Raw genomic sequence first — 57,671 nt, 5'->3', positions numbered from 1 at the left:
ATGATCGGGCACCTGTTCCCATTGCCAGTCGTCCCGCTCCAGCGTCACGCCCGTCATCCGGCGGAACTCGCGCGACAGGGCATCAAGCAGCGGCATTTCCATTGCGGTCACGCGGCCTAAAAACGCCTCGGCATAGTTTGGCGCGGGCACCAGATGACGACGCAGCGGCTTCGGTAACGATTTAATCAGCGCAATAATCAGTTCACGCCGTACACCGGGAATCTGCCACTCAAAGCCGGCTTCATCGACCTGGTTCAGCAGCGGAAGCGGAATATGGACCGTCACGCCATCGGCATCCGCACCGGGTTCAAACTGATAACTCAACCTGAGTTTGAGATTGCCCTGATGCCAGACATTGGGATAGTCGAGCTGGCTGACCGTATCGGCGCCCGCTTTGATCAGCATCTGCTTATCAAAATTGAGCAGTTCCGGGGTGGTTTTGCTGACCTGTTTCCACCAGCTGTCAAAGTGGCGTGCGGAAACCACCTCTTTCCCTACACGTTGGTCGTAAAAGGCAAACAAGGTTTCGTCATCTACCAGAATGTCGCGGCGACGCGATTTATGTTCCAGGTCTTCCACTTCACTGCGCAGCTTCTGATTAGCACGGAAAAAAGCGTGGCGCGTTTGCCAGTCGCCTTCCACCAGCGCGTGGCGAATAAACAATTCGCGACTCAGCGTAGGATCGATCGCGCCATAGTTGACCTTGCGCGCGGCCACAATCGGCAAGCCGTACAAGGTGACTTTCTCACTGGCCATGACGGCGCCCTGCGATTTCTCCCAGTGCGGTTCACTGTAGCTACGTTTGATCAGATGCTGTGCCAGCGGTTCTATCCATTCCGGATCGATACGCGCGGCAACACGGCCCCAGAGTCGGCTGGTTTCCACCAGCTCCGCCACCATTGTCCACTTGGGCGGTTTTTTGAATAAACCTGAGCCCGGAAAAATGGCAAAGCGCGCATTGCGTGCACCGGTAAACTCCTGCTTTTCCGCATCTTTCTGGCCGATATGCGACAGTAAACCGGTCAGTAACGCACAGTGGATCTCGCGATACTCCGCCGGTTCGCTGTTCACCGGAATACCAAGCTCACGGACCACCTGACGCAGTTGGGTATAGATATCCTGCCATTCCCGTACGCGCAGGTAGTTAAGGAAATCGGCTTTACACTGGCGACGGAAGACATTGCCGGACAGCGCTTTTTGCTGCTCGCCCAGGTAGTTCCACAGGTTAACAAAGGCCATAAAATCAGACTCTTTGTCAGCAAAACGCCGGTGTTTTTCATCGGAGGCCTGCTTCTTCTCTGCCGGGCGTTCGCGCGGATCCTGTATCGACAAACCTGCCGCGATAATCATCACTTCGCGCACACAGCCGTACTGCCGGGCAGCCAGCACCATGCGTGCCAGGCGCGGATCCACAGGCAGTTGCGCCAGCTGGCGGCCCGAGCCGCTGAGTTTATAATGGCCTTCTTCGCTCAGGGTCAGCGCGCCCAGCTCCTCCAGCAATCTGACGCCGTCCTGAATATGGCGTTTATCCGGCGCTTCCACAAACGGGAACGCCGCAATATCGCCCAGTCCCAGCGCGGTCATCTGCAGAATGACTGAGGCCAGATTGGTGCGCAGAATTTCGGGATCGGTAAAGGCCGGACGGCTCAGGAAATCCGCTTCAGAATACAACCGGATACAGATCCCTTCCGATACGCGGCCGCAACGTCCTTTACGCTGATTCGCGGAAGCCTGAGAAATGGGCTCTATCGGCAGACGCTGAACTTTGGTGCGGTAGCTGTAGCGGCTGATGCGCGCCGTGCCCGGATCGATGACGTACTTGATGCCCGGCACGGTGAGCGAGGTTTCGGCAACGTTCGTCGCCAGCACGATACGTCGCCCGCTGTGTGACTGAAATACCCGATTTTGCTCACTGTTCGACAGACGCGCATACAGCGGCAGCACTTCGGTATGCGGCAAATCGCGCTTCATCAGCGCATCGGCGGTATCGCGAATCTCCCGCTCGCCGCTCATGAAGATCAGAATATCGCCCCGGCCCTCCTGGCTCAGCTCATCAACCGCATCAAATATCGCCTGAAGCTGATCGCGTTCCACATCGTCCGCCTCTTCGACGACCGGACGATAACGGACTTCCACCGGATAAGTCCGGCCCGATACTTCAATGACCGGCGCGTTGTTAAAGTGGCGGGAGAAGCGCTGCGGATCGATAGTCGCCGAGGTGATAATGACTTTAAGATCCGGACGGCGCGGCAGCAGCTCACGCAAATAGCCCAGCAGGAAGTCGATATTCAGACTGCGTTCGTGCGCTTCATCGATGATGATGGTGTCATACTGCATCAACAGGCGATCCTGCTGGATCTCCGCCAGCAGAATCCCGTCGGTCATCAGCTTAATCTGCGTGGTTTCACCGACCTGATCATTAAAGCGCACTTTGTAGCCGACGCAGCCGCCCAGCGACGTTTCCAGCTCTTCGGCAATGCGGTTCGCGACGGTGCGCGCCGCAAGACGACGAGGTTGCGTATGGCCAATTAAACCGGTGATACCGCGTCCCAGCGCCAGGCAAATTTTGGGCAACTGGGTGGTTTTTCCCGACCCGGTTTCACCTGCCACGATCACGACCTGATGAGCGCGAATCGCATCCGCGATATCCTGCTGTTTCTGACTGACCGGAAGATTATCCGGGAACGTGATGCGCGGTGTGGCGGCAATACGCTGGGCCACGCGCTGTTCAGCCGCGAGAATATCCTGCTCCAGTTCGGCGGCAATACCGTGTTGGGCATCAGGATTTTTCACTTTTCTGGCACCGTGCAACCGGCGTTGCAGCCGCTGCCGGTCGCGCAGCATCAGGGCATCAAGCCGCGACCAAAGCGGCGTTAAGGGAGATGAAACCGGAGAAGACATAGTAATGACGTACCTTACTCAGGCGGTGTGGACTCAGCGTACAGTGCTAAGATAACCCGCTGATTAACGATAATAATTGCGCCTATCATAGCACATTCCCGTTTGCCGCGCGGACCTCGCGCATGACGGGTTGTTCAATTAATTCGAATATAGCTCTCGAAATATTGCGCTTTCCCGCTCCGTTCAATGTTTGTAAAGTGTAAGCCATTGAGCGGGAAGCCTTCCGCGTAACAGACAGGAAACTACGATGAGCAAAGTATTAGTTCTGAAATCAAGCATTCTTGCAGGCTATTCACAATCTGGTCAGCTGGCTGACTTCTATGCTGAGCAGGCAAAGGCCAAAGGCGATCAGGTGACCGTGCGTGACCTGGCAGAAAACCCGGTACCGGTGCTGGATGGTGAGTTAGTGGGCGCGCTGCGTCCTTCCGATGCGCCGCTGTCACCGCGTCAGCAGGAAGCCTTGTCACTGTCTGATGCGCTGATTGCAGAGCTGCAGGCACATGATGTGGTGGTGATTGCTGCCCCAATGTACAACTTCAACATTCCTACGCAGTTGAAGAACTATTTCGACCTGATCGCCCGTGCTGGCGTGACCTTCCGTTATACCGAAGCCGGCCCGGAAGGCCTGGTCAAAGGCAAGCGCGCCGTGATTCTGTCCAGCCGTGGTGGCATTCACAAAGATACCGCTTCTGACCTGCTGACTCCTTACGTCAAGCTGTTCCTGGGCTTTATCGGTATCACTGATGTCGAGTTTGTGTTTGCTGAAGGCATTGCCTATGGCCCGGAAGTCGCGACAAAAGCCACCGCCGAAGCAAAAGACGCGATCAAACACATCGTTGCGGCCTGATTCGCCGATCTTATCTGGAAAACCGGGCTGAGCCCGGTTTTTTTATGCCTGCCGTACAACGTTGTCGCCCGGCTATTTCCTGAGCCACTGTCCGTTGATGCCGCGTACATATTCCCCCGCTGCGGCACGGTTTACCAGCTTCTGTCCGGCGATTCTGGCCACCTCATCCGTTGTCAGGTTGTTCTGCTCTGCCAGACGTTGATACTGTGCAGCACGACCGTCATTAATGCGTTTAACCAGTGCCAGCGTGTCGCTGTCATCTGCGCGCGGCGCAATATATCCTGACAGTGTTTCTCCCACCCGGCCTGACTGACGGGCTTCATCCAGCGTCAATGCCCAGGCGGGCAGGCTCATCGTAAGGGCCAGTAAGCATGTGATGCCGATGCGTTTCATGCGGGCTCTCCTCAAAACAGGTCGCTCTGATTTTTCAGTAACGCTTCCACATCCTTGTCCACTTTAATGTGGATCTCATGCTCGATTTTCACATTCATGTTGATGGTAATCGGATCTTTTGGCGCGGCAACTTCGATGCGCGGTACACAGCCCGTCAGCGGGAGTCCGGCTATCAGCAGCAGTAAGGCCCTGAGGCTCATGGTGAGGGTTCCTTTTTCGACGGCAGAGTGGCATTTTCCTCCACCCAGGATTGCAAATTATCGCCAAAGCGCAGGCTGCGCCACAACTGGAACAGGTTTTCCTGATGACGATAGTTTAAATTTACGGTCTGGTTGCGGTTGCTGAAACGGCTGGTGCCCTGCACCTGCGCGACCATGGTCAGTTCGCCCAGATTATCCAGATTCAGCGTGGCCCAGGAACGCGAAATCTCCATATAGCGCAGCCAGTCCATCGCGGCGCCTGCCGCAATATTATTTTGGGTGATGGCATCGGCCATGTCTTTATCCATCCGGAAGGTCAGCGGCCCGCTGTTGGCAATCCAGCCATTTTCGATGATCCAGCGCGCATTCGTGATCCATAGCGGTAATTCGCCATTCACCCTGCCCGACATCGCGAACTGCCTGGGTTTAATCGCGCTGACGAGTTTACTCAGGCTGATATCCCGAAGCGACACACGCGCCGGGCTGTGCTGTGGCATCCGCAGAGACGGCATCGTAATTTTCCCGCCCAGCAGATCCATGCTGACATCCTGCAACCAGAGCGGATCGTTTTCCCGCCATGGCCAGGCGCCTTGTAAGTCAGCCTGAATATTCTGCATGGCAAACTGATTCTTGATTTCTGCGATGCGCAATGAAACTGGTCCACGTAAGCCAAAATGCCACTGTTGGTTTTGCAGACGGAATGGCAGCGAGAAATCGATGCCGTTAATCTGGCTGTCTGGCGTCCAGACGCTGCCGTTTTTCACCGTCCAGTGTCCGCCCGCGTGAAAACCCTGCTGAGCGGCGGCAGAAAACGCCACCTGAGCGCGCAGTTCGCCCGCGCGAATTTTCATTTTCAGATCGGGGCTGAGCAACGGCTGAAAAACCGTCAGCGACTGCGTGGGCCACCAGGCCTGACCGCGCAGGCGCTCGCCATCCCAGCGCCCGTTAACCCGTACCGGGCCGACCTTGCCGGCTTTCAGTTCGCCGCCCCAGACAAAATGACCGGGATCGCGCCCGCGGGCGGCAAAATCCAGCGTTGAGTGAGCCAGCCAGCCCCCGTAGCTGAAGTGCGTCTGACCGGCCTGCATCTGAAATTTTCCGTCAAAGGAAGGCTTGTCCGCCTCTCGCTGCCAGTTCACCGGGGCAGTCAGGATTAAACGCGGCTTTTCCACCCGCACGCTGCCGTATTGCATCTGGTTAAAACCGGTCGACAAGGTATCAAGATGGATAAGCGTGCCGCGCCAGCCACCGGTTCCCCTGACATCCCATTTCGCCTGTAACGGATGCATCTCGCCTTCTCCCCAGTAGCGCCAGCGCCATTCACCCGTATCCGGCCAGAAGTCACGGGCCCCGCCGTCCAGATGCAGGGTGAAGCGGCCAAAGCTGGGATCGTGCGCGCGCAGAATGGCCTGCAGGCGTCCAGAAATGCCCCGGGACGATAAGCGCACCCCCGCCAGCGGCCAGCGCGCTTCATCCACGTTCAGCGTTGAAAGTAAACGCCCGCGCAGGCGCAACAGTGCGTTGGGTTTAACAATCAGTTCGGGATTCAGTAATGATCCGGTCAGTTGCCCAGGAATACTGCCGAACAGCTGCATGGCAGCAAATTTACTGTCGCCGGTCAGTTGTAACGGCAGCTGGCTTTGCGTCAGGCTGAGATGACCGGGACCTATGCCCAGAACGACATTGCCTTTGCCGCCCCGCCCCTGCGTCAGCAGGTTAAGGCGGCCAGTGACCGTTGTGGCATCCAGCCCGGCCTGCCAGTTATCCAGCGTCAGCGTCACAAAGCCCGACAAGGGTTGCGCCGTGAGTGGCCAGTAATATTCACCCTTCTCAATAGTGATGCGGTCACGGCTGGCCTGCCACGGAAGACGCAGCAAGGGACGGGCAGCATCCGCTGTGGTGATGTTCAGCAGGCCGCTTTCATGCTGCCAGCTCAGTGCCGCTTTTAGCGGTTGCGGAAACCCGTCCAGGGCCAGCGCGCCCGCGATCTCGCCGTTAACCGGCAGGCCGTTAGCGTATTGCGGCAGTTCAAAATGACCTTTGAGGCTGAGCGGCTCGGGAAGCGCCGGATGGGTGATCGTCAATTGTCTGACCATCAGCTGCTGACCTTCCAGCGTGGCCTCAAGCTGTAAATTATCGCCCCGGTAATGCAGCTGCTGGCTGGCTTTATTAAGGGTTAAATCCAGGCCACCGGCATAGTCCTGCCAGGGCGAGATCGTCAGCTTATCAATGTGAATATCTGCGCCCGGCAGCATGGCCTGCCACGCTGCCAGCGTTTTCGGTGCGGTTGAGGCGGTTTGTGATTCGGGCAGCTGTTGCAGGCATTCGCTTTGCAACGTGACCTGTTGTGCGTTGAGCGTCCAGCGCGACTGTTGCCGGCCCAGCGCCGCGTTTTTGACGCTCGCCAGGCGACAGTCACCGGCTAAATAATGAAGAGATGGGAAAATGAGTTGCCCGTCATGCCAGCGTGGGCTGTTTTCCAGTTCGACGCGCGTGCCTGCAGGTAGCCAGAGGCCCACCAGACGCGGCAGCCACTGTGTAAGAGTCAGCAGTAATCCCAGCAGCAATAAAATCAGCGCCAGAATCGCGGCCAGGCGTCGACGGAAACTCCGTGGCATGAAAACAAGACTCCTTTTTTTTCAATATCCTGGGCGTAATGATGGCACGTAACACGCCGAAGGTGAAGGTTTGACCGGTAAGGTTAAAGAGGTGTCAGCAAAAAGTAAGAGAAAACGTTATCCTTGTTGCATCCCTTTTCCAGGAGCACCACGATGAAAATCGCCGTATACAGTACTAAACACTACGACCAGAAATATTTTGAACAGGTCAATAAACAGTATGGTTTCGATCTGGTCTTTTATGATTTTTTGCTGAGCGAAAGCACGGCTAAGACCGCCGTAGACTGTGATGCGGTTTGTCTTTTTGTGAATGACGACGGTAGCCGCCCGGTGCTGGAGGAACTGGCGGAATTGGGGGTGAAATTTATCGCCCTGCGCTGCGCCGGATTTAATAATGTCGATCTGAAAGCCGCGGCTGAACTGGGTCTGGAAGTGGTTCGCGTGCCCGCCTATTCCCCGGAAGCCGTCGCTGAACATGCCGTCGGCCTGATGATGACATTGAATCGCCGTATTCATCGCGCCTATCAACGCACCCGCGATGCGAATTTTTCGCTGGACGGCCTGACCGGTTTTAATATGCATAACAAAACCGCCGGCATTATTGGCACCGGCAAAATAGGCATAGCCACCCTGCGCATCTTAAAAGGATTTGGCATGCGTTTACTGGCCTTCGATCCCTATCCTTCGGAACAGGCGTTATCGCTGGGCGCGGAATATGTCGATCTGAAAACCCTGTTTGCCGAGTCGCATGTGATTACACTGCATTGCCCGTTAACGCCGGAAAACCATCATCTGCTTAATGCTAACGCGTTTGCGCAGATGCGCGATGGCGTCATGATTATTAATACCAGTCGGGGTGGGTTAATTGATTCTCAGGCCGCCATTGATGCACTTAAGCAGCAAAAAATTGGCGCGTTAGGCATGGACGTTTATGAGAATGAGCGGGATTTGTTCTTTGAAGATAAATCGAATGATGTCATTCAGGATGATATTTTCCGCCGCCTGTCAGCCTGCCACAACGTGCTGTTCACAGGCCATCAGGCTTTTTTGACCGCTGAAGCTCTGACGGCAATTTCAGAAACCACGCTGGAAAACCTCAGCCAGCTTCATCGTGGCGAAGACTGTCCGAACCGGGTGACGACCTGATAACGCAGGCCGGTCACAGCCGGCCTCCGCGTTTAGCGGGCGCAGTTACCGCCGAGCAATGCCTGCTCGCTGCAGCGGCGTCCGTTGACTAACTGACACATGCCGATGCGCGAGCCGTCCAGTTGATTTGAAAACGCCAGCGTTCCCCCTGCATTGGCACAACTGGCCTCCGCCATTGCAGACATAACCACACGTGGCTGAACGTGGGCGGCGGTAGCTTGTTGTGGCGGCTCGTTGTCATCGCTGTTACTGCTGCAGGCAGACAATAACAACGCGGCACCAGCCAGCAGAAAAGTCGCGGCTTTCATCAATCAGACTCCGGGAAGGTGAGTTAAAGGCTAAGCAAGAATATGTCAGCCCTGACATGGGGTCGAGAGAAGAAATAGCTTTTTACAAAAAATATCCTGACCTATTACAAGCAGAATTATCCTGTTATCACATAGTCACGTGGCGGAATATAGTTTAACCATGATGTCGAACGGAGAAAAAGAATGTTAATGGATATGCTGATTCGTATTGCGCTGGCGGGCATTCTGGGCGGTCTGATTGGCCTGGAACGTCAGATGCGTGCCAAAGAAGCCGGATTACGCACTCATATTCTGGTGGGGATTGGCAGTGCGATGTTTATGCTGGTGTCTAAATATGGCTTTGCCGACATGTTGATGAAGGATCACGTTGCACTCGATCCCAGCCGCGTCGCGGCACAGGTTGTCAGCGGCATGGGTTTTCTGGGTGCCGGAACGATTCTGATCCAAAAACAGGTGGTTAAAGGCCTGACGACGGCTGCCGGGCTTTGGGTTACCGCCGCAATCGGCCTGGTCATCGGGAGCGGCATGTATGAAATCGGCATTTACGGCACCGTGCTGGCTCTGGTGGTGCTCGAGGTTTTCCGCCGTTTGAGTCATTTACTGATTGGTAAACACCATACGTTAATTGTTTATCTCAAGGCGAAAAGCGTGCCGCTGGTGCTGCTGGTCATGCAACGCGAAGGCATCCGCTATGGCAATATTTCGGTCATTAACCGGAACGAGGAAAGCGGTTTATGTGAATTAAGCGTTCAGGTTACCCTCTCCCGGAAATCCAGCGATGCGCATCTGTATGACAAAATCATGGAAGTAAAGGGCGTGCAGTCGCTGGAGATGATGTAGGGCATGGATGCTGCGTTGTGCCGCTTCCGCACGATAAAAGCGTAGATGTACGTTCTTGTCGGGCGGGATAAATCCCACCCGACAGTAGACATATCCTTACCCTCACCATGAGATCTTCATTTCTGCTTTCATTGCGGCTTATTGTCGGCGTGAATAACGCCTTTATCTGACCGTGTTTATTCTCTGCTTTTCATCTTATCTCTCTTGCCAGTGCAGTTGGCAAAAATAAGACGGAAGGCAAAATATCGTGGTCAGTCACCATCAGGTTTATGCTTAACGATAATTGATATTGGAAATTGCACGCGTAATCCGTACCATACGCGGCATACTTTGCCTGCTGACAATCTTCGGCGGGTGATAACCTGTCATAAAAGCAAATCAGGGGGGCACGGCAACAGGCTCAAATGTGCCCCTTTGATTATTGAGAAGCGACGTAATGCTGCAAAATCAAGAAATTAACAAGAAAGAACAATACAACCTCAACAAGCTCCAGAAGCGTTTGCGTCGTCACGTAGGCGAGGCCATTGCCGATTTTAATATGATCGAAGAAGGCGACCGCATCATGGTTTGCCTGTCCGGTGGTAAAGACAGCTATACCATGCTGGAGATCCTGCGTAGCCTGCAGAAGAGCGCGCCAGTGAGTTTCAGTCTGGTGGCAGTCAATCTTGATCAGAAGCAACCCGGTTTTCCGGGGCATATCCTGCCGGAATATCTTGAGGCGCAAGGTGTTGAGTACAAAATTGTCGAGGAAGACACCTACTCTATCGTTAAAGAGAAGATTCCAGAGGGCAAAACCACCTGCTCGCTGTGCTCGCGTCTGCGTCGTGGCATTTTGTACCGCACAGCCACAGAGCTGGGCTGTACCAAAATTGCGCTGGGCCACCATCGCGATGACATCCTGCAAACGCTGTTTTTAAATATGTTCTACGGCGGCAAGATGAAAGGCATGCCACCGAAGCTGATGAGCGATGACGGGAAACACATTGTCATTCGTCCACTGGCCTACTGCCGCGAGAAAGATATCATTCGTTTCTCCGAAGCGCGTCAGTTCCCGATTATCCCGTGTAACCTGTGTGGTTCGCAGCCTAACCTGCAGCGTCAGGTGGTGGCAGATATGCTGCGCGACTGGGATAAACGCTATCCGGGCCGGATTGAAACCATGTTCAGCGCGATGCAGAACGTCGTGCCGTCACACATGGCCGACGTGAATCTGTTTGATTTCAAAGGCATTCAGCACGGGGATGCGGTGGTGGATGGCGGCGATCTCGCTTTCGATCGCGAAACCCTGCCGGTGAATCCGGTTGGCTGGCGCAGCGATGAAGACGATGCACCCGATGTCAGTGAACGCCTTGATGTTTTAGAAATTAAATAACGCTGCTGAATACATTAAAGGTAAAGGGCATGCGCGTAAACGCATGCCCTTTTTTTATACGTTGCGGTGAGGCGGCGGGTCCATTATCGGCGGAAACTCCGGATCCGGTGGCGGATCGGGTTGCGGCTGAGGAATGGGGGGCGGATCGGTTGGAATCGGCTCGCTGTTATGTATCGCCTTCATACCGTGCTCCTCTGTAGCGAATGAACATTAAGCTTAGGAAAGATTAGGCCTTTCAGCCAGCAGGTAAAAAAAAGCCGGCAACAAGGCCGGCGTAGGTCGAATCAACTGTACTATGCAGTTATTCAAAAAAAGGAAGTAAGACAATATGGAGCGCAACGCCCATCGCTTGACGTTGCATTCACCTGCGGGAGAGAGTTTGCGTCAGTTGCCTCCGGCAGGTATTGATGTCGATCAGCTTTACTTCTGTTAAGCCCTCTGTCACTAAGGCAATTCGCAGGCTTTGTCTGTCAAAGCCAACGCCGCTTACGTAAATACCCCGCCACGCCTAACGCCAGTATGACCAGTAAAATACAGAACACGCTGAAGCCGTAACGCCATCCGCCGCCGGGAATGCCGCCCAGGTTGACACCAAACAGCCCGGTTAAAAAGGTAGCGGGCAGAAAAATCATCGCCATCAGCGACATCGTATAGGTGCGGCGATTCATGGATTCGGCCATTACCGAGGCGACTTCATCGGCCAGCACGGCCGTTCTGGCTACGCCCGCGTCCAGATCGTCCAGGCCGCGCCCCAGCCGGTCGGCAATCTCCTGCATGCGGCGGCGCTCACTGTCGTCCATCCAGGGCAGTTTCTCACTGGCGAGCCGGGCAAAAACATCACGCTGTGGAGCCATGTAACGGCGCATCACAATCAGCTGTTTGCGCAGCAGGCCCAGTTCACCCCGCGGGGGAATGCGTTGGTCCAGTAAGGCATCTTCGAGTTCAATGATTTTGTCATGCAGATCTTCGATAAATTCGCTGGTGTGACCGGTTAACGCATCGCAGACCTCGACCAGCCAGCTGCCACAGTTGACCGGGCCGTTACCGTTTTCGAGATCCGTCAGCACTTCATCCACGGCAAACACTTTACGTCGCCGGGTGGACACAATGAGCTGATCGTTAATAAACACCCGCATTGCCACTAACTGGTCAGGGCGCGCATCGCTGTTATGGTTCACGCTGCGCAGGACAATCATAAAACCGTCCCCCAACCGGGACACGCGAGGCCGCATGCTTTCACCGGCCAGCGCATCACGCACGGCATCCGGGATCTGAGGCGTGGATTGCAGCCATTCAGCGCTGCGGGGATGGGTATAATTGAGATGCAGCCAGCAGGGATGCTCATCGTGCAGCACCTGGGTTTCATCAATCGGTATCATGCCGCCCTTTCCATCCAACTGGCAGGAAATGATGGCATCTGTTACCTGAAGCGATTTTCCTTTCACACCGTCCACACCGTTACCCCGCTATCAAAATCAATACGATACAGTCTAGCGTGGCGGTGTTGAGTTGCAATCCTGAGCCTGTGTACAAAGATGTCAGAAGGCGGCCCAAGGCAGGCCGCCTTAGATCAGTGTTTCTCAATCCACAGTTCACGGCTGTAGGCGACATCTTCCGGGTTGGTGATCGGATAGCCTTTCACCCACGGCTTGATCAGGCGACCATTGGTGTACTGGTAAATGGGCGCGATGGGGGCCTGTTCCGCAATGATTTGTTCGGCCCGGTTGTAATATGCATTGCGGGCCTGGTCACTGGTTTCCATGCTCGCCTTGGCGATCACGGCATCATATTCGGCATTTTTGAAGCGCGGGATATTACTGCTGTTGCCGGATGTCAGCAGAGTTAAAAAGGTCGACGGCTCATTGTAGTCCCCCACCCAGGAGGCACGGATGACGTCAAAGCGTCCAGAGTTTCGGCTGTCGATATAGGTTTTCCACTCCTGATTTTCCAGCTTCACGTCCACGCCAAGATTCTTCTTCCACATGGATGCAACCGCAATGGCAATCTTCTGGTGGCTTTCAGACGTGTTATACAACAGCGTCAGCTTCAGGGGTTTCGCCGGCCCGTATCCTGCCGCCGCCAGCAACGCTCTGGCCTGCGCGTCCATCTCTTGTTGATTATGCTGTTGCTGCAAGGCAGGCAGCGGTGTAAATCCGGCGGTCACATCTGGTGTAAAGTGCCAGGCCGGTTTTTCACCCGTGCCCAAGACTTTGTCCGCGATAACCTGGCGATCGATACTCCATGACAGCGCTTTGCGTACGCGCGCATCGGCCGTAGGGCCCTGCTGCGTATTAAACGCGTAATAGTAGGTTCCGAGTTGATCCGGCGTATAAACCTGCCCCGGCAGCGTCTTTTTCAGCAGGGCATACATGTTTTTAGGAAACGATTCGGTAATGTCCACATCGCCCGCGCGGTAGCGCTTGGTGGCGCTGGATTCTTCGTTGATGGGCAAAAAGGTCACTTTAGTTAACACGGCGTGCGCGTTATCCCAGTAGCGCGGATTACGCACCAGTACGATTTTTTCGTTAACCACTCGGCTGTCAAGTTGGTAAGCGCCGTTTCCGACCAGCTTGCCGGGCTGTGTCCACTGATCGCCCTCTTTCTCAATCACGCGTTGCGGGACGGGATAGAAAGCCACATTAGACACCATGGCCGGAAACCAGGGCACCGGGCGCGAGAGCGTCACTTTCAGGCGGTGTTTATCCAGCGCGGTGACGCCCAGTTTGTCCGGTGTTGTCGTCCCTTTAGTGATAGCGTCCGCCTCACTTAAACCACTGAGCGCGACAAAAGAGGCCTGAGACGAACTGGTTTTAGGATCCACTACGCGCTGCCAGCTGTAGACAAAATCCTGTGCAGTGACGGGCTCGCCATCAGACCAGCGTGCATTATTGCGCAGGGTGAAAATCCAGACTTTGTTATCACTGCTGCTCCAGCTTTGTGCCACGCCCGGCACAATTTTCCCGTGAGCATCCTGGCTGGTGAGCCCTTCGTAGAGATCGCGCATCACCTGGATTTCGGGCAGTCCCACGGCTTTAGCCGGGTCAAGTGACGCAGGCTCATCTTTGATGTGACGGACAATCTCTTGTTTTGCGGCGAGCTGCGCGCCTGCGGGCACCTCTGCGGCAAAAACGGGTAAGGTGGCGCTAAGCAGACTCAGGGCGGTTAGCGTTGGAGAAAAGCGAATAATCATGTTCACCCCTTTACGATAAAGAAGTGCTGCATCAGCGTCTCACTGAGTCAGCCTGTTACCGGCCACTTTATCGCAAATTGCTGATTGATAAATAGCTATTTTCCCCCGGCGGCTTTTCCGCTACTTTTAAGGAAACCCTCTGGAGAATGTCACTATGCCGTCAATGCATCCCCGCTCACAGCGCGGAAAACTGGCTATTTCCTGGCAGCAATACGGGCGTTCCGTTCTGGGTGCCCCGCTGCTCTGGTTTCCCGCCAATCAGACTGACAGCAACAGTGGACTGATTCTGGCTGGCACGCACGGTGATGAAAACGCCGCGATTGCGGCCCTTTCTGCGGCGCTGCGCACCCTGCCTGACGGCCTGCGCCGTCATCACGTTGTTCTGGCGGTCAATCCCGATGGCTGCCAGCTGGGGCTGCGGGCGAATGCTAATGGCGTTGACCTGAACCGTAACTTCCCGGCGGCTAACTGGCAGTCAGGTGAAACGGTGTACCGCTGGAACAGCGCGGCAGACGCGCGGGATGTGACGCTTTCGACAGGGGCACATCCCGCCTCAGAGCCGGAAACCCAGGCGTTATGCAGCCTGATTCATCAGCTAAAACCGGCCTGGGTGGTTTCCTGGCATGAGCCGCTGGCCTGTATCGACGATCCGCATCACGCCGAGGTCGGTGCCTGGCTGGCCGCGCAGACGGGTTTGCCGCGCGTCAGCAGCGTGGGCTATGCCACGCCCGGCTCCTTTGGCAGTTGGTGTCACGACCTGAGTCTGCCGTGCGTGACCGCAGAGATGCCCGTCATTGCGGTAGATGAGGCGACGGAAACGTGGCTGGAGGTGATGGTTAATCTGCTGCGCTGGCAGCCGTGATTAATGCTCCGTTCTGTACCTTCAGGGCGGGCTCGACATCGACAGCCAGCCAGGTGGCACCATCCAAATCGGCAAAGCGCACCATAGGTACCAGCGGCAAGGCGGCGCGAATCGCCCGGGACGTACAGATCATGCAGCCCAACATCAGCGTAAAGCCCTGATCGCGCGCAGCCTGTGCCAGCGCCAGCGCTTCCGTCAGCCCACCGGCTTTATCAAGCTTGATATTCACCATGTCGTAGCGCCCATGCAGCGCGGGCAGGCTTTCCCGCGTGTGGCAACTTTCATCGGCACAGATGGGTAAAGGGTGAATAAAATTTGCCAGCGCCTCGTCTTCTCCAGCCGGTAACGGCTGTTCCAGCATAGCGATTTCCAGATCGGCTAACAGCTGGCAGCGTGCCGCCAGGCCTTCAGCGTGCCATGACTCATTCGCATCCACGATTAACGTGGCGTCGGGCACCGCCGCACGGATCGCCATCAGGCGCTCGGTGATAAAGTTGTTGTCCATTTTAATTTTGAGCAGCGTTGCGCCATGCTGCCACAGTGCCTGGGCACTGCTGGCCATCGCCTCTGGTGTATCAATGCTGACCGTTTGTGCGGTGATCACTAACGCGATCGGTGCAATGCCGACGACCTGCTCCAGCGTGCGGTGCTGCTGCCGGGCGGCCAGATCCCACAGCGCGCAGTCAATGGCGTTCCGGGCGGCCCCTGCGGGCAACAGCGTTTGCAGTGCCTCGCGGGTCAGGCCCTGCTGAAGCTGGGGCATCACCGTCGCGATGTGCTCCAGCACCAGCGCTTCGCTTTCGCCATAGCGCGTATAAGGCGTGGCTTCTCCCGTGCCTTTTACTCCGTTTTCTTCAATTTCCACCACCACGACTTTGGCTTCAGTGCGGCTGCCGCGCGCGATGACAAACGGCGTATGCAACGGCCAGGCTTCGGGATAACATTTTACCGTCCTCATTAGCGCTCCTTGTTGTCAGCGATTCATCACTGTCATTTAAATTCAGGCAACAATTACACTCGTAAACCCTTAAAATTTATGTCATAAACAAAGGCTATATCTGTACTGATGCCCTATTTTTTTGTCAGATAACATCATTAGAAGGAATTCGTATGTCTCAGACTGTTCACTTTCAGGGCAACCCGGTAGCGGTTGCTGGCCAGTTTCCGCAGCCCGGCGATAGCGCTAAACCTTTTACGCTGGTGGCCAAAAACCTCGCGAATGTCTCACTCTCTGAGTATGCAGGAAAACGCAAGATTCTGAATATTTTTCCCAGCGTCGATACTGGCGTGTGTGCGTCTTCGGTACGTAAATTTAACCAACTGGCGGGCGAACTGAATAATACCGTGGTGTTATGCATTTCAGCCGATCTGCCGTTTGCTCAGTCGCGCTTTTGCGGCGCAGATAACCTGAATAACGTGGTCACGCTGTCCACGCTGCGCGGTGGCGAGTTCAAACAGGATTACGGGGTGGAAATTGCTGACGGTGCCCTGCAGGGCCTGACCGCGCGTGCCGTCATCGTGCTGGATGAGCATGACAACGTGCTGTACAGCCAGCTGGTGAATGAGATCACCACCGAGCCGGATTATGATGCCGCGCTTGCCGCACTGAAATAAGACGGGACACAGCGGATAAGCGCCCGCTTATCCGCTGTGTTGTTATTCGCCGTCGCTGTCCCCGCGTTTCTGCCCTAACCCGTATTCCCGCAACTTATTGGCAATCGCCGTGTGCGAAACGCCAAGCCGTTTTGCCAGTTTTCGCGTACTGGGATAAGAAAGATACAAACGCGTGAGGATGGAACGTTCAAAGCGACGGGTAATCTGATCCAGCGTCCCTTCCATCGCCTCTTCTCCCAGCGACACATCGAGCGCCTGTTCCGGCAGTACGATGTCCTGAGGGCGCAATTCGTGGCCTTCGAGCTGGGTCAGCGCCCGATACAGCGCGTTTTTCAACTGGCGCACATTGCCCGGCCAGTTGTAACGCACCAGAAACGCGTTGAGCTGCGAAGAAAGGCGTGGTCGGGGAATCCCCTGTTCATCGGCAAAACGCGCCACAAACATTTCCGTCAGCGGCATGATGTCCTGCACACGCTCGCGCAGCAGCGGCAGGTTAAGCGTCAGGACGTTAAGGCGATAGAACAAGTCTTCCCGGAACTCGCCACGCTGCACCAGTTCGAATAAATTCTTCTGCGTGGCGCAAATGACGCGCACGTTGACATGCACTTCATGCTCTTCCCCGACGCGACGGAAGGTGCCGTCATTCAGGAAGCGCAGCAGCTTGGTCTGCATCGTGGGCGACATTTCGCCAATTTCATCCAACAGCACCGAGCCGCCATTGGCCTGTTCGAAAAAGCCCTTTTTGCCTTCCAGCGCATTGGGATACGCGCCCGCCGCGTGACCAAACAGCTCACTTTCCGCCACATCATCGGGAAGTGAAGCGCAGTTAAGTGCCAGAAACGGCATTTTTCCACGCGCACTGCGTAAATGGCAGGCACGGGCCAGCATATCTTTACCGGTGCCGGTATCACCAATAATCAGTAATGGCGCATCATGCATTGCCAGTTTACGTGCCTGCTCCACCACCTGACGCATTTTGGGCGTCACGGCGACGATATGATCGAACTCCGTTTCGTCCGTCACCACCAGGTTTTGTAACTGGCGCCCCATCCTGGCGGTGGACTTCAGCATTACCATCGCACCTACCAGCTGATCCTGCTGTTCGCTGTCGGCAGACAGATAGATGGGATGGGCTTCCATCAGAAAATCGCGCCCTTCAATGACCACATGCTGCGCCTGCGCCTGGACACGTTCGCTTTCCAGCCAGCGGCCAAAATTAAAACCGTTGATCAGGTGGTCGGCATTCACATTGCGGATCTTGTTCTCATCCAGATTAAACAGGTTTTGCGCGGCCGGGTTGGCCAGTTCTACCTTGCTTCTGAGATCAACAGAAAAAACCGGCTCGGGCATGGCAACCAGCAAGGCGCTCAGTACCCGATGCTCCCGCTCTGAAGGCATATAGGGCACCGTGCGAACATCCGTTACGCCCGGCGTGCGGCGGATTTCTGCCATCAGGTTACTGAACTGCTCAAACTCAAGCGTGGAGAAATTAAGATAGATGCGGCCTGATGAGGCCACTTCGATGCCGCGAAGATCGATTCCGCGCGCCACCAAAAGATCCAGTAATTCGCGCGCCAGGCCGATTCGGTCCTGACAAAACACTTCTAAACGCATTGCGTGGGCCTTATCCGTTTATTATCCGGCGATAATACGCTAAACCCCTACGCCGCAGAAAGGGGGCTGTCAGGAAAAGTTGACAGCCTTTATGCAAGCGCGTTTTTTTTAAACGACAGGCTGTGGCGATGGCGGGAGAGCCCTGACGGTGACATTCGCTCAACGTTGTCAGGAGATAAAGCACAGAAGGCACAGCATCTGCACTCACGTTTCAGTGCACAGCCGTTACTGGCGTTTCTCTCCGCCCTTCTGCAACGCTTCTTTTATCTGGCCTATCAATTCACGACGGTAGTCGCCCAGGCGGGGTTTGTCGTTTTCCAGCCAGGGTAACGGCCGACACAGCTCCATAGCTTTAATGCCAAGACGTGCGGTCAGCAGGCCTGCGCCAATGCCCTGCGCGGCACGGGCGGACAGGCGCGCCGCGATATCCTGCGACATCCAGTCCATGCCCACTTCACGCACCAGTTCAGACGCGCCGGCAAATGCCATATTCAGCAGCACCAGCCGGAACAGGCGCAGTCGGCTGAAGTAGCCCAGTTCAATACCGTAAATAGCGGCAATACGGTTGACCAGCCTGATATTGCGCCAGGCAATAAAGGCCATATCGACCAGCGCCAGCGGGCTCACCGCAATCATCAGGGCGGATTCTGCGGCATGACGACTGATTTCCCGCCGGGCCTGGCGATCGAGCACCGGCTGCACCAGTTGGGCATACAACCGCACGGTTTCACCGTCATTATGGGTTTCATGGAGCGAAGCATGCCAGCGTTGTAACGCAGGATGCGCCTGATCGAGTTCGGCCTGGCGAGCCAGTTTTTCGCAAAAATCCCGCCCTTTACCCACGCTGTGGCTGTTAAGCAGTTCCCGACCCAGATCGCGCTCTTCTGCACGCTGACGCAGCTGATACAGTCGTCGCCACTCGCGGGTTAACGCGCCGACACCCGCGGCCACGATCAGTCCCCCGGCCATCCCGCTGCCCAGCGCAAACCAGTCGTGCGCCAGCCAGGCGTTGTGGCTCCACTGCACGCCCTGCGCCACGATGCTGATCCCAAACAGGCCCAGCCCGGCACCGACCATGTTGCGCCACAAACTGCGTTTGGGTTTCAGGGCCGCTTCGACGGCGCGCTCCCCTGCGCTTTCCTCTTCCACCGCCGTCTCGCTTTCTGCAACGGCTAAAAACGCGTTCCGGGCTTCCGCGTCGAAGGTTTGCGCCGGACGCAACACGTCATTCGGCTTGTCGTTCAGCGGCGTGGCAAAATCAATACGCGGCTTTAACGGATCGCTCATCGCAATTTATCTCCCAGTAAAAACTCCAGTGCCGCATCCATGCGGATGTGCGGCAGAGGACGATCGATATCCAGTTGCTGTGGGCGAAACTGCTCAAACTGAAAACCCTGTTGTTGCCAGAACGCCGCCCCCGGCAGTCGCGGGGGAACTTCACCCGGATAGACCGTCAGTGCCTCGCCATCCGCTAAGCGGTGCCCGCGCAACGCGGGGATTTTTTCACCCTGATGATCAACCTGTCCACTCTGGGTCGCCTGTACCGAAGCCAGACCAATACAGTCCATGCTGATACCTTCAAACGCGGCATTTTGCCAGGCATCCTGCACCAGTTGCTGTAACAGGGACACCATATTGCCGTGCTGGTCGTGAGTAATGTGATCGGCTTTGGTGGCGGCGAACAGCAGCTTATCGATCACCGGCGAAAAGAGACGGCGAAACAGCGTGCGCTGACCGTAGTGAAAACTCTGCATAAGCTGCGTGAGGGCTAACCGCATATCGTTAAAGGCCTGCGGGCCGCTGTTAAGCGGTTGCAGGCAGTCCACCAGCACAATCTGGCGGTCAAAGCGTACGAAATGGTTTTTATAGAATCCTTTAACAACATGCTGGCAGTAGTAATGAAACCGCTGTTGCAGCATGGCGAAATTGCTGCCTTTGTCCGCCTGCGCCAGTTTCGCCGCCTGGGCATCGTCAGCGGTAGGCCACGGAAAAAACTGGAGTGCGGGCGCGCCCGCCATATCGCCGGGCAGCACGAAGCGGCCTGGCTGGATAAAGTGTAATCCTTCGGCTTTGCAGCGATGCAGGTAGTCAGTCCAGGCCTCGGCAATGTCGGCTAAACGGTTCTCGTCAGCCGGTGCCAGCGGATCGAGGCGCTGACACAGGTCGTGCCAGGGTTGCGCCCACAGGGCGCGATCGCCCTGCAACAAGCCGTTCATCTGGCGTGACCAGGTCAGGTAATCCTGTGCCAGCATTGGCAGATCAAGCAACCATTCGCCGGGGTAATCAACGATTTCAAGATAGAGCGTGGCGGTCTCTTTCAGATGACGCAGCAGCGAGTCATGCGGACGGTAACGTAACGCCAGGCGCATTTCGCTGACGCCACGCGTGGGCGTGGGCCAGGCAGGTGGTGAACCGTAAAGCTGCGCCAGCCCTTCATCATAGGTGAAACGGGCCGTGCCCATGTCACGTTGCGGCACGCGTTTCACCCCTAACAGGCGTTCATCGCGCACAACGGAAAACAGCGGCAAACGAGCGCCGCTGTGGACAGAAAGAAGTTGGTTGACCAGCGAGGTGATAAAAGCTGTTTTACCACTGCGGCTAAGACCGGTGACCGCCAGGCGAAGGTGGCGGTCGACGCCGCGATTCATTAATGCTATCAGTTCAGTTTGCAGTCTTTTCATCGTTTTCCCTGATGAAGCGCGACGCTACCCGGTTCATCACGCGTTTCAATAGCGGCTCAAGCGCCAGGCCAAGCAAAATGCGCAGTGGACGGCGCGCGACCGATTTGACGGCCCAGCCGGTCACACCGGCAGGCCCGTAAGTAACAGCATTGATAATGATGAATCTGGCGGCTGACTTCAATGCAGGTGTGGCACGATGGCGAAACGTTGCTGCGCGCGAAACGGTCATGAATACCTCCCGGTCATCAGCAGACGGGCCGGTCTGGCCCGTAGCAGACGATAATTAAATCTGACGGAAACGACTGCGCACACTAAACGTTTCAGAGGTGACGTAACGTTCTATATCGCGAACATTACGCTCATCCTGTTGCAGCGCGGTTTCCAGTTGGTCAAGCAGTTCGCTGGCTGTGGGCTGAGCTTCACCGTTGTCCACGCCAGCAGGTTTTACGTCCAGCACAAAACCCAGCGCAAAGTAGGCGATCACGGTAAACACAAACAGCCCAAAGAACAGCGATAACACCACAATGATACGCAGCAGCCGCACCGGCACATCCAGATACTCAGCCAGCCCGGCACAGACGCCCATCAGCTTTCCTTCGTCAGGCTTACGCCATAATTTACGGCCTCTTATCATGGCTGCCTCCAGTTAGGATGTTCTGCATCCAGGATCGCTTCTAACGCATCAATGCGTTCGCGCATGCGCTGAGCATCCCGGGTCACCTGTTGCAGACGCTGCATCTGACTCTGTGACAGCTCCGCTCCGCCGCTGCGCTTGTTACTGTAGTGTAACCACAGCCAGACGGGGGCCACGAACAGCACAAATATTGTAAGAGGTATCGCCAAAAATAGTGCGCTCATTGACTCTCCTTAATCCTTTCCTACTGTCAGCGGCGGTTTATTCGCTGCGGTTCATTTTGGCTTTCAGCGCATTCAGTTGCTGACTGATTTCGTCATCGGCTTTCAGCTCAGTAAACTGCTGATCCAGGGTTTTAGGTTTACCAAAACCGTGGCTCTCCGCTTCCGCTTCCATATGATCGATTCGGCGTTCAAACGATTCGAAACGCGCCATGGCTTCATCAATTTTACCACTGTCCAGTTGACGGCGGACATCACGGGATGACGAGGCGGCCTGATGGCGCAGCGTCAACGCCTGCTGGCGCGCGCGGGTTTCGCTCAGTTTTTTCTCCAGCTCAGCAATCTCACCTTTCATGCGCGTCAGCGTTTCGTCAACCTGTTCGACTTCGCGTTTGAGCGAGGCGATCAGATCGGTCAGCTTCTGTTTTTCGATAAGCGCAGAACGGGCCAGATCTTCTTTATCTTTGCGAATCGCCAGTTCTGCTTTTTCCTGCCATTCAGCCTGCTGTAGCTCAGCCTGCTCGATACGGCGTGACAGCTGTTTCTTTTCGGCCAGCGCGCGGGCTGACGTCGAACGCACCTCGACCAGCGTATCTTCCATCTCCTGAATCATCAGGCGCACCAGTTTCTGCGGATCCTCTGCGCGTTCCAGCAGTGAATTGATGTTGGCATTAACGATGTCAGCGAAACGAGAAAAAATACCCATAATGATGCTCCTCTTGATGGTCATAGTTTTAGCTTGCTGGTGAGGACTAATTCAAGATGCGTGCCAATTTTTATCTTATTGATTTTAATTACGATAATAAGCTGGCAGTTTTTTTTGCCTGACCTAATATAGTTAAATTGATTAATCAGTGGCGAAATTCATCATGTCTGTGAACAACGACAATTTGCTGGGCGAATCAAATAACTTTCTGGAAGTGCTGGAGCAGGTGTCAAAGCTCGCGCCGCTGGAGAAGCCTGTGCTGGTGATAGGCGAACGCGGGACAGGTAAGGAGCTGATTGCCAGCCGTCTGCACTACCTTTCTGACCGCTGGCAGGGCCCTTTTGTCTCTCTTAACTGTGCGGCGCTGAACGAGAATCTGCTTGATTCTGAGCTTTTTGGCCATGAGGCAGGTGCCTTTACCGGTGCGCAAAAACGTCATCTGGGCCGCTTTGAGCGCGCGGATGGCGGCACCTTGTTTCTTGATGAACTGGCGACAGCCCCCATGCTGGTTCAGGAAAAACTGTTGCGGGTAATTGAATACGGCCAACTGGAACGCGTGGGCGGAAACCACGTTTTTCAGGTTAATGTGCGCCTGATCTGCGCCACCAATGAAGATTTACCCGCGCTGGCCGAAGCCGGTAAGTTTCGGGCCGATCTGCTGGATCGCCTGGCCTTTGATGTGGTGCAGTTGCCGCCGCTTCGGGAGCGCCGCAGCGACATTCTGGTCATGGCTGACCATTTTGCCATACAGATGTGTCGGGAGCTCAAACTGCCGTTGTTTCCCGGCTTTACGCCCCGCGCACAGCAAACCTTGCTTGAGCATCACTGGCCGGGCAACGTGCGCGAGCTGAAAAACGTGGTCGAACGATCCGTCTATCGCCATAACACCAGCGATACCGCGCTGGATGAAATCATCATTAACCCGTTTGCCCGCCGCAGTGAAGCCGCAGACAGGGCCGCCCCCTTGCCTGCTACCGAGTCGCCAACCGCCCTGCCTTCACTTCCGCTTGATCTGCGCCAGTGGCAGAACCAGCAGGAACGTGACGTGGTGGAAATCAGCCTGCAACAGGCAAAGTATAATCAGCGCCGGGCGGCCAGCTTACTGGGCGTCACCTATCATCAACTCCGTGCCATCATGAAAAAACACGGTATTCAGGCGCGCGACGGACAACATTAGCGGGCTTTTATATACGTACAGAAGCTGACAACGTGCCGGGGCATGCTGTAATGCATTCAGGCGGGTAAAAAAAGGGCCCGCCGAAGCGGGCAACTGGAAGCAATGTGAGCAATGTCGTGCTCTTCTTCGGTAGAGCCCGTCGAAGTGCAACTGAATAATAATCATTCCTGTTTGCATCTGTAAAGTGTTATTGAGAATTTTTCTCATCTCCACACCAACGCTGCGCCTTTTTGCCCGGGTCGTTTACACCTGCTGTACGAATCGTCGGCAATCGATGACGCAGAGTTGGGACCACGCGCGCTTTGCGATACACTTTGCCCAATGCCCGAGAATCGTTGAGTTCTATGTTAAAACTAATGCCTTCGCTGTTGCTGAGTCTCAGCGTGTTGAGCGCACCTGTGTGGTCCGCGCCCGCACCTGCCACGGATATTCGTCAAAGCGGCTTTGTCTATTGCGTCAACGGGACGCTAAACACGTTTAACCCGCAGATGGCCAGTAGTGGTTTAACGGTGGACACACTGGCGGCGCAGCTCTATGACCGCCTGCTTGATGTCGATCCTTATACCTATCGTTTACAGGCTGACCTGGCCGACAGCTGGGATGTACGTGATAACGGCGCGACCTATCGCTTTCACTTGCGTCACGGTGTGCAGTTTCAGCACACCTCAAACTTTACGCCTACCCGCACGTTAAATGCCGACGATGTGGTCTTTAGCTTTGCGCGCATGTTTGACCGTAAACATCCCTGGCATGACGTTAATGGCGGCTATTATCCCTATTTCGACAGCCTGCAGTTCGCTGACGCCGTGCAGAGCGTGAAAAAGATCGATAACTATACGGTCGAAATTCGCCTGAACAGCCCTGATGCGTCGTTTCTCTGGCACATGGCAACCCACTATGCGCCCATCCTCTCGAAAGAATACGCAGACAGCCTGGACAAAGCAGGTCATCAGGAAACGCTGGATCGGCTACCTGTGGGCACCGGCCCGTTTCAGCTGAGTGAATACCGCAGTGGGCAATATATTCGCCTGGCCCGCAATCCCTACTACTGGAAAGGGGTACCGCGCCTGCAACAGGTGGTGATTGATCTTGGCGCGGGCGGCACCGGCCGGTTATCGAAACTGCTGACCGGTGAGTGCGATGTGCTGGCCTATCCTGCCGCCAGCCAGATTTCCATTCTGCGCGACGATCCCCGGCTACGTATGACGTTGCGGCCCGGTATGAACATCGCCTATCTGGCCTTCAACACGCGAAAACCCCCGCTCGACAGACCGGAAGTGCGTCACGCGCTGGCGCTGGCCATTAATAATGAACGCCTGATGGAGTCGATTTATTACGGCACGGCAGAAACTGCGGCCTCGATTTTGCCGCGTGCCTCCTGGGCTTACGATACGGATGCCAGCATCACCGCCTACGATCCGAAAAAGGCCAGGGCTGCGCTGGAAGCGGCGGGCGTGACCGATCTTCACCTGCGTCTGGTGGTGCCTGCCGCCTCGCAGTCCTGGAACCCCGCGCCGCTGAAAACGGCAGAACTGATTCAGGCCGATCTGGCACAAATTGGCGTTAACGTCACTATCGTGCCGGTTGAAGGCCGTTTTCAGGAAGCACAGTTGATGGCGATGAACCACGACCTGACCCTGGCAGGCTGGGCAACCGACAGTAACGATCCTGACAGTTTCTTTCGTCCCCTGTTGAGCTGCGCGGCGATTGCCTCACAGACCAACTATGCGCACTGGTGCTCGCCTGCGTTTGACAGCACGCTGAAAAATGCTCTGCTGTCGCAACAGCTGTCCGGACGCATTGAGAGCTATGATAAAGCTCAGCAAATTTTAGCTCAGGAACTGCCCGTCCTGCCGCTGGCTTCATCCTTGCGCCTGCAAGCCTACCGGCATGATATTAGAGGCCTGGTACTGAGTCCGTTTGGTAACGCTTCCTTTGCTGGCGTTTATCGTGATGAGCGGGAGGATCGATAAGTGATCATTTATATTTTGCGTCGGCTGGTGTTACTGGTGATTACGCTGTTTTTTCTCTCGCTGGTGAGTTTCAGCCTGAGCTACTTCACACCGAATGCCCCGCTCGAAGGCGCCTCACTGTTCGATGCCTGGTGGTTTTGGTTTAAAGGCATGCTGCAACTGGATTTTGGCGTATCCAGCACCAATGGTCAGGAAATTGGCCTGCAACTGCGCGAGGTCTTTCCGGCCACCATGGAGCTGTGCCTGATGGCCTTTACGCTTGCCTTGATCGTCGGCATTCCGCTGGGGATTTGTGCGGGTGCCCTGCGTCATAAATGGCAGGACAAAGTTATCAGCGCGTTTGCCTTGCTGGGATTTTCGATCCCGGTCTTCTGGCTCGCCCTGCTGTTTACCCTGTTTTTCTCGTTAACGCTGGGCTGGTTGCCGGTTTCCGGTCGCTATGATCTGCTCTATCCGGTCCAGAACATAACCGGTTTTGCTTTAATCGATGCCTGGCTCAGCCCCTCACCGTGGCGGCATGAAATGATGATCAGCGTGCTGATGCACCTGATTTTACCGGTGACCGTGCTGGCGATGGCCCCGACCACTGAGATTGTGCGTTTACTGCGCATCAGCACCAGCGATGTCGTCGATAAAAACTATGTTAAAGCTGCGGCGACCCGCGGGCTCTCGCGCTTTACCGTTATTCGCCGTCATGTGCTGCATAACGCCCTTCCGCCTGTCATTCCGCGCCTGGGTTTACAGTTCTCCAGCATGTTAACGCTGGCGATGATTACGGAGATGGTTTTTAACTGGCCTGGTCTGGGGCGCTGGCTGATTAACGCCATCCGTCAGCAGGACTATGCGGCCATCTCAGCAGGCGTAATGGTGACCGGTGGACTGGTGATTGTGGTGAATGTGCTCGCTGACATCGTTGGCGCGGCGCTGAATCCGCTGAAACATAAGGAATGGTATGCCGTCCGATAACATCTACGCCGAAAAACGCCTGCCCAGTGCGTTTCGCCAGAGCTGGCACCATTTTTATGGCGATATGCCGGCGATGATTGGCCTGTACGGCTTTGGCACACTGCTGCTGCTGTGTCTGTTCGGCCATTTTCTGGCCCCTTACAACATCGACCAGCAATTTCTGGGTTATCAACTGCTACCGCCCTCCTGGTCGCGCTACGGTGAGGTTTCTTTTTTTCTCGGGACGGACGATCTGGGGCGTGATTTACTGAGCCGCCTGCTGAACGGCGTGGCCCCCACGGTTGGATCGGCCATTCTCGTCACGCTGTTTGCCACCTTCTGGGCGCTGGTGCTGGGGATTGTGGCGGGCATGACGCACGGTGTGCGTTCTGCGGTGCTGAATCATGTCCTGGATACGCTGCTGTCCATTCCCTCACTCTTGCTGGCCATTATCGTAGTGGCGTTTCTGGGGCCGCGCCTGGAGCACGCATTACTGGCCGTGTGGCTGGCGCTGATGCCGCGCCTGGTGCGCGAAATCTACAGCGCCGTTCATGACGAACTGGAAAAAGAGTATGTGATTGCGGCTCGCCTGGATGGCGCCACCAGCATCAATATTTTGTGGCACGCCATTTTGCCTAACGTTTTGCCTATGCTGATCAGTGAAATTACGCGCGCGCTGTCGATGGCTATTCTCGATATCGCCGCACTGGGTTTTCTTGACCTCGGCGCGCAGTTGCCCTCGCCTGAGTGGGGCGCGATGCTGGGTGATTCGCTGGAGCTGGTGTATGTTGCGCCCTGGACTGTCATGCTTCCCGGTGCCGCGCTGATGGTCAGCGTGTTAATGGTTAATCTGCTCGGTGACGGCATTCGTCGGGCCGTCGAGGCAGGAGTGGAATAATGCCGTTACTGGATATTCGTAATCTGACGATTGAATTTATGACCGCTGACGGGCCGGTCAAAGCGGTAGACCGCATCAATTTATCACTGACTGAGGGCGAAATTCGCGGTCTGGTGGGTGAGTCGGGCTCGGGCAAAAGTCTGGTTGCCAAGGCGATTTGTGGCGTGACCAACGACAACTGGCGCGTCACCGCAGACCGTATGGTCTTTGATGACGTGGATTTGCTGCGTTTGTCGCCGCGTGAGCGTCGCCGCATCGTAGGTCACAATGTGTCGATGATTTTCCAGGAACCGCAGTCCTGTCTTGATCCCTCGGAAAGTGTCGGCCGTCAGTTAATGCAGGCGATTCCGCGCTGGACGTACAAAGGACCGTGGATGAAGCGCTTTTGGTTCTGGCGAAAAAACCGCGCCATCGAGCTGCTGCACCGCGTCGGTATTAAAGATCACAAAGACATCATGCGCAGCTTTCCCTACGAACTCACCGAGGGCGAGTGTCAGAAAGTGATGATTGCCATCGCACTGGCGAATCAGCCGCGCCTGCTGATTGCCGACGAGCCGACCAACGCTATGGAGCCGACGACGCAGGCGCAGATCTTTCGCCTGTTGAGCCGTCTGAATCAGAACAACAACACCACGATTCTGCTGATCAGCCATGACCTGCGTACCCTGAGTCACTGGGCTGACAGGATCAACGTTATGTACTGCGGACAAACCGTGGAAACGGCGCAGAGTGAAGACCTGATGACCACGCCGCACCATCCGTATACCCAGGCGCTGATTCGTGCGATGCCAGACTTTGGCCGACCGCTTCCTCACAAGAGCCGCCTGAATACCTTATCCGGCGCGATTCCATCGCTCGAAAGCCTGCCCATTGGCTGCCGTCTTGGACCGCGCTGCCCGTATGCACAGCGTAAATGTGTGGAAACGCCACGGCTGACGGGCTCCCGTTCGCATCTCTATGCCTGCCATTTTCCGCTCAACGTGGAGGGCCAATAGCATGGAAACGCTACTGGAAGTGCGCAATCTCAGCAAAACGTTTCGTTATCGTACCGGTCTGTTTCGCCGTCAGCATGTCGAGGCGGTGAAGTCCGTAAGCTTCACGCTGCGGGAGAAGCAGACGCTGGCGATCATCGGCGAAAATGGCTCCGGCAAATCAACGCTGGCAAAAATGCTCAGCGGCACCGTTGCCCCAACGGAGGGGGAAATCATTATTGACGATCATGCGCTGAGCTTTGGGGATTATGGCTACCGTAGCCAGCGCATCCGTATGATTTTCCAGGATCCTTCTACGTCGCTTAATCCCCGGCAGCGCGTCAGTCAGATTCTGGAGCTGCCGCTGCGCCTGAATACCGATCTTGACGCCGAGGCGCGCGAGAAACGCATCATTGGCACGCTGCGTCAGGTGGGATTACTGCGCGACCATGCCGGTTATTATCCGCATATGCTGGCACCAGGCCAAAAACAGCGTCTGGGCCTGGCGCGGGCATTAATTCTGCAACCCAAAGTGATTATTGCTGATGAAGCGCTAGCCTCACTGGATATGACCATGCGCTCACAGTTGGTCAACCTGATGCTGGAGCTGCAGGAAAAACACGGCATCGCCTACATCTACGTGACGCAACATTTAGGGATGATGAAGCATATCAGCGACAAAGTGTTGGTCATGCATCAGGGCGAAGTCGTGGAACGCGGCGGGACGGCCGACGTGCTGGCTTCTCCGCTGCATGATCTGACCAAACGTCTGATAAACAGCCATTTCGGCGAAGCGTTAACGGCCGAAGCGTGGCGACGCGAGCGTTGATTTTTCGGGGTTTTGTGGAAAACTGTGCGCAGTTTTCCTGATTTAAGGCAGACGTGCTAGAATCCGCACGTCGATTAACGTCGGTCGTCTATTATTTAAACATCGCGACCGCCAACTACCATGACCATAAGGATTACAGCTATGGGTTTTCTTTCCGGTAAGCGCATTCTGATTACTGGTGTTGCCAGTAAACTTTCCATCGCCTACGGTATTGCACAGGCGATGCACAAACAGGGCGCAGAACTGGCTTTCACCTACCAAAACGACAAACTGAAAGGTCGTGTGGAAGAGTTCGCCAAAGATTTGGGTTCTGACATCGTACTGCCATGTGATGTTGCAGAAGATGAAAGCATCCAGTCCCTGTTCGCTGAGCTGGCAAAAACCTGGCCGAAATTTGACGGTTTCGTTCACTCAATTGGTTTTGCCCCAGGCGACCAGCTGGATGGCGATTACGTGAATGCCGTAACCCGCGAAGGTTTCAAAATTGCGCACGACATCAGTGCCTACAGCTTTGTTGCCATGGCAAAAGAGTGCCGTGCGATGCTGAACCCCAACTCAGCGCTGCTGACGCTGTCATACCTGGGTGCAGAGCGCGCTATCCCTAACTACAACGTAATGGGCCTGGCAAAAGCGTCTCTGGAAGCAAACGTACGTTACATGGCCAATGCCATGGGACCAGAAGGCGTGCGTGTGAACGCCGTTTCTGCCGGTCCAATCCGTACGCTGGCGGCTTCAGGCATCAAAGATTTCCGTAAGATGCTGGCTCACTGTGAAGCGGTAACCCCGATTCGCCGTACCGTGACCATCGAAGACGTGGGTAACTCTGCGGCCTTCCTGTGTTCCGATCTGGCGGGTGGTATCACCGGCGAGATCGTTCATGTTGACGGCGGTTTCAGCATCGCCGCGATGAACGAACTGGAACTAAAATAAGTTTCCTCATGGGCGAGCGCTGCTCGCCCTGTCCTTCCCCGCCCGCGCCCTCGTTATTCCTTATTGCTATTAATTATCACCGATCGGTCTTTTGCTGTGCCCTGCCCGTGGGCGAGGATAAGTCAGCCCTGCGGCCTGCGACCGGTTCACTGACTCTGTCCCGCATGTGCCGCATCAGATTTTGCAAAAGGACTGATGATGCAACAACGCCGCTATACTGGCCAGGATCACTGGTTTTACGAGAGCCAGACCTGTCCGCGTAACGTTCCGGCTGCCCCGCTTTTTCCTGAAGCAGCGCATATCGACGATCGGTTCTTGTTGGGGTTAGCGCAGGAAACCTCTTCTGTTCAGCCGTTGTTGCAGGCCGGACAACCCGCCATTCAGATTGCTCATGAGATTGTTGACCTGCTGTTTCCCGACCAGGTTGACGTTACGCTGACCCATACGCTGACGCTTTACGATCGGTTAAGCAGCGCGCTGACCGTGGCGCAGGTTACGGGCATTCAGCGGCTCTGCAATCACTACTCTGCAAGACTCAATCCTCTGCCTGGTCCTGACTCGTCGCGCGAGAGCAATAACCGCCTGACACAAATTACCCAGTACGCCCGACTGCTGGCCATGCAACCCACTCTGATTACTGCCGACAGTGTGCGCGCCCTTCACGCCGCAGGTCTGAGCGAAGCCGATATTGTCACGCTTAATCAGTTGGTCGGCTTTGTCTGTTACCAGGCACGCGTGATCGCCGGTATTCAGGCTCTGCTGAACATGCCGGTACGCTGGATCCCCGGCATGTCACCTGCACCGGATGCGCCAGCCACCGATGCCCCCGGCGTCTGGCAGCCGGTCCTGAAACCGCTTGAGCCCCGCTATGCCAGCGAGGCGCAGCATAAGGCCGTGGCGCAATGCCAGACATCGTCTGCGCCAGAGGACGCCCTCTGGTTGCTGGCGCACGCACCGGCGTTATTAGAGCATTGGTACAGGTTGAATCATCAGGAGGAGACGGTCTTCACCGCCCGGGTTGAGGCTACAGCGGCCAGCCTGCTGGGAAATCGCTGGCGTCCACCGTCGTTAACGCCCTATAGCGGCCAGGCTGGCACCGTTGATAATGCTAACCTGACCGACGCTGACCGGGCGGTCAGCGCGTTAACCGCCCTGCTGACCCGTCAGCCAGAACGTTTTTACGCCGCCGATCTCCAGCCATTGCAAGAATCCGGCTGGTCCGTTGCCGATCAGTTCGCGCTTATCCAGGCCATCGCGCGGGCAAACTGGAACAGCCGTTTATTTTATGCCTGTGGTGAGGCGCGCTAAAGATCCAGATGACTGCGCGCTTCGTCATAGAAGTGCTGTGCCAGCGGCGTTGCCCGACCCGGTTCAGCGACCACCAGGGCCGCCTGGCGCGCCATCTTTGGCATTATGACAGGTCGCTGTTCCAGTCCGTGTAAAGACGCGGGCAGCAGATGACCGCGTGGCGAAACCAGTACGCCCAACCCGACCTGCGTACACTGCAGCAGTTGCATAATGGAGGCGCTTTCTACCACCACGCGCGGCATCAGCGACATCTCCCGCAGCGCCATATCCAGATAGCGACGAAAATAGCGCGTGGGTTCAGCCAGACACAGCGGCTGACGGGCCAGCGTTGGCAGATCCAGGCTTTCAACCTCGCCTAAGTGCTGAAAATGTCCGGGATGAAACACCGCTTCAACGCCACGGTCCGCCAGCAACGCGGCCTGAAAATGCAGTTCACGCAGCGTCGCCATTTCAAAAAAACCAATCCCGACATCGACCGTATGACTGTTCAGCGCCTCCAGCAGCTGGTCGGCGCTCAGGACGGCAATACGGTAATCGAGTTGTGGATAGCGCACCTGAACCGCTTTGAGCAGCTGGGCCAGCGACACGCTGCACTGCGGTACCACACCCAGCCGCAATGTGCCGTTAACGCCGTGTTTCAGTGACTCGACTTCCAGCTTCAGCCCCTGATAAACGGAGACGATTTCCCGCGCCCAGGCCAGCACCCGATCCCCTTCTGGCGTGAATCCGGCAAAGTTATTGCTGCGGTTGATCAGGGATAATCCCAGTTCGCGTTCCAGATTTTTTAACCGCATTGATAAGGTAGGCTGGCTGACAAAACTCGCCTCAGCGGCACGGCCAAAATGGCGTTCGCGTTCGAGGTTGCAGAGGTAGATGAGTTGCTTAATGTCGATTTTTTGTGCCCGCCATAACGTCGCTCAGTTGAACGTCTATTATGTGCCGAGGGCGCAACAGAATGCCAGTCAGTGTGCGTTCAGGATTCCGGTACAGGCAGAGTGCAGTAATGCAACCCGAGTGTCCGGCTGACAGGAGATACTTTTGGGGGCGAGACGAAAGGCGTAATGGGCGCGCAACAGGCCGGACTCTTTCAGGTCAGGCTGGCAGAATTATTATTTTTTATGGTGTTTTCCCTGGTGTTGCCCGTTGTTACTTCGTTGGATAAGGCCAGGCGTGATCAATGCCCGTTGACGACAGTACGCCCGTCGCCAGTAAATAGATCACGACAAGTGTGAAAACAACAATTGCCGATATTTCAACGACTTTAACTAACCTGTTTTTCGCCATAAATAACCCCCTGTTAATTGCGTGTATTGCACTTTCCACCTCTTACCATAGAGTGTTACCGGTAAAATTCAAGCACAGATCACAAAATGAAACATAAAGCATTGCTTATATTTTTGTGTTAATCGTGAACGTGAGGGGAACGGATAAAAACGGAGCTTAAAACGGAACGGAATGCCGTAACATGTCAGACAGGGAGGGCGCACCTGCTGCGCCCAGTGAGGCCGCCGTCAGCCGACGCCAAGCGTCGACTTCACTTCCTGCGCAATCTTTTCGACCTGAGGACCGTAAATCACCTGAACATCCTGCTCACTGACGCGATTCACCCCATTCGCGCCCGTACTCATCAGGGTGTGATCCACCACCTCTTTCATATCTTTTACCCGCACCCGTAAGCGCGTAAAGCAGCAATCGATGTCCTCTATATTGGCAGCCCCACCCAATCCACTGATGATGACCTGAGTGCGTTCACTGCCATCCACGACCTGCGGTTTTTCCTCCTCGGTTTCCCGTCCCGGTGTTTCGACATTCATGCGGGTAATGACAAAACGGAACCCGTAGTAATAGATCGGTGCGTAGATCACGCCAAGCACCAGCGTCCACCACCAGTGGGTTTTACTGCCACCCAGCACACCGAAGACCACCAGGTCGATAATGCCGCCCTGCACGTTGCCAATCATCAGATGCAGCATTGACATCAACATAAATGAAAGGCCGGTCAAAAACGCATGCAACACATAAAGCACGGGCGACACAAAAATAAAGCAGAACTCCAGAGGTTCGGTGATCCCGGTGGTAAAGGAGGTCAGCGCGCCGGCCAGCACCAGCGCTTTCACGCGTTGTTTATGCTCCGGACGTGCGGTGTGATAGATCGCCAGTGCTGCAGCAGGCAGCCCGAACATCATCACAGGTATTTTTCCCTGCGCCAGGAACTGGGTAGCCGTTCGCAGCGTGGCATCCGGGATGAGGCCAGGATGTGTCAGCGAGGCATTGAAAATATTCAATGCGCCGACAATAGTCTGTCCGTCCACAACCGCCATACCGCCAATCGGCGTAAAGCGGACCGTTTCATTGAGAATATGGTGCAGCCCGGTGGGAATCAGCAGGCGTTCAGCCGCCCCCAGCAGAAATGCACCGTACTGACCACTGTGGCCAATCATCTGTCCCACCCAGGCGATGCCCTCTCCGAGGGTTGGCCAGATCAGCGCCAGCAATACACCCACCAGCGGCAGAACCACGACGGTGACAATGGGCACAAAACGTCGGCCGCCAAAGAAGCTGATCGCTGTAGGAAGTTGCTGCGTATAAAAACGATTGTGCAACATTACGGTGAGCAGGCCGGCCACCACGCCGCCCAGCACGCTCATGTTGTAGGTAAAAATCCCCAGCATCTGGATATATTCCGCCGAGGTCATCATGGCGGTCGTTTGATCCAGTCCCGCCTGTTGCAGCGCCTGAGGCGTCGTGGTGGCCGCCGTTATGCCTTTTGCGGCCAGCGTCGCATTAATCCCCACGTTCATGGCGATATAGCCAATCACCGCCGCAAAGGCGGCGGTCGGTTTCTCGGCTTTTGCCAGACCAATCGCACTGGCGACGGCAAAGAACAGGGGCAGATTGGCAAACAGCGCCCCTGCGACTTTGCGAATAAAACCGATAATGAGCTGCGCCACCTGCATTTGCGCAAAGGCTTCCCCCGTCACTGCGGGGTTCTGCATGGCCGCGGCCAGCCCCAGAAAAATACCGGCTGCCGCGATCACCGAAATGGGCATCATCAACGCCTTGCCAAATGCATGAATCTGGCTGGTCAGGTGTTTCATGGTTTCGCGCCTTTTTGTGTCATAAACAGCAAGTATTAGCGCGATGTGCCGATAACACCTGATACGGAGAAGTTATGAAAGGGTAAAATATGAACAGCATCACAGTTGTTGTGCCGTCACGATAAACGCGACCTATCGCACCATTAAGTCAATCAATTAGACAAGCTATGTCGTCGAACGCACACTAATCTTCACTATCAGGATATATCCTTGCAACATTCGTCCAACAAAAAAATAAGCCTGCACCTATGATGAAATTTAAGCGCCAAATTAAACCATACCGCGCCGCCGCGGGTGGCTGGGGTTCACTGGAAGCCACGACACGTTTTGTTTTCGACAGTAAAGCTGCCCTGAAAAACCTGCGCAATCTCATGCGTATGAACAAGGCGCGTGGCTTTGACTGCCCGGGCTGCGCCTGGGGCGATGACAATAAAAGTACTTTCAGCTTTTGTGAAAACGGAGCGAAAGCGGTAACCTGGGAAGCGACACGCCGCGTTGTGGATGCTGACTTCTTTGCGAAACACAGCGTGACCACGCTCTATGCTCAAAGCGATTACTTTCTGGAGTATCAGGGCCGCCTGACGCATCCCCTGCGCTACAACCGTGAAACCGATCACTACGAGCCCATCAGTTGGGATGACGCCTATGCGCTTATCGCGCAGCACATCAAAGCGATGGACAATCCAGACCAGATGGAGCTTTACACCTCAGGTCGCGCCAGTAATGAAGCGTCATGGCTTTATCAGTTGTTTGGCCGCATGCTGGGCACCAATAACTTCCCTGACTGCTCGAACATGTGTCACGAAGCCAGCGGTGCGGGACTGAAGCGCAGCATTGGCGTGGGTAAAGGCACGATTCGTCTGGATGATTTTGACCACGCGGATGCGATTTTTGTTTTTGGACAGAATCCGGGCACTAACCATCCACGCATGTTGCACAGCCTGCGTCACGCTGCCGATCACGGTGCAAAAATTGTGACCTTTAATACGCTGCGCGAACGCGGTCTGGAACGGTTCGCCGATCCGCAGAAGCCGCTGGAAATTGTGACCTCGAAAGCCGGTACCATCAGCTCGGCCTATTATCAGCCGCACCTGGGTGGCGATATGGCCGCGGTGCGCGGCATGGTCAAAGCCCTGCTGGAAACGCATCGCGCGCGCATTGCGGCAGGCGAAAGCGGCCTGTTCGATCAGGCGTTCCTGAATGCCAAAACGCACGGCGTTGAAGCCTACTTTGACGCCGTGGATAACACCGACTGGATGCAGATTGTGGCGCAGTCCGGCCTGACTGAAGCGCAGATCCGTGAAGCGGCAGCGATTTACCAGAGCGCCGATCGGGTCATCTGTACCTGGGCGATGGGTATCACTCAGCACAAACACTCCGTCGATACCGTGCGCGAAATTACTAACCTGCAGCTGCTGTTTGGCCAGTTAGGTAAAAAAGGTGCGGGTCTGTGCCCTGTTCGTGGTCACAGTAATGTGCAGGGTAACCGCACCATGGGCATTGATGAGAAACCGGCAAAACCGTTCCTGGATGCGCTGGGTCAGCACTTCAATTTTGAGCCACCGCGTGCGGCAGGTCATAACACCGTTGAAGCACTGAATGCCATGCTGCGTGACGAAATCAAAGTGCTTATCGCGCTGGGTGGCAACCTGGCGGCGGCGGCACCGGATTCACCGCGCACCGAAGAAGCGCTGTCACGTTGTGGCCTGACCGTGCATATCAGTACCAAACTGAACCGCAGCCATCTGGTTCCCGGTCATGAGGGCCTGATTCTGCCTACGCTGGGCCGCACCGAGCGCGATTTGCAGGCGACGGGCAATCAGTATATTACCGTGGAAGATTCCTTCAGCATGGTGCACGCGTCTGAAGGCGTGGGTATTCCGCTGGCGGATACACAACGTTCAGAAACGTCGATTGTCGCCAGCATTGCGCATGCGGTACTGGGCGATGAAAAGGTGAAGTGGCTGGATCTGGCGGCGGACTACAACCTGATTCGCGATCACATCGCAGCCACGATTCCTGGCTTTGCCGACTTTAACAGCAAATGCGATCAGCCTGGTGGGTTCTATCTGGGTAATGCCGCCGCCGAACTGCGCTTCAACACGCCGACCGGTAAGGCCGAGTTCAGCCCTGCCGCGCTGCCTGACTCGCTGTTTCCGCAGTTGGATCAGGAGGTGCCCTTCACGCTGCAAACCCTGCGTTCGCACGATCAGTACAACACGACGATTTACGGCCTTGATGACCGCTATCGCGGCGTTTACGGTCAGCGTGAAGTCGTCTTTATCAACCCGGACGATATGGCGGCATTAGGCTTCAGCGAAGGCCAGAATGTTGACATTGAAACCCTGTGGAATGATGGCGTAACACGTCGCGTGAGCGGCTTTAAGCTGGTGCCTTACAACATCCCGCGTGGCAACCTGGCGGCCTATTATCCAGAAACCAACCCGCTGGTTCCGCTGAACAGCTACGGTGATATTAGCGGTACGCCAACCTCGAAATCGGTGCCGGTTAAGCTGGAATTGTCGCAGGCAACGGTCACCCAACGCATTGCCTGATTCAGGCTTTGCTCCAGGCAAAAAGCCGGTTCGTCCGGCTTTTTGCCTTGCCGCGGGACCGCGATTCGCGTAAAACTGTCAGCCGCTATTAGGCCACGAAACGTAAAAATCATGTTCCAGGATAATCCGCTGCTTGCGCAGCTTAAAGAGAAGCTCCATTCACAAACGCCGCGTGCAGAAGGCGTTGTAAAAGGCACCGAAAAGGGATTCGGCTTTCTGGAAGTCGATGCACAAAAAAGTTATTTCATCCCGCCCCCGCAGATGAAGAAAGTGATGCACGGCGACCGTATTATTGCCGTCATCCACACCGATAAAGATCGTGAAAGCGCAGAACCAGAAACGCTGGTCGAGCCTTTCCTGAGCCGTTTTGTAGGCCGTGTGCAGAAAAAAGACGATCGTCTTTCTATCGTGCCCGATCATCCCCTGCTGAAAGAGGCCATTCAGTGCCGTCCGGTACGTGGGCTGACCCACGATTTCCAACAGGGCGACTGGGCCGTCGCGGAAATGCGACGTCATCCGTTAAAGGGTGACCGCGGCTTTTATGCCGAACTGACCGAATTTATTGTCAGCGCAGAAGACCATCTTGCGCCGTGGTGGGTGACACTGTCACGTCACAATCTGGAGCGCCAGGCCCCTGAAATGGGTTTTGGCGAGATGCTGGACGAAAACCTGCAGCGTGAAGACCTGACCGCGCTGGATTTCGTGACTATCGACAGCGCCAGCACAGAAGATATGGACGATGCGCTCTATGTTGAGGCGCTGGAAGACAATGCCCTGCGCCTGACGGTCGCCATTGCCGATCCGACCGCTTACGTGGCTGAAGGCAGCGAGCTGGATAAGCTTGCCGCGCAACGTGCGTTCACCAACTACCTGCCGGGCTTTAATATCCCGATGCTGCCGCGCGAGCTTTCCGATGATGTCTGCTCCCTGCGCCCTGATGTGCGTCGCCCGGTACTGGCCTGTCGCGTCACCGTGGCGCAGGATGGCAGCCTGTCTGATGTGCACTTCTTCGCGGCCTGGATCGAATCGAAAGCCAAACTGGTCTACGACGAGGTTTCTGACTGGCTGGAGAACAGCGGCGAGTGGCAGCCGCAGAATGACGCGATTGCGAATCAGATCCGCCTGCTGCATCAATTGTGCCTGTCTCGCGGCGAATGGCGCCAGGCCCACGCGCTGGTGTTTAAAGATCGCCCGGATTACCGCTTCCTGTTGGGCGAGAAAGGCGAAGTGCTGGATATCGTCGCTGAACCGCGTCGCATTGCCAACCGAATCGTTGAAGAAGCCATGATTCTGGCCAACATCTGTGCGGCCGAGGTGCTGCGCGATAAGCTGGGCTTTGGGATCTATAACGTCCATGCAGGCTTCGATACTGCCAACGCCGAGCAGGCCGCCGCCGTGCTGGCGACACATGGGATTACGGCAGATCCTTCAGCGATTACCACGCTGGACGGTTTCCGTGTGCTGCGCCGGGAGCTGGATGCCCAGCCGACCCAGTTCCTGGACAGCCGTATTCGTCGTTTCCAGACGTATGCGGAAATCACCACCGAACCTGGCCCGCACTTCGGTCTGGGCCTGGAAGCCTATGCTACCTGGACCTCACCGATTCGTAAATTTGGCGACATGATCAACCATCGCCTGCTGAAAGCCATCGTGCGTGGTGAGTCGATCGCCCGGCCCGATGACGCTGTCACGGTCACCATGAGCGAGCGCCGCCGTCTTAACCGCATGGCCGAGCGTGACGTGGGCGACTGGCTTTATGCCCGTTACCTGTCACCTTTTGCGGCGACAGATCGTAAATTCAGCGCGGAAATTATCGATATTTCCCGTGGTGGCATGCGCGTGCGTTTGCTGGAGAATGGCGCAGTGGCGTTTATCCCTGCTCCGTTCCTGCACTCCGTTCGTGACGAACTGGTGTGCAGCCAGGAAAGCGGCACAGTGCAGATCAAAGGTGAAGTGGTTTACCGCGTGACCGATGTGATCGACGTGACCATCGCCGAAGTGCGTATGGAAACCCGCAGCGTCGTCGCTCGCCCCGCAGCCTGAGTATTATCCAGCGGGACAGGATAGCCTGTCCCGCTCATTCCTGACGTACCGCTTCCGCACACGCTAAATTTGCACTGCGCTTCACAGTTCTCTCCTTATTAACTTTCACTTACATTCCATTACATTAACGTTAGCTCGTTGTATTCGATCGCCTTCCATTCGGTCTCTACAAGGAGTGAGTTATGAAGAACGTCAAAACCGGCGTGATCTGGTTAGCGGTGGCGTTAACTGGCGCGGGCGCGTTCGCGATGCTGGCGCTTAATCGCGGCGAACACGTCAACGCAGTCTGGCTGGTGGTTGCCGCAGTCGCCTGTTACAGCATTGCCTATCGTTTTTACAGCCTCTTTATCGCCCACAACATTTTCGAACTCGACGATCGTCGCCTGACGCCTGCTGAACGTCTCAGCGACGGTCTGGACTACGTCCCCACCAACAAATGGGTGCTGTTTGGTCACCATTTTGCCGCTATCGCCGGTGCGGGCCCGTTGGTCGGTCCGATTCTGGCCGCGCAGATGGGCTTTTTACCTGGCACGATCTGGATTCTGGTCGGCGTGATGCTGGCCGGTGCGGTTCAGGATTTCCTGGTGCTGTTTATCTCGACCCGACGCGATGGCCGTTCACTGGGCGAAATGGCCCGTCAGGAGCTGGGGGCCTTCGCTGGCGTCATCACTATGCTGGGTGCGCTGGGCGTGATGATTATTATCCTTTCCGCGCTGGCGCTGGTGGTGGTGAAGGCACTGGCGAACAGCCCCTGGGGCCTGTTTACCATTGCCGCAACGATCCCTATCGCGCTGTTTATGGGCATCTACATGCGCTTTCTGCGCCCCGGTAAAATTGCTGAAGTCTCACTGATTGGTTTTGTGCTGATGATGGCGGCCATTATTTACGGTGGCGATGTTGCACAACATCCCTACTGGGGGCCGTTCTTTACCCTGAAAGGCACGTCACTGACCTGGGTGCTGGTCATTTATGGTTTTATCGCATCGGTATTACCGGTGTGGCTGCTGTTAGCACCGAGGGACTACCTCTCGACCTTTCTGAAAATTGGCGTCATCGTTGGTCTGGCTGTAGGTATTGTGTTCGCCATGCCAGAGATGAAGATGCCCGCCGTGACCCGCTTCATTGACGGCACCGGCCCGGTCTTCTCAGGGGCTCTGTTCCCGTTCCTGTTTATCACTATTGCCTGCGGGGCGATTTCCGGCTTTCATGCGCTGGTTTCCAGCGGAACCACCCCAAAACTCGTGGAGCGGGAAAGCCACATTCGCTTTATTGGCTACGGCGCGATGTTGATGGAGTCGTTTGTCGCCATAATGGCGCTGATTTGCGCCTCAGTGCTGGATCCCGGCGTGTATTTTGCGATGAATGCCCCGGCGGCGCTGATTGGCACCACCGTTGAAAATGCCGCCCAGGTGATCAACGGCTGGGGCTTTGTCGTTACACCGGAGATGTTAAGTGGAATTGCACGGGATGTAGGGGAAGCCTCCATTCTGTCCCGTGCTGGCGGCGCCCCGACATTCGCCGTCGGTATGGCCCATATCATTACCGAGGTGGTTAACAGTCGCGCCATGATGGCCTTCTGGTATCACTTTGCCATTCTGTTTGAAGCCCTGTTTATTCTGACTGCCGTCGATGCCGGTACGCGTGCCTGTCGGTTTATGGTGCAGGACCTGGTGGGCACCATGGTGCCGTCGATGGCCAATAACCGCTCCTGGCTGGGTAACCTTGCGGGTACGACCGTTGCGGTGGCAGGCTGGGGATTCTTTGTGTATCAGGGCGTGATTGATCCGCTGGGCGGCATCAATACGCTATGGCCATTGTTTGGCATCGGTAACCAGATGCTGGCCTCCATGGCGCTGATTCTGGGCACCGTGGTGCTGTTTAAAATGAAGAAGCAGCGTTATGCGTGGGTGACCATTCTGCCAACGATCTGGCTGTTTATTACCTCAATGACCGCGGGATGGCAGAAGATTTTCCACGAAAAACCGTCCATCGGCTTTCTGGCGCAGGCCAATAAATTCCGTAAAGGTCTGGATGAAGGCGTGATTATCGCACCGGCGAAAACCGTCGCCGATATGCACACCATCGTTTTCAGTAACCAGATTAACGCGGCCCTGTGCGGGTTCTTTATGCTGGTCGCCGTCACCATGCTCATTGCGGCTTTTTTTGTGATTCGTCGTGCCCTGCGCAGTGAGGTACCTACCACGCATGAGTCCGCGACCACGTTGCGGAAGGAGATTCGCCATGTCTGACAGCATTCATCGTGTAACACGGCCAACAGGGACGTGGCAAATTGTGCGCTGCGAATTACGCTATGCTCCCGTCCGCCCTGGCTTTCGCTGGCGGGCATTCTGGCAGGGGCTACAGCAAAGCTTTCGTCTGATGGTGGGCGTTCAGGACTACCAAAAATACCTGCAGCACATGCGGCAGCATCATCCAGACCTGCCGCCGATGAGCGAGCGTGACTTTCATCGTTATTGTCTGGACGCCCGCTTTCCCAGTCAGGCTGGAAAACTGGGTAAATGTCCGTGCTGAACCGCCTGCCGGCCCCGCTTCGGCGGGGTTTTTTGTTCCTGTTTTTTCTGGAAAGTAAAATAAATACACTTTCATCTTGTGCTGACATCAGTAGATGAATACTGTTGCTAAAATAATGAGATAACGTCAGCTATGGACTTCCCGGAGGGAGTGATCATGACCGATGAACAAGGGCAATCATTGTTGTATACCTTGTTTGGTACAACCAGCCCTCATTGGCGGTTAAGCGCGGACAGCGATGCGCTGCTTTTTGCCTTAGATGAATCATCGAATACGAGTGTTGCTGTGCCGCTGACGCCTGGCCAGTGCAGTTTACTGCGAGCTATGCCAGTGATTACTTCCAGTATCAACCTGACGTTAACAATCCATGGTGAGCAGGTGGCCATGCATTTTGTCGGACGGCGCATCAATCAGTCTGTCTGGGCCGGTACCGCATCCGCCTGGGGCGATACATCGGCGGTCGCACGCGATCTGACGCTGGGGCTATCCTTTGCGGAACAGGTAGTTTCAGAGGCCAATTCCGTTATCGTCATTCTTGACCAGCGGGGCAATATTCAGCGCTTTAACCGACTCAGCGAAGAGTACACCGGCCTGTATGAGCAGGATGTGATTGGCCGGAATGTTTTTCAGCTATTTATGACCAAGCAGGAGGCGGCAGCGTCGCGTCGCAACATTGCGGGCTTCTTCCGTGATGGTAACTCTTATGAAGTCGAACGCTGGATCAAAACGATGAAGGGACAGCGACTCTTTCTGTTTCGTAATAAGTTTGTTCACAGCGGCAGCGGAAAAAATGAAATTTTCCTCATCTGTTCCGGAACGGATATTACCGAAGAACGTCGCGCTCAGGAGCGACTGCGTGTCATGGCCAATACGGATGGTATTACCGGCCTGCCCAACCGTCACGCGATACATCAGCAAATCAGTCAGGCGCTGGAGCGGGCGGAAGGCAGTGAAACCGGTGTGGTCTATCTGGACCTGGATAATTTCAAAAAAGTGAATGACGCTTATGGCCATATGTTTGGCGATCAACTGCTGCAGGCGGTGTCGCTGGCTATTCTGAGTTGTCTGAGTAAGAACCAGACGCTGGGACGCCTTGGCGGTGATGAGTTTGTGGTGCTGGCCGAACAGACCAGCCAAACGGCGCTGGAAGCGATGGCGACGCGCATTCTGGATCGGTTACGTCAGCCCTTCCGCATTGGCCTTATCGAAGTTTACAGCGGCTGCTCCATCGGCATTGCCATCGCGCCGCTGCACGGGGAAGATCGTGAATGCCTGATCCGCAATGCCGATACGGCGATGTATCACGCCAAAGAGAACAATCGCGGTAAATATTGCGTTTTTGCTGAAGAGATGAACCGGCGGGTATTTGAATATCTGTGGCTTGATACCAATCTTCGCAAAGCGCTGGAGCAGGACCATTTACTGGTGCACTACCAACCCAAAGTGGACACGGACGGAAAAGTACGCAGTGCCGAAGCGTTGGTGCGCTGGCATTCACCCGAGCGCGGACTGGTCTCGCCTGCTGACTTTATCCCCTATGCTGAAGATTCAGGACTGATTGTGCCGCTGGGGCGCTGGGTGATGCTCAATGTGTTGAAACAGATTATCGCATGGCGCCAGCAGGATATTCATCTGCGCGTGGCCGTCAACGTCTCCGCGCGCCAGTTGATGGATCAGTCGATCTACAGCGATCTGAAGCAGGCGCTGACTGACGCCGGTTTAACGGAAAGCCCGATCGATATCGAACTCACGGAGAGCTGTCTGATTGAGAACGAAGCGGAAGCGCTGAAGTTAATGCACAAGTTCCAGGAGCTGGGTGCCCAGGTCCATCTGGATGATTTTGGTACCGGTTATTCCTCGTTATCACAGCTGGCACGAGTGCCTATTAACGCCATTAAGCTGGATCAAAGTTTTATCCGCAATGTGAATAAACGCCCTGTCTCCCAGTCGCTGGTGCGCGCGATTGTTGCGGTTGCCAAGGCGCTGGATTTACAGGTTATTGCCGAAGGCATAGAAACCGCCGATGAAGAGGCCTTCGTGCTGAAGAATGGCGTCGATGGTCGACAAGGCTATTTCTACGCAAAACCAATGCCCGCCGAACAGTTTGGGCATTGGCTGGCTCAGCATCCTGCCCGCAAGTAAACGCTTAAGTCCCTAACCCGCTTTACGCAGTGATGCGGTGTGGCGGTTTTGTAACTGGACTAAACGCTCCATATAGGCGATATCTTTTGCTTCAAGCGAAAAGGCGTAATCGACCCAGTCTTCCGTGATGTCCATTAACTCGGCGCGGGAAAGCTGCAATACGCGCTGGCGCGCCTTCAGCATAGCGCGCACTCCATTGAGTTTGGGCCGCAAGGTATCAATGAACGTCCGGGTGGCACGGTAGCTGTCGCCTGGCTGAAACACTTTGTCAACCAGCCCCCGCGTTTCGTACCACTCTGCGCTGTGGGATTCGCCTTCGATGATCAGCTCCTCCGCCAGCTTCATGCCCGAACGCCGGGCGACTAATGAATAGCCGCCCATACCCGGAAACAGGTTAAACGCAATCTCCGGAAAACCCATACGGGCGTTGTTTTGCGCCAGGATAAAGTGATGCGCCAGCGCTGCCTCAAAACCGCCGCCCAGTGCACTGCCCTCAATCATTGCCAGCGTCACGGCTCCGGTGTCAAAGCCACGCGCGGCAGAATGAATGCAGTCAACACAGGCGCGTGCATAGGCACGCAACGCTTCCCGGCGATTATTACGGATACACTCCACAAAGAAGCGCAAATCACCACCAGCATTAAACATTTGTGGCACTAACGAGCCGGTGACCCAGAAGTCGATGGGTAAGCCAGAACGCTGGGCCGCGTAACTGAGATTCATGATCTCTTCAATCAGTTCATGATTAAAGCTGGGGCGCGGTTGGGCGCGTAACATCATCCACATGGTACGTCTCCCTTCTTCGTAATAAGCCACTAACTGCGTGGTTTGTCCGGCTTCGGAAAACAGTCTGCATGTGGGTTGGTTAATCACGGTCATTGTCTCATCCTCTGTTATTTTGATGCGCTAATTGCGCCACATCAGCCTAATCCAGAGTGAGGCCAGACCAAATGAGAGATTGATTTACAAGATAAATTCCAGAGTGATCCCTGATGCACGACATTTAATTGATTAGTATGATTTCTTGATAGCACGCGACTCGCTGGCAGAACAGCGCCAACCGATAACGGGCACTGAAGAGACTTTCACGCCACGTAAGCCGTGCGTAACGCGCAAATCAGGACGCAGACCAGGCTGCGCCCTCAACCTTATTTCTGGCCGTACCAGGCATTTTCACCATGCTTGCGCAAGTAATGCAGATCGAGCAGGGTTTGCTGGATGGGGGGAAGACCGGCCGTCAGCTGCTGACTGAACAATCCCATATACGCCACCTCTTCCAGCACCACCGCGCTGTGCACCGCCGCATGGGCATCTTTGCCCCACGCGAAGGGGCCATGTGAATTCACCAGCACGGCGGGAATCGCAGTGGGAGAAAGCCCACGCTGCGCAAAGGTTTCAATAATCACTTCACCCGTATTCCACTCGTATTGCTGTTGAATCTCCTCGTCACGCATGGCGCGGGTACAGGGAATTTCACCGTAGAAGTCGTCCGCGTGTGTGGTTCCCCAGGCCGGAATGGCACGACCAGCCTGCGCCCAGATGGTGGCGTGGCGTGAGTGCGTATGGACAATTCCACCTACTTCGGGCCAGGCCAGATAAAGCGCCCGGTGCGTAGCCGTGTCAGAGGAAGGACGTTTTGTGCCTTCGATAACCTCTCCGCTCGCCAGATCCACCACTACCATGTCATCCACTTTCATTACATTGTAACTGACGCCGGAAGGCTTAATCACCAGCAAACCCTGCTCACGATCGAGGGCGCTGACATTGCCCCAGGTGAAGGTAACAAGGTTATGTTTAGGAAGATCGAGATTGGCTTCCAGAACCTGTTGTTTCAGATGTTCCAGCATTTTTTTCTCCTGCTGAATAAGGTCTTAACATTTTGCGGAGCAGGCAGAAAAAACGTTATGGAGCAAATGGCTAAAAAGCAGCGGAAAATGGCTGTGAATGGAAAATTGTGCTGAGAATTAAGAATTATCCCTCTTCGGAAAACCTTCAAAATGAATAGAATTCTGTCAGGCGTCGGGCAGGTCCACCTGCTACTGGTGCTTTTCAGCCGCTACAAACAGATCGTCCATGGTGTCCGCGTTTTTATACTAAAAGGATGCGGTAATAATGCGGCACAGGCGGCCTGAAAAAATTTCAAAGCTATACTTAGTGTGTTGCCTCTGCAAACACAATAAAGGAGAAGTTTATGACAATTACAATGAAAAAATTGACCGTTGCGGTATTAGCGACCACCCTGGTTGTGGCGTTAAGCGGCTGTTCTAACTGGTCTAAGCGTGACCGCAATACTGCGATTGGTGCAGGTGCGGGTGCCATTGGTGGTTCAGTACTGACCAACGGCAGCGCGCTGGGTACAGTCGGCGGCGCCGCAGTAGGTGGCATTATCGGTCATCAGATTCACTAAGAACCGCAATTAAAATAATTAACGGCTACGCAGCGCATCTACACCATAAGCCGGGCTACACAAGTCGCCCGGTTTTTTATTTTAACCGCCCGCCAGTTTTACTTTCATACCTTTGGCTTCCAGCAGGCTTTTAAGTAAATCACGTTTGTCGCCCTGAATTTCAATGACACCGTCTTTCACCGATCCGCCACAACCGCATTTCTTTTTTAGCTCGGCAGCCAGAAGATTCAGTGCACCGTCATCCATGTCCACGCCAGTTATCAGGCAAACGCCCTTGCCTTTCCGGCCGCTGGTCTGGCGCTGGATACGAACAATGCCGTCCCCTTTAGGACGTTCCACTTTCTGTTCGGGTTGCACAATGCGGCCTGAGTCTGTGGAATATACAAGTGGGTTGTCACGATTCATTTTACCGCCTCCAGATCATTGATTATGGCTTTCAGCGTCGCCGCCGGGTTAGCAGACTGTGTAACCGGGCGGCCAATGACCATATAATCCACCCCGGCGAGCTTCGCCTGCTGCGGCGTCATTACGCGACGCTGATCGCCGGCGTCGCTGCCTGCTGGCCGGATGCCTGGCGTGACCAGCGTGAAGTCCCTGCCAATGACCTGTTTAAATCGGGCGGCTTCGTGGGCGGAACAAACCACACCATCCAGGCCACATTCGTGGGTCAGCTTTGCCAGGCGCTCGGCCTGCTCTGCCGGCGAAAGCGTGATACCCAGACCCAGCAAGTCATCTGCATTCATACTGGTCAGGACGGTGACGGCAATCAGTAACGGCGCTTGCTGCCCAAAAGGCACTAACGCTTCCCGGGCGGCGTTCATCATACGCGCACCGCCGCTGGCGTGCACATTCACCATCCAGACACCAAGATCGGCGGCGGCGGCGACAGCATGGGCCGTTGTATTGGGAATATCATGGAATTTCAGGTCGAGGAAGATTTCAAAGCCGCGTTGTTGCAGCGTTTTGACCAACTGAGGGCCAAATAAGGTGAACATTTCTTTGCCCACTTTCAGGCGACAGCTACCTGGCTCTATCTGATCAACAAAATGCAGCGCGCTGTTTAAATCGTGGTAATCAAGCGCCACTAACACGGGTGAAGTCGGGGATAAGGCCATGCTATTTCCTCTGCGGTAGGCACCTGCTGGCGCGTTAGACAAACGGCACGCATTCTACCTGCCCGCATTTCCCATCACAATCCCTGTTATCCTGCGAGGCGATATTCGCACGGTGCTGATGCAGGCTGGTGAACAGGTTCTTTATAGTATGTTGTAACTAAATTAGGCACCAGAAAGACAGGCAACAGTGCGCATCGCGTGCGCAGTTATTGCCCGTCGAGTCCCCGAATCGGTTTGACCGATGACCAGGTGCGGCAGGAAGGACAATGCCAGTAGAGCGCATGGGCAGTAAACCCGCATTTCTGGCAACGGTAGCGCGGCTTGGTCCGGATTTGTTCGCCGACCAGGTCGCGCAGGACCATCAGACTCTCTTTGGCGCGACCGTCTTCCGCCTCATGCAGGTGAAACTCCATCAGGCGATGAAACACGCGCATATTGGGATGACGCTGTAACTGATGATTAATGTAATTTTGTGCGGCTTCCGCGCCCTGCTCTTGCTCCAGAATCGCGGAAAGATAAAGTTCTGCGGCGGCGCCGGTATTTTCTTCCACGCAGCGTTTGAGAAAGGCGGCCCAGGCGTCGGGCTGATTAAGTCGCTGAAAACAGGTCTCCAGCATCGGCAGCGTTTCACTGACCAGTTCTTTGTCCTGATCCAGTACACGTTGCAGATGCTCAACCGCTTTGCCGTACTCCCCTTTCTCCATCAGAATGCGTCCCATCATAATGGAGACTCGCGCACTCTGGCGATCTGCCGCCTCGCCCTTTTTCAACAGCGTCATTGCGCGGTCAAGATCGTCGCTGCTCATCGCCTGCAAAGCCAGTTCACAGTAGAAATGCGCGATCTCGCCCTTCTGCTTGTCTTTGCCTAATTTCACCAGGCGCTCAGCGACCTCAATCGCCTGAAGCCAGTCGCTGGTCGCCTGATGAATAAGCAATAACTGCTGCAGGGCACCAATGCGGAAATCCGTTTCATCGGTGAGCTGTTTAAACATGTCTTCTGCGCGGTCATAAAGCCCCGCGGCCATGTAATCGCGCCCCAGTTGCTGGATAGCCAATAAACGCTGCTCATAGCTCAGGGAAGCACTTTCCATTAACGACTGATGGATTCGAATCGCACGGTCAACTTCACCGCGGGAGCGGAACAGGTTTCCCAGCGTGAGATGCGCCTCAACGGTGCCGCTGTCTTCCTTCAGCATATCAAGGAACAGATCGACCGCTTTATCCTGTTGGTTGGACAGCAGAAAGTTAACGCCGGCCACGTATTCGCGTGACAAGCGGTTGGATTCCTGTTGTTTGTCCTGCTGCGCACTACGGCGTCCCATGTACCAGCCATAGGCCGCCGCAACAGGCAGTAACAGAAACAGCAGTTCTAACATGGAATCTTATTCCTGCACGGTTGGCGGCAACGGTTTACCACCTGTGCCAGGCGCATTCTGATCAACCTGAGCCTGCAGACGTTTAATTTTACGTTGGGCGTTCGCCAGCGAGACGCGAACACGCAGCCAGAACAACCCACAAATGACCCAGCCCAGCAGGAAGCCCACACCGAACAACGTTGCCAGTAAAGTGGAGATACGGAAATCGCCCTGCGCCAGCAGATAGTTAAAGGTGATAACCTGGTCGTTGTGTGCGCCAAGGGTCACAGAAATGATAAAAATGACCAAAACCACTAAAAAAATCAGCAAATATTTCACAGTGCATCCTGTTGTGAGGTTGTCGAATCAAAGTATGCCAAAATTACGGCAGAAATACTGCTCCTTGCAGCGTCAGGCGAAGCACTTTTGCGCGGTTCAGTCGCAAGATATGAGGCTGAACGGCGCAATTACAATCCCTGGTCGCGTTCTGCCACTTCCTTTTGCTCGTCGGGGGGCAACGTCAGCGGTCCACAAAAGCGCTGGGCAAGCCAGGTGGCGATGACCACCAAAAACCAGGACAGCACGGTGGCAACGGCAAGATCGCGCGGCCAGTGCATACCCAGTAACAAGCGGCTTCCCATAACGCCCACCGCCCAAACGCCGACCAGCACTATCGTTTTATAATGCCGGCGCGGCCATAGCAGGCCAATAACCAGTAATGCCCAGCTCGCCGCGAACAAGGTATGACCTGACGGGAAGGCAAACCCTGTTTCAAACGCCCAGTGCTTTTTCAGCCAGACCGGAATATGCGATTCATCCGCAATCAGTGCGGTAACGCGTTCACCACGCTGGGTGCGGTTTAACTGATAGAAGGTTTTGTCATCCAGACCGTGCGTTTTCTCCAGCCATACCACATAAGGTCGGGGTTCCTGCACCCGCTCTTTAATGAATGATTTGGTATACTGGCCTGCCAGAATCGTGACATTCATGATCAGCAACAGCAGCAATGCCGGTTTAAGCCGAAAGCGAAGACACCATAATACCCAGGCACTTAACACCAGGCTGGTCAGTATGCCCCATGGCCGGGTCACCGTTTCTGTCATCCAGAACAGGACTCTCAGAAACGTGTTACTTTCCTCGGGTTGCCATTGCCAGCCGGACAGCCACACGGCTAATGGCATCATCAGCAGTAACACCATCCCTGCTGTGGTACGTTGCAAAATTTTAACCATCCCTTTTCCCTTTTTGCTGATGAAAAGCCGTCATACCGGTAAAACTTTAGCTTAAAAAAGAATAACATAACCTTTACGGATTAGATAATCGTGCTTTATCACAACAATCGTTTACACAGATTAACAGCCAACCTCGCGGTTGTGGCACAATATTGCACGTTTGTCGGGCCACATCGGCCTGTGCACTATCATGATGATAGTGCATCCTCTGATGGTTCTGGAGAGTCACATGCAGCTTAAACGGGTGGCAGAAGCCAAACTGCCAACGCCATGGGGAGATTTCCTGATGGTAGGTTTTGAAGAACTGGCAACCGGTCACGACCACGTTGCTCTGGTCTTTGGCGATATCAATGATAACGAACCGGTCCTGGCGCGCGTTCATTCGGAATGTCTTACCGGTGATGCGCTGTTCAGCCTGCGTTGCGATTGCGGCTTTCAACTTGAAGCTGCGCTGAATGCCATTGCCGAAGAAGGACGTGGTGTATTGCTTTATCACCGCCAGGAAGGCCGCAATATCGGTCTGCTGAATAAAATTCGCGCTTACGCTTTGCAGGACAAAGGGTATGACACGGTTGAAGCTAACCATCAGCTCGGTTTTGCCGCTGATGAACGTGACTTCACGCTCTGCGCAGATATGTTTAAGCTCCTTGGGGTGAACGAGGTTCGCCTGCTTACAAATAATCCGCGGAAGGTTGAAATCCTGAGCGAAGCCGGTATTAACATCGTTGAACGTGTGCCGTTGGTGGTGGGACGGAATCCCAAAAATGCGCACTATCTCGATACCAAAGCCGAAAAAATGGGCCATCTGTTGCCGAAGCAGTGAATAAAAAAGCCGGGTTTCCCCGGCTTTTTCGTATCAGTTGAGCATATTTCGAATCACATAATGCAGAATACCGTCGTTGCGGTAATAGGTCAGCTCATTACCGGTATCAATGCGACAGCGGGTATCCAGCTTCTCTTTGCTGCCATCGGCACGCGTGATTGTCACTGGCACGGTGCAGCCCGGCGTGAGCTGTGACAGGTTCTCAACGTCAATCGACTCATCCCCTTTCAGTCCTAATGTTTTACGCGTTACGCCCTGGGGGAATTCCAGCGGTAAGATCCCCATACCGATCAGATTAGAGCGGTGGATACGTTCGAACGATTCGGCGATCACCACGCGAACGCCCTGCAGACGCGGTCCCTTCGCTGCCCAGTCACGACTCGAACCTGACCCGTACTCTTTACCGGCAATGACGGCCAGCGGCACGCCTTCGGCCTGATATTTCATCGCGGCATCGTAAATGGCCAGTTGTTCACCACTCGGATAATGTTTGGTATATCCACCCTCAACGCCCGGCACCATTTCATTGCGGATACGAATGTTGGCAAAGGTTCCGCGCATCATGACTTCGTGGTTACCACGACGCGAGCCATAGGAATTGAAGTCATTGCGCTCGACACCATGCGCCAACAGATAGCGCCCTGCCGGGCTTTCTGCTTTGATGCTGCCTGCCGGTGAAATATGATCTGTTGTGACCGAATCCCCCAGAATAGCCAGCAAACGCGCACCACGAATGTCTTCGACCGGTTTGGGCGTTTTTTCCATGTCATCAAAGAACGGTGACAGACGGATATAGGTTGATCCTTCGTCCCAGTCATAGGTCGCGGCTTCGCTGACTTTGATCGCCTGCCATTCGGGCGTACCGTCAAAGACTTCCGCATACTCTTTGTGGTACATATCGCTGGTAACCTGCTGTACCGCTGTCGCGATTTCTTCAGGTGAAGGCCAGATATCTTTCAAAAAGACCGGCTTGCCATCCCGATCCTGTCCGAGCGGATCAGTTTGCAGGTTGATCTTCATATTCCCCGCGAGCGCATAGGCCACCACCAGCGGCGGTGAAGCCAGCCAGTTGGTTTTAATCAGCGGATGAATACGGCCTTCGAAATTACGGTTACCCGACAGCACGGCCCCTACTGTGAGGTCGCCCTCTTTAATCGCCGATTCGATCGCATCCGGCAGCGGACCGGAGTTACCGATACAGGTTGTACAGCCATAACCGACCAGATTAAAGCCCAGTTTATCGAGGAACGGCGTCAGTTGTGCGACGGCCAGATAGTCGGAAACCACTTTAGAGCCCGGGGCAAGCGATGCCTTGACCCACGGCTGACGTTTCAGGCCCCGCTCTACCGCCTTTTTCGCCAGTAAACCTGCGGCCATCAGGACACTTGGGTTTGAGGTGTTTGTACACGAGGTGATCGCCGCAATGGCCACCGCGCCGTCGGTCAGGGTATGGGAAAGTCCGGTGTCGCTGTCCGTGTAGGTGACTTCTTTGTGAGGTTTCTGCGCGTGGTTGACTTCCAGTTCATTGCTGGCGTCGAACGCCGCCGGGACATCGCCCAGGGACACGCGATCCTGTGGGCGTTTTGGTCCGGCCAGACTTGATTCAACATCATTCATGTCCAGCGCAAGACTGCTGGTGAAGACAGGTTCATCGCCCGCATTACGCCACATTCCCTGGCGTTTAGCATAATGTTCTACCAGCGCAACCTGTTCGGCATCGCGTCCGGTTAAGGTCATATAGCTCAGTGTCACTTCATCGACAGGGAAGAAACCGCAGGTGGCGCCGTATTCCGGTGCCATATTGGCGATGGTTGCGCGGTCCGCCAGCGGCAGATCGGCCAGGCCATCACCATAGAATTCTACAAATTTGCCCACCACGCCGTGCTTACGCAACATTTGCGTCACCGTTAGCACCAGATCGGTCGCGGTAATGCCCGGCCGCAGTTTGCCAGTGAGTTTGAAGCCCACGACATCCGGGATCAGCATAGACACCGGTTGCCCCAGCATCGCCGCTTCGGCTTCAATCCCGCCGACGCCCCATCCCAGCACGCCAAGCGCATTGATCATCGTGGTATGAGAATCCGTCCCGACTAAGGTGTCCGGCCAGGCATAGGTTTCGCCGTTTATCTGCTGCTGCCAGATTGCTTTCCCCAGGTATTCAAGGTTTACCTGGTGACAGATCCCGGTTCCCGGTGGCACCACCCGGAACTGGTCAAAGGCTTTCTGGCCCCAGCGCAGGAAGACGTAACGCTCATGGTTGCGTTCCATCTCCAGCCGCACGTTCTCTTCAAAAGCATCGTCGTCGCCAAAATGGTCAACGGTGACGGAGTGGTCAATGACCAGATCAACCGGGGACAGTGGGTTGACTTTATTCACGTCTCCGCCCAGTCGGTTCACCGCTTCGCGCATCGCGGCTAAATCAACAACGGCGGGTACGCCGGTGAAATCCTGCATTAAAACACGGGCCGGGCGGTAAGCAATTTCCCTGTCGGCGTGGCCGGTTTTTTGCCAGTCAACCAGCGCCTGAATATCTTCCTCAGTGACTGAGTCGCCATCCTGCCAGCGCAACAGGTTTTCTAACAGCACTTTGAGGGATTTAGGCAACCGATCAATGTTACCGAGATGTTGTGAAGCGCGAGGTAGACTGAAGATGTGATAGTTGTGATTATCTACCTGCAGTGTTTCCTGACTCTGCTCGCGTAGGGATGACGACATAGCTCCTCCTTTATAATACATGGTCTTTAAACCTCAGAGACAACAAGGTTTAGTATAAAGATAGACCACTTTTTTGTTAACGTTTTGATTACAACACAGATTGCTACAATCGGACGCAAACAAAAATGCCCCGCAATGTTACGAGGCATTATTGAGAAAGAGACACGTTTAAATTATAGCGCTGCCCAGAGCGCTGCCATCCACACGGTAAATGAGAACGCATAAGCACTAAACCAGGTCATTTTAATCATATTCATAGCAATACTCCTGCGTAGAAAGGGCAATAAAAGCCGTACTCGCATCCTGATAAGGGATGACATCATTTATGCAACGTGTGAAGAGCGCTTAATTAAGTAAGTCAGAAAGACAGAAGAAATGTCGAAAGAAAAACGCGATGTAAAATTATTTTGTTTTCGGGTCCAGAAAGGACTCGATGAAATTACGCTGATGCTCGTTGAGATCCCAACTTTCGGGGATAGTCACTTTTTCCGCCTTTGCAACCGGCTCTTTCGCTTTATAGCCAGAGAGACGATGCTGACGAGTCGTCATGGTGTGCTTATGGCAGAGTGCGTTTGCCCACATGGCTTAACCCCAGATGCGCCAAATCATTAATGCTACAACCACCCAGAACAGCGCTGAGGCAGCGAACACAGTTAACCAGGCATTGCGACGAGTGTTACCTGTACGCTTAACCTTGGTGCTTTTAGCCGGGAAGCCCGGATCAACAGTCAGTCTCGTAGCCATAGTTTTTGATAATCACTCTCAATAAAACGATTGATAACATCAATTAAGATTTAGGAGGAATCCTAAACCCGTTAAGGCCAAAAATCCAGTCATTTTTATTGCACAAAACGATTAACGCAATTTATCAAAACTGTAAAATTACTTAAGTAACGATTAATGACTTATTACCCATACTATTAAAATCCGCCTGACAAAAATTTGAGTTAATTTAACTTCAGATCCAGTCATTACTAAAGACCGTGTTAACTAACCCCTAAATAAAAGCTTCTCCATCAAGCGTTAACTGGAGTATGGGAATAATCCTGGCAGCCCGCAAAGAAATCGCGTCAAAAATGTGTCGTATTTCGCATTTAAGATACAGCAAGCTTTAAACATGTGATCGACGTTACATTTACAAAAAGATAATGAAACTTCTCAATATAAACATGGCGCTAACATTCTTGCATAAAAAAGGCTGCACTAAGCAGCCTGAGAATACGCGACGACAGATAACCGTTACTTAAACGGCAGCTTGATATCTTTAAACATGGCCTCAATGTCCTCGTTGGAACGCAACGCCACTGCCGTATCCACAACATCGCGCGTCAGATGGGGGGCGAAGCGCTGGATGAAGTCATACATATAACTGCGCAGGAAGGTGCTGCGGCGGAAACCAATCTTCGTCGTACTGTTGGTGAAGATTTCAGAGGCTTCAATTCTGACGAGGTCAGGATCAGCAACGGGATCCACCGCCATACTCGCAATCACCCCTACGCCCAGCCCCAGGCGAACATATGTTTTAATGACGTCGGCATCCGTTGCGGTAAAGACGATACGTGGCGTCAACCCCGCGCGCATAAAGGCGGTATCCAGCTCGGAGCGTCCGGTGAAGCCGAAGGTATAGGTTACCAGCGGAAAATCGGCCAGCTCCTCTATCGTCACCTGCCCTTTTCCCGCCAGCGGATGGTCTGGCGTGACCACGATAGCGCGGTTCCAGTGATAGCACGGTAGCATAATGAGATCGTCGTAGAGGTGGAGCGCTTCCGTGGCAATTGCAAAGTCTGCGTTGCCTTTAGAAACCGCCTCGGCAATCTGCGTTGGTGAACCCTGATGCATATGCAGCGAGACACGTGGATAACGTTCGATAAAGCCCTTAATCACGCCGGGCAGCGCATAGCGCGCCTGAGTGTGCGTAGTGGCAACATATAACGAGCCTTTATCCGGCCAGGTATGTTCACCTGCGACAGATTTAATGGCATCCACTTTGGAAAGCACTTCGCGTGCAATGCGAATGATTTCTTCACCGGCGGGCGTAACCTGCGTCAGGTGCTTACCGCTGCGGGCGAAAATCTGCACCCCAAGCTCATCCTCCAGCATACGGACCTGCTTACTGATGCCCGGCTGCGAGGTGTAAAGCCCTTCTGCTGTCGATGAAACATTCAGGTTGTGGTTCACGACTTCTACGATATAGCGCAACTGCTGTAATTTCATATCTGTTGTTATCCTGGTCGGTTACAGAGTCGCATCCCCGGGTGGCGTACTGTCGCCCAGGCGGGTGAAAGGTGCTGAGCAGAAAGAAGGGATCGGAAATGCTATAACCACTATAGCATTTTAAGTATCAATGTAGAACGGAATGATATAAGGCGGGGAAAAAAGGCCAGCAATGCTGGCCTTACAGGGTTACTTTTTCGCTTCCTGCCACTTGCCGTCAATGTAAAACGCTGACCAGCCTGTCGCTTTGCCGTCTTTTTCAGACGCCACATACTGCTGTTTCGTTTTACGGCTAAAGCGCACCAGCGTCTTGTTGCCTTCCGGATCGGTTGCTGGCGCTTCGGCCAGATATTTCAACTTCTCAGGTAAACGGTCGTGGAAACGCTGCAGCTCTTCCACCAACGGTGCGCGGGTTTCACGCGATTTGGGGAAGGTATTGGCGGCCAGGAACACACCGGCAGCACCGTCACGCAACACAAAATACGCATCCGATTTTTCACACGGCAGTTCGGGCAGCGGCACGGGATCTTCTTTCGGCGGGGCGACATCGCCATTACGCAAAATCTTACGGGTGTTCTTACAGTCATCATTGGTACAGGCCATGTACTTACCGAAACGCCCCATTTTCAGGTGCATTTCAGAACCACATTTTTCGCACTCGACGACAGGACCATCGTAGCCCTTGATACGAAACTCCCCTTCTTCGATTTCATAACCATCGCACTCAGGGTTGTTACCGCAAACGTGCAGCTTGCGTCCGTTATCAATCAGATAGCTGTCCATCGCTGTGCCACATTTCTGGCAACGACGACGGGCACGCAGCGCGTTGGTTTCGGCATCGTCCCCTTCCAGAATATTCAGAACTTCATTTTCCGGAATCAGGTTGATGGTTTGCTTGCAACGCTCTTTCGGCGGTAACGCATAGCCTGAACACCCCAGGAAAACACCGGTGCTGGCTGTCCGAATCCCCATTTTACGGCCGCAGGTTGGGCAGTCGATGGAGGTCAGGACCATCTGATTCGGCTGCATTCCGCCTTCTTCCGGATCTTTCTCAGCCTGTTCCAACTGCTGGCTGAAATCGGAGAAGAAGCGATCCAGAACCGCCTTCCACTCCGCCTGATTGTTGGCGACCTGGTCGAGGCTGTTTTCCATGTGAGCGGTAAAGTCGTAATTCATCAGCTCGCGGAAGTTCTCTTCCAGACGATCGGTGACAATTTCGCCCATTTTTTCAGCGTAAAAGCGGCGGTTTTCCACCCTGACGTAGCCACGATCCTGGATAGTGGAAATGATGGCCGCATAGGTCGAAGGACGGCCGATACCGCGTTTTTCCAGCTCACGGACCAGTGAAGCTTCACTAAAGCGAGCCGGTGGCTTGGTAAAGTGCTGGCTGGGTAACAGGTCCTGCAGGCTCAGCTCATCGCCAACGTTAACCGGTGGTAAAGTACGATCCTCATCATTCTTACGCAGCGCAGGCATGACTTTGGTCCAGCCGTCAAAGCGCAGCGTACGCCCTTTGGCCTTCAGTTTGTAATCCCCTGCCGTGACTGTCAGCGTGGTCGAATCGTACTGTGCCGGTGTCATCTGACAGGCGACAAACTGACGCCAGATAAGCTGATACAGTTTCTGCGCATCCGCTTCCATATCTTTGAGCTGCTCGGCCAGCACTTCCACATCTGATGGACGGATGGCTTCATGCGCTTCCTGCGAATTCTCTTTGCTGGCGAAGGTATTCGCCGCATCGGGCAGGTACTTTTTACCAAAATGGCCTTCAATGTAGCCGCGCACCATCGAAACCGCATCCTGGCTCAGGTTCGTGGAATCGGTACGCATATAGGTGATATGGCCCGCTTCATAAAGGCGCTGCGCCATCATCATGGTCTTTTTCACGCCAAAGCCCAGCCGGGTACTCGCCGCCTGCTGCAACGTGGAGGTAATAAACGGCGCGCCGGGTTTGCTGCTGGTTGGCTTGTCTTCACGGTCCGTGACCGCAAAGCGCGCTTTTTCCAGCAGAGCCAGCGCGGCGTGCGTCTGGTCGTGATTGACCGGACGAAACGGTTTATCGCCCGCATGAGTGACGTCCATCGTCAGCTCATCGCCCTTCGGCGTGGTCAGGTTAGCGCTCAGTTCCCAGTACTCTTCGGGCACAAAAGCTTTGATTTCACGCTCACGCTCAACCACTAACCGGACAGCAACAGACTGCACGCGACCGGCAGACAGGCCTCGCGCGATTTTTTTCCATAATAACGGGGATACCATGTACCC

The 57,671-nt window shown here is 54.8% G+C and carries 52 protein-coding genes (2 of these 52 running past the window's edge); 21 read left to right on the top strand and 31 right to left on the bottom strand.

From position 1 onward, the window contains the following. Window positions 1-2,901, bottom strand: partial view of an ATP-dependent RNA helicase HrpA gene (hrpA, locus tag C7433_RS01325; RefSeq protein ID WP_110267466.1) — the 5' portion only. It extends 999 nt beyond the left edge of the window; only the first 2,901 of its 3,900 coding nucleotides appear in the window; its start codon is at window positions 2,899-2,901; its stop codon lies off the left edge, out of view. 247 nt (window positions 2,902-3,148) lie between these two features. Between hrpA and azoR the strand changes: the two genes are divergently transcribed. Continuing rightward, entirely contained in the window at window positions 3,149-3,748 is a 600-nt protein-coding gene (gene azoR / locus C7433_RS01320) for an FMN-dependent NADH-azoreductase (RefSeq protein ID WP_006119264.1), read from the top strand. 72 nt (window positions 3,749-3,820) lie between these two features. On the opposite strand, the gene C7433_RS01315 is transcribed toward azoR, so the two are convergent. The 3 genes from C7433_RS01315 to C7433_RS01305 are packed head-to-tail and all read right to left on the bottom strand — an operon-like array spanning window position 3,821 to window position 6,959. Then, complete coding sequence (locus C7433_RS01315; RefSeq protein WP_033741770.1) at window positions 3,821-4,141, bottom strand: YdbL family protein; 321 nt, start codon at window positions 4,139-4,141, stop codon at window positions 3,821-3,823. Window positions 4,142-4,152: 11 nt separating this feature from the next. Next, the gene (locus C7433_RS01310) at window positions 4,153-4,341 is read right to left on the bottom strand and encodes a YnbE family lipoprotein (RefSeq protein WP_006119266.1); all 189 of its coding nucleotides are present in this window, start codon (window positions 4,339-4,341) and stop codon (window positions 4,153-4,155) included. After that, on the bottom strand, window positions 4,338-6,959 hold the full coding sequence (locus C7433_RS01305; RefSeq protein ID WP_110267465.1) for a YdbH family protein: 2,622 nt from the start codon (window positions 6,957-6,959) through the stop codon (window positions 4,338-4,340). Before C7433_RS01305 ends, C7433_RS01310 begins: the two co-directional genes overlap by 4 nt. Before the next feature lie 153 nt (window positions 6,960-7,112). Here C7433_RS01305 and C7433_RS01300 point away from each other — a divergent pair, with 153 nt between their 5' ends. After that, window positions 7,113-8,105: a 2-hydroxyacid dehydrogenase gene (locus C7433_RS01300; protein WP_110267464.1), complete on the top strand. Its 993-nt coding sequence runs from the start codon at window positions 7,113-7,115 to the stop codon at window positions 8,103-8,105. A 32-nt stretch (window positions 8,106-8,137) separates the two neighbouring features. Here the strand turns inward: C7433_RS01300 and C7433_RS01295 are convergent, their stop codons facing one another. Further along, on the bottom strand, window positions 8,138-8,413 hold the full coding sequence (locus C7433_RS01295; protein ID WP_039340234.1) for a DUF333 domain-containing protein: 276 nt from the start codon (window positions 8,411-8,413) through the stop codon (window positions 8,138-8,140). A 183-nt stretch (window positions 8,414-8,596) separates the two neighbouring features. Here C7433_RS01295 and C7433_RS01290 point away from each other — a divergent pair, with 183 nt between their 5' ends. Together C7433_RS01290 and ttcA are read left to right on the top strand one after the other, a co-directional pair. Continuing rightward, window positions 8,597-9,253, top strand: coding sequence for an MgtC/SapB family protein (locus tag C7433_RS01290; protein WP_110267463.1), 657 nt, complete (start codon window positions 8,597-8,599; stop codon window positions 9,251-9,253). 436 nt (window positions 9,254-9,689) lie between these two features. After that, the gene (gene ttcA, locus C7433_RS01285) at window positions 9,690-10,625 is read left to right on the top strand and encodes a tRNA 2-thiocytidine(32) synthetase TtcA (protein WP_054633709.1); all 936 of its coding nucleotides are present in this window, start codon (window positions 9,690-9,692) and stop codon (window positions 10,623-10,625) included. Window positions 10,626-10,679: 54 nt separating this feature from the next. Here the strand turns inward: ttcA and C7433_RS24005 are convergent, their stop codons facing one another. From C7433_RS24005 to C7433_RS01270, 3 genes are all read right to left on the bottom strand, one after another. Further along, window positions 10,680-10,808, bottom strand: coding sequence for a hypothetical protein (locus C7433_RS24005; protein ID WP_255421282.1), 129 nt, complete (start codon window positions 10,806-10,808; stop codon window positions 10,680-10,682). Window positions 10,809-11,095: 287 nt separating this feature from the next. Then, on the bottom strand, window positions 11,096-12,079 hold the full coding sequence (gene zntB, locus C7433_RS01275; protein ID WP_006119281.1) for a zinc transporter ZntB: 984 nt from the start codon (window positions 12,077-12,079) through the stop codon (window positions 11,096-11,098). Window positions 12,080-12,195: 116 nt separating this feature from the next. Next, on the bottom strand, window positions 12,196-13,815 hold the full coding sequence (locus C7433_RS01270) for an ABC transporter substrate-binding protein (protein ID WP_110267462.1): 1,620 nt from the start codon (window positions 13,813-13,815) through the stop codon (window positions 12,196-12,198). Between the two features lie 154 nt (window positions 13,816-13,969). On the opposite strand from C7433_RS01270, the gene mpaA reads away from it, so the two are divergent. Further along, on the top strand, window positions 13,970-14,677 hold the full coding sequence (gene mpaA, locus C7433_RS01265) for a murein tripeptide amidase MpaA (protein ID WP_039340227.1): 708 nt from the start codon (window positions 13,970-13,972) through the stop codon (window positions 14,675-14,677). Here mpaA and ycjG read toward each other — a convergent pair. Then, entirely contained in the window at window positions 14,652-15,635 is a 984-nt protein-coding gene (gene ycjG / locus C7433_RS01260; RefSeq protein ID WP_110267461.1) for an L-Ala-D/L-Glu epimerase, read from the bottom strand. The genes mpaA and ycjG overlap by 26 nt on opposite strands. Before the next feature lie 152 nt (window positions 15,636-15,787). On the opposite strand from ycjG, the gene tpx reads away from it, so the two are divergent. Beyond that, complete coding sequence (tpx, locus tag C7433_RS01255) at window positions 15,788-16,291, top strand: thiol peroxidase (RefSeq protein ID WP_006119290.1); 504 nt, start codon at window positions 15,788-15,790, stop codon at window positions 16,289-16,291. Window positions 16,292-16,333: 42 nt separating this feature from the next. Here tpx and tyrR read toward each other — a convergent pair whose 3' ends face one another. From tyrR to pspA, 7 genes are all read right to left on the bottom strand, one after another. Continuing rightward, window positions 16,334-17,905 carry a transcriptional regulator TyrR gene (gene tyrR, locus C7433_RS01250; protein WP_110267460.1) on the bottom strand — a complete coding sequence of 524 codons (1,572 nt, stop codon included), beginning with the start codon at window positions 17,903-17,905 and terminating at the stop codon, window positions 16,334-16,336. A gap of 225 nt (window positions 17,906-18,130) precedes the next feature. Next, window positions 18,131-19,192, bottom strand: coding sequence for a YcjF family protein (locus C7433_RS01245; RefSeq protein WP_110267459.1), 1,062 nt, complete (start codon window positions 19,190-19,192; stop codon window positions 18,131-18,133). Next, window positions 19,189-20,586, bottom strand: a complete 1,398-nt coding sequence (locus C7433_RS01240) for a YcjX family protein (protein ID WP_039340220.1) — start codon at window positions 20,584-20,586, stop codon at window positions 19,189-19,191. The genes C7433_RS01245 and C7433_RS01240 overlap by 4 nt, the downstream gene beginning before the upstream one ends. Continuing rightward, a complete protein-coding gene (gene pspD / locus C7433_RS01235) occupies window positions 20,567-20,815 on the bottom strand; it encodes a phage shock protein PspD (protein WP_006119296.1) in 249 nt (82 codons plus the stop codon). The genes C7433_RS01240 and pspD overlap by 20 nt, the downstream gene beginning before the upstream one ends. Window positions 20,816-20,869: 54 nt before the next feature. Beyond that, window positions 20,870-21,220, bottom strand: a complete 351-nt coding sequence (pspC, locus tag C7433_RS01230; RefSeq protein ID WP_039340218.1) for an envelope stress response membrane protein PspC — start codon at window positions 21,218-21,220, stop codon at window positions 20,870-20,872. Then, a complete protein-coding gene (gene pspB / locus C7433_RS01225; protein WP_006119299.1) occupies window positions 21,217-21,444 on the bottom strand; it encodes an envelope stress response membrane protein PspB in 228 nt (75 codons plus the stop codon). The genes pspC and pspB overlap by 4 nt, the downstream gene beginning before the upstream one ends. A gap of 37 nt (window positions 21,445-21,481) precedes the next feature. Beyond that, window positions 21,482-22,147 (bottom strand): phage shock protein PspA, encoded by a 666-nt coding sequence (gene pspA / locus C7433_RS01220; protein ID WP_006119300.1) that lies wholly within the window; start codon window positions 22,145-22,147, stop codon window positions 21,482-21,484. 163 nt (window positions 22,148-22,310) lie between these two features. Between pspA and pspF the strand changes: the two genes are divergently transcribed. The 8 genes from pspF (at window position 22,311) to C7433_RS01180 (ending at window position 31,178) form a co-directional block, all read left to right on the top strand. Beyond that, entirely contained in the window at window positions 22,311-23,324 is a 1,014-nt protein-coding gene (gene pspF / locus C7433_RS01215; protein ID WP_110267458.1) for a phage shock protein operon transcriptional activator, read from the top strand. Between the two features lie 344 nt (window positions 23,325-23,668). Continuing rightward, window positions 23,669-25,297, top strand: a complete 1,629-nt coding sequence (gene sapA, locus C7433_RS01210; RefSeq protein WP_110267457.1) for an ABC transporter substrate-binding protein SapA — start codon at window positions 23,669-23,671, stop codon at window positions 25,295-25,297. Next, the gene (gene sapB, locus C7433_RS01205; protein WP_039340214.1) at window positions 25,298-26,263 is read left to right on the top strand and encodes a putrescine export ABC transporter permease SapB; all 966 of its coding nucleotides are present in this window, start codon (window positions 25,298-25,300) and stop codon (window positions 26,261-26,263) included. It abuts the gene before it with no gap. Further along, on the top strand, window positions 26,250-27,140 hold the full coding sequence (sapC, locus tag C7433_RS01200) for a putrescine export ABC transporter permease SapC (protein ID WP_033741800.1): 891 nt from the start codon (window positions 26,250-26,252) through the stop codon (window positions 27,138-27,140). The genes sapB and sapC overlap by 14 nt, the downstream gene beginning before the upstream one ends. Continuing rightward, window positions 27,140-28,135 carry a putrescine export ABC transporter ATP-binding protein SapD gene (gene sapD, locus C7433_RS01195; RefSeq protein WP_006119309.1) on the top strand — a complete coding sequence of 332 codons (996 nt, stop codon included), beginning with the start codon at window positions 27,140-27,142 and terminating at the stop codon, window positions 28,133-28,135. Before sapC ends, sapD begins: the two co-directional genes overlap by 1 nt. A 1-nt stretch (window position 28,136) precedes the next feature. Continuing rightward, on the top strand, window positions 28,137-28,940 hold the full coding sequence (gene sapF, locus C7433_RS01190; RefSeq protein ID WP_039340210.1) for a putrescine export ABC transporter ATP-binding protein SapF: 804 nt from the start codon (window positions 28,137-28,139) through the stop codon (window positions 28,938-28,940). 141 nt (window positions 28,941-29,081) lie between these two features. Continuing rightward, complete coding sequence (fabI, locus tag C7433_RS01185; protein ID WP_006119311.1) at window positions 29,082-29,870, top strand: enoyl-ACP reductase FabI; 789 nt, start codon at window positions 29,082-29,084, stop codon at window positions 29,868-29,870. A gap of 198 nt (window positions 29,871-30,068) precedes the next feature. Further along, complete coding sequence (locus tag C7433_RS01180; RefSeq protein WP_110267456.1) at window positions 30,069-31,178, top strand: oxidoreductase; 1,110 nt, start codon at window positions 30,069-30,071, stop codon at window positions 31,176-31,178. Here the strand turns inward: C7433_RS01180 and C7433_RS01175 are convergent. The 3 genes from C7433_RS01175 to C7433_RS01170 form a co-directional block, all read right to left on the bottom strand. After that, window positions 31,175-32,071, bottom strand: a complete 897-nt coding sequence (locus tag C7433_RS01175) for a LysR family transcriptional regulator (RefSeq protein WP_033741802.1) — start codon at window positions 32,069-32,071, stop codon at window positions 31,175-31,177. The genes C7433_RS01180 and C7433_RS01175 overlap by 4 nt on opposite strands. A gap of 253 nt (window positions 32,072-32,324) precedes the next feature. Beyond that, window positions 32,325-32,462: a hypothetical protein gene (locus tag C7433_RS23695; protein WP_162835482.1), complete on the bottom strand. Its 138-nt coding sequence runs from the start codon at window positions 32,460-32,462 to the stop codon at window positions 32,325-32,327. Between the two features lie 227 nt (window positions 32,463-32,689). After that, window positions 32,690-34,276: a PTS transporter subunit EIIC gene (locus C7433_RS01170; RefSeq protein ID WP_110267455.1), complete on the bottom strand. Its 1,587-nt coding sequence runs from the start codon at window positions 34,274-34,276 to the stop codon at window positions 32,690-32,692. A 251-nt stretch (window positions 34,277-34,527) separates the two neighbouring features. Between C7433_RS01170 and C7433_RS01165 the strand changes: the two genes are divergently transcribed. From C7433_RS01165 to pdeR, 5 genes are all read left to right on the top strand, one after another. Continuing rightward, a complete protein-coding gene (locus tag C7433_RS01165) occupies window positions 34,528-36,831 on the top strand; it encodes an FdhF/YdeP family oxidoreductase (protein WP_039341548.1) in 2,304 nt (767 codons plus the stop codon). A 111-nt stretch (window positions 36,832-36,942) separates the two neighbouring features. Continuing rightward, entirely contained in the window at window positions 36,943-38,874 is a 1,932-nt protein-coding gene (locus C7433_RS01160) for an exoribonuclease II (RefSeq protein ID WP_110267454.1), read from the top strand. A gap of 182 nt (window positions 38,875-39,056) precedes the next feature. Beyond that, window positions 39,057-41,123 carry a carbon starvation CstA family protein gene (locus C7433_RS01155; RefSeq protein ID WP_110267453.1) on the top strand — a complete coding sequence of 689 codons (2,067 nt, stop codon included), beginning with the start codon at window positions 39,057-39,059 and terminating at the stop codon, window positions 41,121-41,123. Beyond that, window positions 41,116-41,406 (top strand): YbdD/YjiX family protein, encoded by a 291-nt coding sequence (locus tag C7433_RS01150; RefSeq protein ID WP_039340200.1) that lies wholly within the window; start codon window positions 41,116-41,118, stop codon window positions 41,404-41,406. Before C7433_RS01155 ends, C7433_RS01150 begins: the two co-directional genes overlap by 8 nt. Window positions 41,407-41,562: 156 nt before the next feature. Beyond that, window positions 41,563-43,548, top strand: coding sequence for a cyclic di-GMP phosphodiesterase (gene pdeR, locus C7433_RS01145; protein WP_110267452.1), 1,986 nt, complete (start codon window positions 41,563-41,565; stop codon window positions 43,546-43,548). A gap of 12 nt (window positions 43,549-43,560) precedes the next feature. On the opposite strand, the gene C7433_RS01140 is transcribed toward pdeR, so the two are convergent. Together C7433_RS01140 and araD are read right to left on the bottom strand one after the other, a co-directional pair. After that, a complete protein-coding gene (locus C7433_RS01140) occupies window positions 43,561-44,427 on the bottom strand; it encodes a crotonase/enoyl-CoA hydratase family protein (protein ID WP_033741810.1) in 867 nt (288 codons plus the stop codon). A gap of 269 nt (window positions 44,428-44,696) precedes the next feature. Then, the gene (araD, locus tag C7433_RS01135) at window positions 44,697-45,395 is read right to left on the bottom strand and encodes an L-ribulose-5-phosphate 4-epimerase (RefSeq protein WP_110267451.1); all 699 of its coding nucleotides are present in this window, start codon (window positions 45,393-45,395) and stop codon (window positions 44,697-44,699) included. 344 nt (window positions 45,396-45,739) lie between these two features. On the opposite strand from araD, the gene osmB reads away from it, so the two are divergent. Beyond that, complete coding sequence (gene osmB / locus C7433_RS01125; RefSeq protein WP_006119323.1) at window positions 45,740-45,955, top strand: osmotically-inducible lipoprotein OsmB; 216 nt, start codon at window positions 45,740-45,742, stop codon at window positions 45,953-45,955. Between the two features lie 81 nt (window positions 45,956-46,036). On the opposite strand, the gene yciH is transcribed toward osmB, so the two are convergent. The 5 genes from yciH to pgpB all read right to left on the bottom strand — a co-directional run bounded on the left by yciH (window position 46,037) and on the right by pgpB (window position 49,657). After that, a complete protein-coding gene (yciH, locus tag C7433_RS01120) occupies window positions 46,037-46,360 on the bottom strand; it encodes a stress response translation initiation inhibitor YciH (RefSeq protein ID WP_054687708.1) in 324 nt (107 codons plus the stop codon). Continuing rightward, on the bottom strand, window positions 46,357-47,070 hold the full coding sequence (gene pyrF, locus C7433_RS01115; protein WP_006119325.1) for an orotidine-5'-phosphate decarboxylase: 714 nt from the start codon (window positions 47,068-47,070) through the stop codon (window positions 46,357-46,359). Before pyrF ends, yciH begins: the two co-directional genes overlap by 4 nt. Window positions 47,071-47,276: 206 nt before the next feature. After that, the gene (gene lapB, locus C7433_RS01110; protein WP_006119326.1) at window positions 47,277-48,446 is read right to left on the bottom strand and encodes a lipopolysaccharide assembly protein LapB; all 1,170 of its coding nucleotides are present in this window, start codon (window positions 48,444-48,446) and stop codon (window positions 47,277-47,279) included. A 6-nt stretch (window positions 48,447-48,452) separates the two neighbouring features. Further along, window positions 48,453-48,764 carry a LapA family protein gene (locus C7433_RS01105; protein WP_033741817.1) on the bottom strand — a complete coding sequence of 104 codons (312 nt, stop codon included), beginning with the start codon at window positions 48,762-48,764 and terminating at the stop codon, window positions 48,453-48,455. Between the two features lie 128 nt (window positions 48,765-48,892). Beyond that, a complete protein-coding gene (gene pgpB, locus C7433_RS01100) occupies window positions 48,893-49,657 on the bottom strand; it encodes a phosphatidylglycerophosphatase B (protein ID WP_033741819.1) in 765 nt (254 codons plus the stop codon). A 229-nt stretch (window positions 49,658-49,886) separates the two neighbouring features. Between pgpB and ribA the strand changes: the two genes are divergently transcribed. Beyond that, window positions 49,887-50,480, top strand: a complete 594-nt coding sequence (gene ribA / locus C7433_RS01095; RefSeq protein WP_006119329.1) for a GTP cyclohydrolase II — start codon at window positions 49,887-49,889, stop codon at window positions 50,478-50,480. Between the two features lie 33 nt (window positions 50,481-50,513). Here ribA and acnA read toward each other — a convergent pair whose 3' ends face one another. The 5 genes from acnA to topA all read right to left on the bottom strand — a co-directional run. Beyond that, a complete protein-coding gene (acnA, locus tag C7433_RS01090; protein ID WP_033741821.1) occupies window positions 50,514-53,195 on the bottom strand; it encodes an aconitate hydratase AcnA in 2,682 nt (893 codons plus the stop codon). Window positions 53,196-53,597: 402 nt separating this feature from the next. Further along, a complete protein-coding gene (locus C7433_RS01085; RefSeq protein WP_033741823.1) occupies window positions 53,598-53,777 on the bottom strand; it encodes a hypothetical protein in 180 nt (59 codons plus the stop codon). 3 nt (window positions 53,778-53,780) lie between these two features. After that, window positions 53,781-53,939, bottom strand: coding sequence for a YmiA family putative membrane protein (locus C7433_RS01080; protein ID WP_006119333.1), 159 nt, complete (start codon window positions 53,937-53,939; stop codon window positions 53,781-53,783). Between the two features lie 495 nt (window positions 53,940-54,434). After that, entirely contained in the window at window positions 54,435-55,409 is a 975-nt protein-coding gene (gene cysB / locus C7433_RS01075) for an HTH-type transcriptional regulator CysB (RefSeq protein WP_033741825.1), read from the bottom strand. A 189-nt stretch (window positions 55,410-55,598) separates the two neighbouring features. Then, on the bottom strand, window positions 55,599-57,671 hold the 3' portion of the coding sequence (topA, locus tag C7433_RS01070; protein WP_006119337.1) for a type I DNA topoisomerase. It continues 525 nt past the right edge of the window; 2,073 of the gene's 2,598 nt are visible here — the last part of the coding sequence; its start codon lies off the right edge, out of view; the stop codon is at window positions 55,599-55,601.

This window comes from Pantoea sp. PNA 03-3 (genome assembly GCF_003201175.1).
Taxonomy (GTDB): domain Bacteria; phylum Pseudomonadota; class Gammaproteobacteria; order Enterobacterales; family Enterobacteriaceae; genus Pantoea; species Pantoea stewartii.
This window is presented reverse-complemented; position numbering and strand designations above follow the sequence as displayed.

Bases quoted from the DNA above. Each gene is read 5' to 3' on its own strand.
- azoR (WP_006119264.1), top strand. From the start codon at position 3,149: ATGAGCAAAGTATTAGTTCTGAAATCAAGCATTCTTGCAGGCTATTCA.
- C7433_RS01315 (WP_033741770.1), bottom strand. From the start codon at position 4,141: ATGAAACGCATCGGCATCACATGCTTACTGGCCCTTACGATGAGCCTG.
- C7433_RS01310 (WP_006119266.1), bottom strand. From the start codon at position 4,341: ATGAGCCTCAGGGCCTTACTGCTGCTGATAGCCGGACTCCCGCTGACG.
- C7433_RS01305 (WP_110267465.1), bottom strand. From the start codon at position 6,959: ATGCCACGGAGTTTCCGTCGACGCCTGGCCGCGATTCTGGCGCTGATT.
- C7433_RS01300 (WP_110267464.1), top strand. From the start codon at position 7,113: ATGAAAATCGCCGTATACAGTACTAAACACTACGACCAGAAATATTTT.
- C7433_RS01295 (WP_039340234.1), bottom strand. From the start codon at position 8,413: ATGAAAGCCGCGACTTTTCTGCTGGCTGGTGCCGCGTTGTTATTGTCT.
- C7433_RS01290 (WP_110267463.1), top strand. From the start codon at position 8,597: ATGTTAATGGATATGCTGATTCGTATTGCGCTGGCGGGCATTCTGGGC.
- ttcA (WP_054633709.1), top strand. From the start codon at position 9,690: ATGCTGCAAAATCAAGAAATTAACAAGAAAGAACAATACAACCTCAAC.
- C7433_RS24005 (WP_255421282.1), bottom strand. From the start codon at position 10,808: ATGAAGGCGATACATAACAGCGAGCCGATTCCAACCGATCCGCCCCCC.
- C7433_RS01270 (WP_110267462.1), bottom strand. From the start codon at position 13,815: ATGATTATTCGCTTTTCTCCAACGCTAACCGCCCTGAGTCTGCTTAGC.
- mpaA (WP_039340227.1), top strand. From the start codon at position 13,970: ATGCCGTCAATGCATCCCCGCTCACAGCGCGGAAAACTGGCTATTTCC.
- ycjG (WP_110267461.1), bottom strand. From the start codon at position 15,635: ATGAGGACGGTAAAATGTTATCCCGAAGCCTGGCCGTTGCATACGCCG.
- tpx (WP_006119290.1), top strand. From the start codon at position 15,788: ATGTCTCAGACTGTTCACTTTCAGGGCAACCCGGTAGCGGTTGCTGGC.
- tyrR (WP_110267460.1), bottom strand. From the start codon at position 17,905: ATGCGTTTAGAAGTGTTTTGTCAGGACCGAATCGGCCTGGCGCGCGAA.
- C7433_RS01245 (WP_110267459.1), bottom strand. From the start codon at position 19,192: ATGAGCGATCCGTTAAAGCCGCGTATTGATTTTGCCACGCCGCTGAAC.
- C7433_RS01240 (WP_039340220.1), bottom strand. From the start codon at position 20,586: ATGAAAAGACTGCAAACTGAACTGATAGCATTAATGAATCGCGGCGTC.
- pspD (WP_006119296.1), bottom strand. From the start codon at position 20,815: ATGACCGTTTCGCGCGCAGCAACGTTTCGCCATCGTGCCACACCTGCA.
- pspC (WP_039340218.1), bottom strand. From the start codon at position 21,220: ATGATAAGAGGCCGTAAATTATGGCGTAAGCCTGACGAAGGAAAGCTG.
- pspB (WP_006119299.1), bottom strand. From the start codon at position 21,444: ATGAGCGCACTATTTTTGGCGATACCTCTTACAATATTTGTGCTGTTC.
- pspA (WP_006119300.1), bottom strand. From the start codon at position 22,147: ATGGGTATTTTTTCTCGTTTCGCTGACATCGTTAATGCCAACATCAAT.
- pspF (WP_110267458.1), top strand. From the start codon at position 22,311: ATGTCTGTGAACAACGACAATTTGCTGGGCGAATCAAATAACTTTCTG.
- sapA (WP_110267457.1), top strand. From the start codon at position 23,669: ATGTTAAAACTAATGCCTTCGCTGTTGCTGAGTCTCAGCGTGTTGAGC.
- sapC (WP_033741800.1), top strand. From the start codon at position 26,250: ATGCCGTCCGATAACATCTACGCCGAAAAACGCCTGCCCAGTGCGTTT.
- sapD (WP_006119309.1), top strand. From the start codon at position 27,140: ATGCCGTTACTGGATATTCGTAATCTGACGATTGAATTTATGACCGCT.
- sapF (WP_039340210.1), top strand. From the start codon at position 28,137: ATGGAAACGCTACTGGAAGTGCGCAATCTCAGCAAAACGTTTCGTTAT.
- fabI (WP_006119311.1), top strand. From the start codon at position 29,082: ATGGGTTTTCTTTCCGGTAAGCGCATTCTGATTACTGGTGTTGCCAGT.
- C7433_RS01180 (WP_110267456.1), top strand. From the start codon at position 30,069: ATGCAACAACGCCGCTATACTGGCCAGGATCACTGGTTTTACGAGAGC.
- C7433_RS23695 (WP_162835482.1), bottom strand. From the start codon at position 32,462: ATGGCGAAAAACAGGTTAGTTAAAGTCGTTGAAATATCGGCAATTGTT.
- C7433_RS01170 (WP_110267455.1), bottom strand. From the start codon at position 34,276: ATGAAACACCTGACCAGCCAGATTCATGCATTTGGCAAGGCGTTGATG.
- C7433_RS01165 (WP_039341548.1), top strand. From the start codon at position 34,528: ATGAAATTTAAGCGCCAAATTAAACCATACCGCGCCGCCGCGGGTGGC.
- C7433_RS01160 (WP_110267454.1), top strand. From the start codon at position 36,943: ATGTTCCAGGATAATCCGCTGCTTGCGCAGCTTAAAGAGAAGCTCCAT.
- C7433_RS01155 (WP_110267453.1), top strand. From the start codon at position 39,057: ATGAAGAACGTCAAAACCGGCGTGATCTGGTTAGCGGTGGCGTTAACT.
- C7433_RS01150 (WP_039340200.1), top strand. From the start codon at position 41,116: ATGTCTGACAGCATTCATCGTGTAACACGGCCAACAGGGACGTGGCAA.
- pdeR (WP_110267452.1), top strand. From the start codon at position 41,563: ATGACCGATGAACAAGGGCAATCATTGTTGTATACCTTGTTTGGTACA.
- C7433_RS01140 (WP_033741810.1), bottom strand. From the start codon at position 44,427: ATGACCGTGATTAACCAACCCACATGCAGACTGTTTTCCGAAGCCGGA.
- araD (WP_110267451.1), bottom strand. From the start codon at position 45,395: ATGCTGGAACATCTGAAACAACAGGTTCTGGAAGCCAATCTCGATCTT.
- osmB (WP_006119323.1), top strand. From the start codon at position 45,740: ATGACAATTACAATGAAAAAATTGACCGTTGCGGTATTAGCGACCACC.
- yciH (WP_054687708.1), bottom strand. From the start codon at position 46,360: ATGAATCGTGACAACCCACTTGTATATTCCACAGACTCAGGCCGCATT.
- pyrF (WP_006119325.1), bottom strand. From the start codon at position 47,070: ATGGCCTTATCCCCGACTTCACCCGTGTTAGTGGCGCTTGATTACCAC.
- lapB (WP_006119326.1), bottom strand. From the start codon at position 48,446: ATGTTAGAACTGCTGTTTCTGTTACTGCCTGTTGCGGCGGCCTATGGC.
- pgpB (WP_033741819.1), bottom strand. From the start codon at position 49,657: ATGGTTAAAATTTTGCAACGTACCACAGCAGGGATGGTGTTACTGCTG.
- ribA (WP_006119329.1), top strand. From the start codon at position 49,887: ATGCAGCTTAAACGGGTGGCAGAAGCCAAACTGCCAACGCCATGGGGA.
- acnA (WP_033741821.1), bottom strand. From the start codon at position 53,195: ATGTCGTCATCCCTACGCGAGCAGAGTCAGGAAACACTGCAGGTAGAT.
- C7433_RS01085 (WP_033741823.1), bottom strand. From the start codon at position 53,777: ATGTGGGCAAACGCACTCTGCCATAAGCACACCATGACGACTCGTCAG.
- C7433_RS01080 (WP_006119333.1), bottom strand. From the start codon at position 53,939: ATGGCTACGAGACTGACTGTTGATCCGGGCTTCCCGGCTAAAAGCACC.
- cysB (WP_033741825.1), bottom strand. From the start codon at position 55,409: ATGAAATTACAGCAGTTGCGCTATATCGTAGAAGTCGTGAACCACAAC.